This is a genomic window from Salmonella sp. NW722, assembly GCF_051702785.1.
Taxonomy (GTDB): Bacteria; Pseudomonadota; Gammaproteobacteria; order Enterobacterales; family Enterobacteriaceae; genus Salmonella; species Salmonella enterica.
The window spans coordinates 682,646-730,472 of sequence record NZ_JAMMIN010000002.1; the positions used below are offsets into that span (position 1 = coordinate 682,646).

The window sequence follows — 47,827 nt, forward strand, 5'->3', positions numbered from 1 at the left end:
TTGAGTCACAGAAGAATAGTACATTCCAACTCGCCAAACAATACGGTTTGATCGTTAGTCGTAAATTTAACGAATATGTCAAAATTATTGGGAATGGCCAAACTACTGAGATTTTCTTGAAAGATGTGGTTATCAGCATTGGTCGTGAACTTCTGATGCGCAAAAAAAATCTTCAGCTTCAAGCTGGTAGGAGAGCAAAAGGTACAATAACCAGCCAGATTACTAATGAGGATCTGATTAATGATTGGTTTACGTCGTTGTTTGATATGCGTATGTCTGAAGCCAGGATTGGTTTTGGTGACCAGAAAAGGATGGGGCGCTCAGCATCGGGTCAAAGTATCGGAGAAATAGATGGTGTTATTAAGCACAGTGATAATACTAGAATTGCTATTTTTGAGGCTTTTCGCCTTTTCTCACTTGAAAAAAGGACTATTAGTGGGCATTTGGATAAGATTTCATCTTATGATAATGAGGGGCTAAGTCCGGTATTTATTATAGTTTACTGTGATATCGACGATTTTACGCAACTGACAAAAGATTATAAAAAATATGTTTCAGATATTAGTTATGCTGGTTTTACTGATAAAAAGAAACGTGTTGAAACGGTAGAGATAACTGACCAATTATGGCTTGGCAAGGAAGTTCGATACCGTGTGAAAGATATAGTTTTCTATCATCTCCTTCTGAATATGAGATAAAATTTAGCACCAGTGGGGGTAAGGCTTGGACTTACCACGAAGTTTGGATTTTCAGGTTTATATGCATGGATATTACCCTTATTCCTTACGGGCTAATTCTTCTTAGGGTTGAGAGAAAATGGACGAGGCATTAGTAACCTGTACTCCTTTGGTAAACACATGCAGGTGTAAGTTAGCTCCTCCCTGACCTTAGAGCAGGCGTTTGAAGCCTGTCAGATGAACAAAACGGCGTGGCTGGACCGTAAAGCCGAACTGACCGCCGCAGAGCAGGAATATCAGGAATTATTGCTGGATGACACGCATCAGGTTCCCGCAGATTACAGACATTGCGTGACCTGATTGACGTAAAAAAATGGGAGGTGAATCAGGCCGCCGGTCGCTACATCTTCTCGCATGAGGAGGTGCAACTTAACTGGCTCCATGACTTTATGCAGCAGCACGGTGCGGAGCTGGCCGCCACGCTGGCACCTGAGCTGATGGGGTATAACGAACAAATTCCCGCAGTAAAACAGAGCGCCATGCAGCACTCAGTTGATTATCTGCGTGAAGCCCTGCCGGTGTGGCTGGCCGCAGGTGAAAAAATTAATTATTCTGCGCAGGACAGCGATATTTTAACGGCCATCGGATTCAGGCCTGATGCCGCTTCGCGGGATGGTAATCGTGAAAAATTCACCCCTGCACAGAATATGATTTACACCCGTCGACGCACCGAACTGGCCGCGCAGTAGCCCGTCAAAAAATCCCCGTAAATCCCGCTATTTTTAACCAAATAAGCCATGCATCCATAAGGTGCATGGTTTTGCATGTGTTTTCCCGCCCCTGCCTGTGCCTGTGCCTGTGCCTGTGCCTGTGCTTGTGCCTGTCGCGGCGCAGCCTGAGGCCACTTTTGCACCTCATTAAAAGCGGTCTCTTAAGCGGGCGGGCGTGTCGGGGAGAGCATTGCGCGCTAAGTTAAAGATACTTTTAATTTTACAACTATGTTGTGATATTTTTTTAACTCGCCAATTCAATAGTGATAAAACAATCGTTTATAGATCATAAGAATCAATTTCAAACTAACAATCGTCAAAAGCTATGTTTTGTGATTGGCTATCTAAAAATACTGGCTTAATTATTTGACGTGATCTAAAGTACTGATGAAATTATTATACTGATTTAATTTTTTAACTGCTAAAAATATTAACAAAAAATAAGGGACTCACATGGCAGAGAAATCATTTAATGTAGAAGTACAGATAGATTATTTAGATAAGGTTTCTAAATCTTCTGCATTACAAGCAATCGCTGAGTTGGTATGGAATGCCTTAGATGCTGATGCTGAAAATGTATATGTTGATTTGACAGAGTCTGAGTTAGGACTCTCGCATATATTTATCAGGGATGATGGTAATGGTATTCCCTATGAGAATGCAGAAAAGTTATTTAGTTCACTGGGCGGGTCATGGAAAAAAGACAAGGTTTTATCAGAAAGAAAATCTCGTTTTTTACACGGAAAAGAAGGGCAAGGACGTTTTAAGGCATTCTCAATAGGTCGATATATTGAGTGGAATACTACTTATTTACTTGATGATGTATATTATGAATATAAAATAAAAGGAATAGCTGATAATAAGAAGAAAATTTCAGTTTCTGATAAGGTTGTATCAAGTGAAACTAAATCAGGAACAGTTGTTTCTATATTGGAATTGGTGAAAAACTTCACCTCATTGACACCTCAAAAACTATCTGAGTTTCTTTCCACTACACTTGCTTTATATCTTAGTAAATACCCATCCGTAAAAGTATTTGTAAATCGAGAACAAATCGATCCAACAGCACAGATTTTATTTGATACAAGCTATAAATTAGACGATGTGGTTTATTGTGATGAATTACATTCATATGAGTTACAAGTTATTGAATGGAAGTCAGCTAAAGAAAATGAGATTTTTTTATGCGACAAGGAAGGATTTCCCTTAATAAGTTATGAGAAGAAAATTAGAGGGACTAGTACATATTCTTATTCTGTTTATTTGAAGTCTACACATTTGACCAAACTTTCCCATGAGGGTACTTTGTCGCTCATGGATTTAGAGCCTTCTTTAAGTCCTGTATTAAATAAAGTCGAAGGTTTGATAAAGGAACACTTCAGGAAAAGAGATCATGAAAAGTCAAGGGAGCTAATTGATAAATGGAAAAATGAAGGTGTTTATCCATATGTGGGTAAGGCCGAAAATATTGTTGAGGATGCTGAAAGAAAAGTATTCGATATTATGGCCATCAATGTTATAAAATACATACCACAATTTGATAATGGCGACCTTAAACTTAAGAAATTTCAGTTTAAATTACTCAGGCATATTGTTGGGAGTTGCCCTGATGACTTGAGAACTATATTGGAGGAGGTTCTCTCGCTTCCTAAGGAAAAACAAACTGAATTGGCTGAGATATTAAGGGATGCCTCATTGTCAGCTGTTATTAGTGTTTCAAAAATAATTACTGATAGATTGAAATTCATATCTGGGCTTGAAAATGTATTATTTCATCAGAATACAAGAAAAGTATTCAAAGAGAGAAGTCAGCTTCATAAAATAATGGCGGATAATACATGGTTTTTTGGTGAGTCTTTTACATTGAGTGTCAATGATAAGTCACTAACTGAGGTATTAAGAGTACATTTAGAAAAGCAAGGGATTGATATTCCAGTTGATGAAAAAGTAACAAGGATAGATGGTAGTGTAGGTATTGTTGATTTAATGCTTACTAGAAGTATAGGCAAAAATTACCCAGATGAGCGTGAGCATATTATTATCGAGTTAAAGGCACCTAAAGTAAATATAGGTCAATCAGAAATAGAACAGGTTAAATCCTATGCGTATGCAGTTGCTGAAGACTCAAGATTTAATGGTTTAAAAACAAAGTGGAACTTCTGGGTTATATCAAATGAGCTCACAACTTATGCTCTCAGAGAATTAAAACAAAAAAATCTTCCTGAAGGTGCAATATATCAAGCTGAAGAAATGACTATTTGGATAAAAACGTGGTCTCAACTTATTCAAGAGAACAAACATAGATTGGGTTTTCTACAAAATCAGCTTAATATATCGTATGACCGTGAAGATGGTCTACAGTTCTTAAAGCAAAAGTATGCTGAGTACACTGAAGGCGTTGTATTTGAAAATGAATCACAGGATGAGTATATAGATTAACATAATTGAAAGTCTCGTCAGTTTATTCTGGCGAGTTTCTTAAAGACTGGACGTTTTATTACCCCACCAATTCATTAATTCTATTCTTTGCGGAAGATATATAGAGCGATTATAAGCTCTTCGTACTTCATCTTTATCACTATGAGCTAGTGCTGCCTCAATAACATCAGCATTGAATCCTGCTTCATTCATGGCAGTACTGGCTATAGAACGTAAACCATGTGCTACAAGCTTACCTCCGAATCCAATTCGTTTTAAAGCAGCATTAGCCGTCTGGCTATTCATATCTTGTTTTGGATCATTCCTGCTGGGAAAAACATGTTCTCGGTGAGCGCTAATTGGCTTCATTACATCCAGAATCTCTAATGCCTGTGGTGATAAAAGAACAATGTGTTCCCGCTTAGCTTTCATCCGTTCGGCTGGAATAGTCCAAAGCTTTGCATCGAGATCGATTTCTGCCCAACGAGCACCGGAGGCCTCAGAAGGGCGCACAAGCGTCAGGAGTTGCCATTCAATGAGACAGCGAGTCGGAACAGACAGATTTGACATCACTAAAGAACGCATCAGCTTCGGCAATTCTTCCGGACGCAGTGTCGGCATGTTTTGTTTTTTGGGCTTCTCAAAGGCCATCCCAACACCTGATGCTGGATTAGCATCAATCAGGCCAGTGTTTACGGCATAAATCATTATCTCGTTAATGCGCTGCACCAGTCGACGTACAGTCTCAAGCGCCCCACGAGCTTTGATTGGCTCAAGAGCTTCAATCAATGTTCGGGCTTTGATTTGCTGAACAGGGATCTCACCGATGGCAGGGAATACATCTTTTTCCAGTGAACGCCAAATGTCTTTTGCGTAATCAGGGGTAACGCTTTTGCTTTTGAGCTGGAACCAGTTAGCGGCGACCGTTGAAAAAATACTGTCCAGTGCGATTTGCTGCTGTTCCTCTGCAACTTCAGCTTGAATTTGCGGGTCGATTCCGTTGGCTAATAAGGCAAGGTAATCAGCTCTTAACCCTCGGGCATCAGCAAGCGAAAGTGAAGGGAAAGCACCGAGCCCCATCATTGTTCGCTGCTTTGTTGCCGGGCGTTGATAACGGAAACGCCAGAGCCTTTTCCCGCTGGTTTTCACTATCAGGAAAATTCCATCGCCATCATGTAGCGTTAGATCCTTCTCTAACGCTTTAGCGCGCAGAACTTCGGTGTTGGTCAGGGGGCGTGTTGTCCGTGCCACTGTGGCCGCTCCTTCATGAATTGGTATACGCTTTTAGGTATACATCCTACCGTATACCTAAACGTATACCAATAATCACCGGATTTAGCCGGATGTTCTCGGACAAGGACAGGCACAAAAAAGCCCGCAGGGCTTGTGCCGTGCGGGCTTTCTGTACTTCACCGGACGTATCCGGATCATCATTTGGTGGAGCTGGCGGGAGTTGAACCCGCGTCCGAAATTCCTACATCCTCGGTACTACATGCTTAGTCAGTCTTTACATTCGCCTGGCACCTGCGGACGGACACGCCACTACCAGACTAGCCTGATTCGTTTTAACGCTTCAACCCCAGGCAGGGCATCCACGCGATCTCTTTTGGGTTTGACCTCTCTTGATCCCCGTCCTAAGAGCGGAGGCTAGGGAGAGAGGGCTCTAAGCAGGTTATTAAGCTGCTAAAGCGTAGGTTTCGTCGTTTGCGACTATTTTTTTGCGGCTTTTTACGAGGCCAACCGCCCCTCGGCATGCACCTTGGGTTTCGCAAATCCCGTCGAATCCAGAATCAGCCCCAATGTGTAAGGTAAGTATAACAGACTTGTGACACGCGTGACCAGCCCCCGTATCTTCTTATCTTCAACGATTTACCGCTCGCGCAGCGCTTCTTTCGCGCGATTAAACGGTTTGATTAAATAGTCGACAATGGTTTTTTCACCAGTTTTGATATCCACCGTGGCGATCATGCCTGGAACAATCGAAAAACGGCGTCCTGATTTATTTTGTAGATAGTCCTGGTGGGTGCGGATAAACACGCGATAGTAGAAAATTTCCGGTTTCACTTTATCCTGAATGGTGTCCGGTGAAATGGTCTCCACCACGCCGTCAAGCCCGCCGTAAATGGCGTAATCGTAAGCAGTAATTTTAACCAATGCGCGTTGGCCGGGATGAATAAAGGCGATATCACGCGGCGAAAGGCGGGTTTCAATCAGCAGACGATCGTCTACCGGCACTATCTCCATCATCTCGCCGTTAGGCGGGATCACGCCGCCAATCGTCGTGACCTGGATATTTTTAACAATGCCGCGTACCGGCGAACGCACGGTGAGGCGGGTGACGGAATCCTCGCGTCCTTTTAAAATGGCGGAGAGCATATCGACCTCAGCGTTCGCTTTCGATAACGCTTCGCGTGCCTGCACATAATATTGTGAGCGCAGATCGGTAATTTTTAAGCCTAAATCGCTTTTTTGTCGTTGCAGGCGTAGCACTTCAACATGACTGGCCGCGCCGCTTTTCTCCAGCCGCTGGGTAATGGTCAGCTCTTTATTAACCGACGCCAGCGCATCCCGTAGCTCGGCTTCGGTATCGGCCAGCTGCGCGCGGCGACTTTTATAGAGACGCGTCTCTGCGGCAATCAGGTCCGGCCAGCCGTTCAGCTCAGCGGGGAAGGCGAGAGGTAAGTCGCTGACTTCCGCAGTTAACCGTGCGCTGGAGGCGAGTGAAGCGCGATATTTTGCCGCACTTTCACCCACATTGGACGCCAGACGCGTCGGATCAAGCCGGGCGACAATCTGGTTAGCCTGAACTCTGTCGCCTTCCCGCACCGTCAACTGCGCCAGAATGCCGCCATCCAGCGACTGCAGAACCTGTTCGCGTGAACTGGGGATCACTTTCCCGTTGCCGGTGGAAACCTCATCCAGTCGGCCAAACCACGCCCAGATGCCGAGAATGAGAAATAACAGTGAGCTGATCAGAACAATACGACCCGCGCCGGAAAACGCCCGTTCACGCTGAATATCGGGATCGTCCATCGCGGCATCATGCTGATTGGTTTTCATTTTTCCACTCCCGACGGTGACTTTGCATCCGATCCGCGTTAAGCGCCTGCGCCTTTGGCGCGTCCATCACCAGTTGTCCTTCTTTCAGGACAACGACACGCTCAACCAGCTCCAGTATTGGTACCCGGTGCGTCGCGACGACCAGGGTACGATTGCCAAGCCACTGATGTAACCGCTGAATAAACTCTCGTTCCGTATGTTCGTCCAGCGAGGCGCTGGGTTCGTCAAGTAGCACAATATTGGGGGAGCGCAGCAGCATTCTCGCCAGCAACAGGGACTGACGCTGCCCGCCGGACAGGCCGTTACCACCCTCCATAATGGGATGATCCAACCCTTTTGCCAGCCGCCTGACGAAGACGGCGCCGCCGCTGACTTCGAGCGCGTCAAAAATCTGTTCATCGTTGGCGTGCGGCGCGCCGAGCGTCAGGTTCTCTCGTAGGGTGCCGAAGAAAAGCCGCGCGTTCTGGCTAAGAAAGCCGATGTTGCGGCGTAAATCCGCCATATCGATGTGCGACAAGCTGAGATTATCAAGCCGGGCATCTCCCTGAATCATCTCCAGGCCGCCCGCCATCGCCTGTAAAAGTGTGGATTTACCCGCGCCGTTACGCCCCAGTATCGCAATCCGCTCGCCTGGCATGATCTCCAGACGTACGAGGCGCAGCGGTATGCGTTGATCGTCGTTATGGTAACGAAACTGAGCGTTTTCAAAGAGGTAATGCCCGTGGAGGATGTCGCGGTGTATCAGGCTATCGTCATGCTGTGTCTCGGTGGGCAGTTGCATAATGTTGTCGAGACCCATCTTCGCCGCTTTCACCTGCTGCCAGCGCGCCAGCACGCCGCACAGGTTGGCCATTGGCGCGATCATCCGCGAGCCGAGCATCGACGCGGCGACCACGGCGCCGGTAGTCATACTGCCTTCAATGACCATCGGCGCGCCGAACATAATCACTGCGGCATACACCAGACTTTGTACCGACATCCCCCAACTGATAAGCCCTTGCGTGAGTTTGCGGGTGCGTAGACCCGACTCGCCGGTAATACGGATATAGCTATTCCACTGCTGAAGAAAGCGGTTCTCCGCCTGCATCAGTTTAATATCTTCCAGCCCCTGAACGCTTTCGACCAAGACTGCATTGCGTAGCGTCGCTTCGTGGGCGGCCTGGTTGGCGAGGACAGCCAGTCTTTTTTGCAGTGCGACGCCCGGCAGGATCATCAGTAGAGCCGCCACGGGCGCTATCCATGCCAGCGGTGGGGCAATAATCGACAGGACTATCATAAACAGGAAAAAGAAAGGCAGATCGACAATGGTCGCCAGCGTTGAAGAGGTAATCATCTCGCGGATCTGCTCCAGTTCGCGTAACTGCGAGATAAAACTGCCGGTGGAACGGGGGATAGCGCTGTTGCGCAGCCTTAACGCATGACCGAATACCCGATCGGAAATGCGCATATCGGCGCGTTTACCGAGCACGTCCATAATGTGCGTACGCGCTTCACGCAGCAGAAAACCGAACAGCACCGCTACCAGCACGCCGAAGGAGAGCACGTACAGGGTAGGATATGACTGAGCGGGGATCACTCGATCGTAAACCTGCATAGAGAACACAATCCCGGCCAGCGACAGCACGTTAATCAGAAAGGCGGCGACCATTACCGGTAAATAAGGGCGAATATCCTGCAGAACCAGCTCGCGCATCCAGTCGGGTTTAAAGCGGGAGATATAGCGATCGACGCGGCTATCCTTGAGCGCCGATAGCGGGCGTAGCGCGGCAACATAGAGGATCTCCGGCAATAACTCGCTGAACGTCAGGCGGTTACGCTGACCCTCTTCTTCAATCACAAAAACGTCTACCGCATCTTCGCCATTAACATGCTCGATGACCAATAACTGCCCGTCCCGGAGCTCGACAACCAACGGCAATCGCCACTGACTAAATGCCGTTTTGTCTATGTCCGGCGCATGAAAGGATAAACCCGCCTGCCGCGCGAGCTGCGTTAAGGCGGTCGTTCTGCTTTTACCCCTAAACCACGGGGCGTTGGCCTGAATTGAACCGGGAGAACAGGCAACGCGATAATGACCGGCGACATGGCTGATGGCCTGCGCCCATTGGCTTAGCGCGCGCTCACTGAGTACCTCTTCTACATCGGGGGCGGCGCGGGTCATGGCTGGATCTCCACGGATTGAATGCTGCGATGATTTAACGCGAACGCCTGACGAAGCGCGCCGGTGTTATACAGACAGTTCAGTTGCAACTGATGCAACTGGCTTTCCGTTTGCAGTTCGGCAAAACGCGCCTGGTAAACCTCCTGCTCCGCATTAAGCACGTCGAGCAGCGGGCGGGAACCGAGGTCAAGGTATTGCTGCTGATACAGTTCGCGCGTGCGTTCGCTAAGCTGCTGTTGCCGACGAAGGATTTGTAACGCGCTGGCAAGACTCATTGCCTGGCTGCGCGCCTCCATCAGTTTCTGGCGGACATTAAGCCGGGTGCGCTGAATGGTCGACTGAGCCGCGTCTACCGCATGGCTGGCGGCGTTGCGTCGGGCAGTCAGCCCTCCGCCCTGATAAAGCGGCATCTCAACTTTTACCCAGGTGGAATACTGGGTTTTATCCAGCACTTCATGACTGGGATATTTATCATTAAGATAATGTTGTACAGAAGGTTCGAGCGAAATCGTCGGCGTCATTTGCGCGCTGGCATAGTCCAGATTCGCCCGCGCAACGTTGGCCTGCGCCCAGGCGGCCAGTACCGCGGGCACCAGTCGATCGTCGGGAGTCGCCGTCTCACAGCTGCGAGCAAGTTTCGCCGGGAAGTCATTATTGATGCCGTTAAGCGAATTCCAGCCCAGCCAGCTCATCAGTGAGGCTTTCGCACTGTCGAGATTGGCCTGATACTGCGCCAGTTGCGAGCGGGCGGATTCGATTCTGGCTTCGGTTTGCACTACGTCAGATAGCGACGTAGCGCCTTCATCGCTGCGCTGCCGGATAAGTTTACCGATGCTGTCCAGCGCGGTGAGCTGTTCTTCCGCCGCGTCTACCATTTGCTGCCAGCTCTGCGTTTGTACAATGGCGTTGGCGGTTTCGTGCGCGACGGTATCAATACTGAGCAACACATTAGCCTGTTGCTGTGCTGCGCCTGCGGTTTCGGCGCGAACCTGGCTTGCCACTTTGCCGAAGTCATAAAGCATTTGCGATACCGACAGCACCAGCGAGGGACTATACCCGTGATCGGTGTAGGTATTGCTGTACCCATTGTTCACGCCAGCGCTGACTTGCGGATAATATTTCGATTTGGCGACCTCTATTTGTTCATTCTGTGCGAGCAGTTTGCCGACGGCTTCGCGAATAGAAGGATGCCAGTTAACGGCGCGATTGACCGCGTCATTGAGCGTCAGGTTGCCCGGCGCGGCGGCGCTGAGCGGCAACTCAGCGGCGGAGCCATCCAGCGAAGGAAGCATCTGGTCCGTTGCTAATCCTTCGGATGTAATCATTGGCGGCGCTTCTGCGCCCCGGGGCTGGTGATGAAACAAAGCAAATGCCAGTACGATGGCGACAGGCGCGACTCTTCCCATAGTTTATCCCTTTTAAATATCACCGCTTGTTGCCCCGAACGTCGTGGCGTTCGGGGCTTTTTTATCAACCGCCGGTTATCAGGTGGTTGTTCTGCAACAGATCATTTAGCGTGAGCTGCACATTCTCCAGAGTGACAAGGTCGGTTGATTTAAACGCGCTGCCGGCGCCGTCGCGATCGACGGATATCACCGTATTGGCGCCGCTGGTATGAACCTGAACAAAGTTACCCAGCGTCGCCGCCTGGTGATCCCAGCCGGTCAGCAGTTCGTGGATATCGATCTTGTCGCCCTGCGCGGTAGAGAAGTTTTGCCAGCGATCGGCGCCGTTGCCGCCGGTCGCGTCCGCGCCGTTTAACAGGTGGTAAATCAGCGTATCGCCATAGGCGGAGCCGATGAGAACATCGTTTTGGTTGGTACTGACGATTTGCGGCGCCATATCAATGGTCAATGTGGCGCTATCCGTATGACCCATCTTGTCATCCAGTTGATAGGTAAAGACCTCTTTACTGGTGATGGACGACATCGCGACGCCATTATTCAGGGTGTAGGTGTAAGCGCCATCAAGGTTAATTTGCAATGTGCCGTAATGTCCCTGAATCGTGGCGCTGGTGGTATTCGCCGCGGCGTCCAGCGTGGCGGCGCTGCCGTTATACCCGCTAATGCTCAGGCGGGTATTCACCGTATTAAGCTGATCCATCGCCCCCGCCGCGTCGCTGCCGTCAAAAATATTGCCGAGAACGGTATGCGTTCCGGACGTTTCAAAATTATCCAGATCGACGGTGGTGCCGATGACGCGTGGCGTGATCGTCGCCGCCCCGGCCAGGGTATTGGTGCCGGTAAAGTTCAGCGTGTACGTTCCGGCATCCAGCTCCAGGCCGCTCAGGTTAACGGTCACCGTCGCGCTGCCCAGCGTGATATTCGCCACCGGAACGGTTCCGTTGCGTATGACGGTCCCGTTCTCCTGAATGGCCCAGCTAATATTCAGATTGCCCAGCGTAATGAGCGTGGAGACATCAAAAACCAGTGACGCGCCTTTAAGTACGGTGCCCGTTGCAACGTCAAAGGTGCCGCTCCCGCTGCCCGATTTGCCGAGTAGCCCCCAACTGGCGCTGCCGACGCTGGAGTCCAGCCAGGCAGCGGTATCCTGAAGCGTGGCGACGCTAAGGGTATCGCTGACATCATTAATCGCATCCAGCGCCCTGGCGGTTGGCGTGATATTGAGTGAGGCCGTATCGGTATCGCCGTTTGGCGCTTTGACCGTATAGATAAAGCTGTCCGGCGTTTTAATGCTGTCGGCGCCGACGCCGTTCTTCAGCGTGTAGGTATAGTTGCCTCTTGCGTCAATGATGAGCGAACCATACAGCCCGTTTACCTCCGTCGTGCCGGTCGTCGCAATCGCCACGCCGTTTACTTCAGTGAGGAGGGCGTCCGTAGGGGCGACATCATTGGTCAGTACGTTGCCGGTGGTGTTGGCGGTGATACTGTCAACGGCATAGGTGTGGTCCTGGGAAATCGCCAACGTATAGCCAGTGAGGACGCTAATGCCGCTGGCGGTATTCAGCACGAACAGGTATTCGCCGCCAGGCAACGTCAGGGTCAGCGGCTGGGACTGTCCGGCTAACAGCAGGGTGTTAATCCAGCCCTTTTGCACCCGGAACTGCTCATATTGCTGAATGGCATCGTTGAAGCGATAAACGTACAGATCGAACGTGGAAACCAGTGAGACGCCGCCGACGGTTCCCTGTAACGTCATGGTTCGCGTAGCGCCTTCTTCAACGTTAAAGATGATCGGATTAGTCATATCATCAAGCAGATTCGCGTTCAGTACATTACCAAGTCCGACGCTTAATACCGTGACGCCGCTTTGTGTCGAGGGACCGTTGTTGACGTAGCTAACGTGAGTATCAAAGACCAGAGAGGCGTTATTGTCTGTCGCTATCACGCTGCCCGGTACAGGCGCGGGACCCAAATTAATAACCAGTTGCGCGGCGCTGCTACCGACGCCATTCTGGGTGATGGTGTAGGTGAAGCTCTCTTTATGTCCGTATCCCGCCGTGGGCTTAGTCAGCGTGTAGGTGTAACTGCCATCCTGATTAATGTGCAGCGTGCCGTATTGTCCCTGGATATCCACGCCACCCGCGCCGACCGGCGTACTGACGCCGTTGGCGTTGGTGATGGCGGTGACCGTGGTGCCCGTCGGCGCGGTATCATCAGCCATGACGTTGCCGGTACTGATGGTTGGCCCGCTAATAATACCTGCGCTGGTCTGGTGTACATCGACATCCAGGCTGGTATATGACCCGGTGGCGAGCAGACTGGTGTTATAAGTGAGTACCCGGTACTGGCCTTCGCCCAGGCCGCTCAGGTTCAGGGTAACGCCGCTCCCGGTCAGGGTAAGCAAATTCGCGAAGTCGCCAACGGCGGTGTTGACGATCGTCGTCCAGGCGCCGAGGCTGGTGTCGTAGCGCTGTACCACAATCTCCTGAGTACTGAGCAGCGAAAGCACGATTCCCGTTGCGGCGGCATCGATGGTGACGTCGCCCGTACCACCTTCAGCAATGGTGAACTCAACCTGAGCGGTATCGTTGCCCAAAACCGAGGCGACATTGCCAAGCGCGCCAACCAGCAGCAGGCCGTAATCCGAATAGTTTTGCGTGCTGGTGACGGCGGTAGAGGTCAGATCAAGACTGGTGATGTTATCCCTTGCTGCCAGCGGCAGAACCGGCGCGGTAATGCCTAACGTGCCAGAGGCGTTACCCGCAGCGTCAGTCGCCGTCACGTTAATGAGTTGACCTTCAATTTGTTTTGTCGGCAAGGTGAGAGACCATGCGCCGTTGCTGCCAGCGGTGGTGGTGAGCGTCACGCCCCCCGTCAGCGTGACGGTTACGGTGCTGTTTGCCTCTGCCAGCCCGGAAAGTGAACCGCCATCGGCGCTGAGCGTACCTGACGGCGTACCGGGCGCCAGCGTATCGACAATCACCGTCGCGGCGGTGGAGACGCTGCCTGTACCGTTGGCGTTAGTCGCGGTGGCGGTGAAGGCGTGGCTGCCTTCGGTCAAATTGCCTGTCGGGGTAAAGCTCCAGTTTCCGCTGGCGTTCGCCGTGGTGGTGCCGAGCAGCGCCCCGTTGTTATAAATGCTCACCGTGGCGCCCGCCTGAGCGGTACCATTCAATGTGGGTTGGGCGTCATTAGTGACCTGACCGTTGGCGATAGCGCCGGTATAAATACCCACATCATCCACTACGTTGGTGATGATCGGCGCTTCCGGCACGCGCGTATCGGGCGCGGTAAATCCGGCGGCAATGCCAGTGTTGCCTGCTTTATCCTGGGCAAATGCCAGTAGCGGCTGACCATTGGTCTGCGCGGGCGTGAGTGTGGCGGTGAAGCTACCTGTACCGTCGGCGGTGGCGGTTCCCAGTACCACACCAGTCTCAGAGGTAATCGTCACTGTACTGCCTGCTTCCGCGGTGCCCGTCACGCGATTACCGGTAGCATTGATGACCAGGTTGCCGGGCGCGCCGGGCGCAATGGTATCCACGATAATCGTTATCGATGGCGAAGCGGCGCTAACGTTGCCAGCCGCATCGGCGGCGCTAACGCTATAGGCGTGACTTCCCTGGCCGAGCGCGGCGGTTGGCGTCCAGCTCCAGTTACCGCTGGCATTGGCGTTCACGGTCGCGACCAGCGCGCCATTATCGAAGATGCTTACCGCGCTGTTGGCTTCCGCGGTACCGTTGAGCGTCGGCTGTGTGTCGTTGGTCGATTGTCCATTGCCAATGGCGCCGGTATTGTTCGGGACATCATCAACGATGCTGGTTATAAGCGGAACCGTTGGCGCAAGGGTATCGACCACGATAGTAAACCCGCTGGTGGCCGGGCTAACGTTGCCTGCCGGGTCGGTGGCGGTCACTGTTAATGTGCGCGTGCCGTCGTTTAACCCTGTCGTCGGCGTGAAGCTCCACGCGCCGCTCGCGTTAGCCGAGGTGACGCCAAGCAGAGTGTCGCCATCATAGATACTGACCACGCTGCCCGCTTCGGCAGTGCCGTTCAGCGTGGGGCGGTTATCATTGGTTATCTGACCATTAGCGAGATTTCCTGTGACCCCGCCCGCGACGTCATCCACCACGGACGTCAGGATTGGCGTTTGCGGCGCGGTGGTATCGACCGTCAGGGTGAAAGCCGTACTGTTCGGGCTGCTGTTTCCTGCGGCATCGGTGGCGACGGCGGTGATGACGTGCGTTCCGCTTGCCAGCGTTGAGGTGGAGACGCTCCACGCGCCGTCAGGCTGAGCCGTTGTCGTGCCAATGACCGTACCATTTTCATAGAGCGTGATCGTGGCGCCGGCTTCTGCGGTGCCGCTGAAGGTTGGCGTAGGATCGTTGGTATTTTGGCCGTTCGCGATCGTGCCGAGGCCTGGCGCCTGATCGTCACTGACTGATGTGATTACCGGCGTCAGCGGCGGCGTAGTATCGACGACGAAATTAACGCTGTCCGAAACGGGGCTGGCGTTGCCTGCGGCATCAACGGCAATGACGGTAATTACATGGTTGCCCGTCGCCAGCGAGGCGTCGGGCGTGTAGCGCCAGCTACTGCTATTGTCGGCGGGAATTTCAGCCAGCAGCGTGCCGTTATCGTAGAGACGAATAGTTGTGTTGGCTTCACGGGTGCCGCTAATGACAGGGCGCGCCTCGTCTGTGATCTGTCCTGAACTCAGATTGCCGGTAATGGGGCCCGTACCGTCGTAGACCGTATCAATAACAGGCGCGGCGGGAGCCGTGGTATCAATAGTAAACGAGCGTATTTCGGACGCGGCGCTGGTATTGCCTGCCGCATCGGTTGCTGTCGCCGTCAGGTTCCAGACGCCCGCGCCCAGCGAGGTAGACGGTGTAAAGCTCCAGCTACCGTTGGCCTGAACTTGCGCCGTACCGACCAGCGCGCTGCCATTATAAATCGAGATGGTTGTACCCGCCTCACCGGTACCCGAGAGTGTTGGTCGGGTTTCGTTCGTCGAGCCGCCGTTGGGGACGATGCCCGTTACCGGCGCCGTATTATCTGCCACGCTGGCGATAACCGGCGCGGCGGGCGGTGTGGCGTCAATCGTCAGCACAAATCCGCTGGACACCGAGCTGCTATTACCCGCCGGATCGGTGGCGCTAAGGGTGAACGTGTGGCTACCGTTTGCAAGCGGCGTCTGCGGCGTGAAACTCCACGTGCCGTCGCTATTCACCGTCGTGGTACCGATGGACGCGGGATTACCGTCAAGATAGACATTAATCGTCGCGCCTGCCTCTCCGCGCCCGTTCAGGGTGGGCGTCGCATCGTTCGTTAGCTGCCCGCTAACCAGGTTGCCGGTAATTCCGGGCTGGTCATCCACGACGGAGGTGAGAACCGGGATCGCCGGAGGCGTAATATCGACCACGATCGTCCACGGCGCGGAGACCGCGCTGGTATTGCCCGCCGGATCGGTAGCGCTAACCGTCAGATTATGGCTTCCCTCTGACAAATTGCGGGGCACCGGGAAGGTCCAGCTACCGTTTTCGCCTACCTGAGCCGTGCCAAGCGGCGTACCGTTATCAAAAATGGTGATTGTCGCGCCAGGTTCGCCAGTTCCGTTCAGTATTGGCTGCCGATCGTCGGTGGATTGCCCCGGTAACACCGGAACGGTCGGTTGATTGTTATCGTCAATCACGGACGTGATAACCGGCACATCTGGCGCCTGCGCGTCAATGTTCAGCGTAAAGCCGTCCGAAGGCTGGCCGCTATTGCCGGCGGGATCGGTCGCCACGGCGGTAAAGATGTGTGCGATGCTCTCCAGCGGCGCGTTCGGGGTGAAGCGCCAGTTGCCGCTTTGATCTACCGTAGCGGAACCGATTTCTACGCCGTTATCCAGAATGCGGATCGTGGCGCCTGCTTCTCCCGTTCCGTTGAGCGTCGGGCGTGAATCATTGGTGAGTGCGCCGTTATCCAGCGTACCGGTCATGCCGGGGACATCATCCGTTGCGCTGGTAATAAGCGGTTGCGCCGGCGCGCTAAGATCGACAGTGATCCCGACCGGTGCGGACAGGCCGCCCGGGCCATTCGCATTGGTTGCCTGGACGGTGAAGTAATGTGTGCTTTCGCTTAATGGCGTCGCGATCTCAAAGATCCAGTTCCCGCTGGCGTCAACGGTGGCAAAGCCTGCCGAATCGCCATCAATGAAAACTTCAACGGTAGAGCCGATATCCGTGGTGCCGCGCAGCGTCGGCGTGGTGTCGTCCGTGGCGCCGCCCGCCGCAATATTCCCCTGTACGCTCCCGACATTATCTTCAATCGCCGTGATGGCCGGGACGGCGGGCAGACCGCTGTCGGAAGCGGGAAAATTCGTAGCCGGGCCGTTATTCCCCGCGCGATCGATAGCAATTGCCGTCAGCGTACCGCCATCGGTTTGCGCCGGACTGAGCGTAACGACGAATTCACCGGTGCCATTAGCGACAGCGCTGCCGACCAGGGTGCCATCGGCATGGTGAATTTCAACGGTAGCGTAAGGATCGGCAAGTCCGGCGACGCGCGTGCCATCGTCGTCCACCGTCTGGATCGTTGGCGCGGGCGGGGCAGTGATATCCACGGTAATAGTGATCGGCTGGGTTTGCGCCGTGGTATTTCCAGCATCGTCAGTCGCGCTGAAGGTTAGCGCATGGCTGGCTTCTGATAATTCGGGCGTATTGAATGTCCAGACCCCGTCGGTGACGAGCGCCGTCCCGATTGCCACGCCATTGTCGTAAATCGTGACGGTGCTGCCGTTTTCGCCGCTGCCGTTGATAGTCAGCGTCCGATCGTTAGTAAAGGCGCCATCGGTTAATGGCCCGGTCACTGGCGCAATATCGTCAAGGATCTCATTGACGACGGGCGGCTGCAACGGAACGGTGTCGACGGTGAAGGTAAAGCTGTTCGATACGCCGCTGCTGTTTCCGGCGGCATCGGCGGCAATGGCGGTCAGGGTGTAGACGCCATCCGGCAACGCGCTGGTCACCGACAGCATCCAGGTGCCGGTCTCATCGACGGTGACTACGCCTAAAACGCTGCTGCCGTTATAGAGCGTAATAATGCTGCCGATGTCGCCAGTGCCATGAATGATCGGTGTATTGTCGTCAGTGGTTGCGCCGCTGACAATAGTATCCTGGACTTCGCCGACGTTATCTTCGGCAAAAGTGATAACTGGATTGGCGGGCGCAGTGGTGTCTAGCGTAAAAGTGACTGAGGCGGAAGGTGGACTGATATTGCCCGCTATATCGGTTTCCGTGACGGTAATGGTATAGGTTTCTGGCGTCAGTGCCGCAGGCGTAAAGTTCCAGCTACCGTTATCGCCTACCGTTGTGCGACCAATTTCACTGCCATTATTGTAGAGAATAATCGTGCTGCCGATCTCTCCCGTGCCGCTGAAGGTCGGTGTGGTATCGTTCGTTGCGCCATTATTGCCGATGTTGCCGATAACCGGCGCGACGTTATCGCTGATTAGCGGCGCGTCAGGCTGCGCTGGAGGCTGAGTATCAAGGGTAACGGAGAAAACGCCGGAGGTCTGGCTACTATTGCCTGCGGCATCCGTGGCGGTGGCCGTCAGGATGTTTAACCCTTCGCTCAGATTACGGGTTAGCGGATAGGTCCAGCTACCCTGTGGATTGACCTGGACGGTAGCCAGTTCTACGCCGTTATTGTACAGGGTGATGATGGCGCCGGGTTCGCCGGTGCCGCTGAGGGTCGGCATACGCTGATTGGTAATACTGCCGTTTGCCAGTAGCACCTCGCCTTCTCCGCCTGTGATGGCGGCTGACACGATCTGCGGCGCATCCGGCGCCTGGGTATCGACGCGCAGGGTAAAGCTGAGGGATTCGGGACTTTCGTTCCCCGCCGGATCGTTGGCGCGAGCGGTCAGAAGGTGGTCGCCGTCGCCCAGCGCGGCAGGCGGCGTAAACTGCCAGCGCCCGTCCGTGCCGACCAGCGCCTGACCTATGGCATTGCCGTTATCGTAAAGGATGATTGTGTCGCCTGCGGTGCCGCTACCGCTCAACCGGGGCTGGGATTCCTGGGTAATCTGATTGGTATCAATCGTATTTCCGTCGCCGTCAGTTACGCCGATAACGCCGGGGGCGGCAGGGGCCTGGGTATCAATGGTAATCGTAAAATCGGTCGAAAAAGGCGTGGTGTTGCCGTTACTGTCGCTGGCCGTCACGGTAAAGGTGTAGGTGTCGTCCGCCAGTGGCGAGGCCGTGGTGTAAGCGTAGCTCCAGACGCCGGAATTACCGACGATAATATCTGCTATCCGGGCGCCATTCTGATACAGGTGTACTGTGGAACCCGGTTCACCTGTACCATTAATCGTTGGCGTGCTGTCGTTAGTGAGCCCCAGATGCGCGACGCTACCGAGAATACCCGGCGCATCATCTGTAATGAAGGTGATTACCGGTTGCTGCGGCGATTGCGTATCGACCACCAGGTCGAATGACGCGGCCTGACTGGCATTGCCTTTAGCGTCGGTTGCGATTACGGTCAGTCGATGCGCGCCTTCACCTAAATTTTGCGACGGCGTAAACGTCCAGCCGCCGTTGGGCTGTAGCGTGGCGAATCCCAGCGAAACGCCGTTATCAAAGACTTCGACACGCGCGCCAGCCTCCGCCGTACCGCTAAGGGTGGGGCGGTTGTCATTGGTGGTTTGTCCGTTAACCAGTGGCCCGGTGAAGCTTTCAACATCGTCCAGCACCTGAGTGATAATGGGCTTATCCGGGGCGGTGATATCGGGCGCTTGCGCTGTAGTTGGCGGGCTGACGTTGTTGGCGCTGTCGGTGGCGGTGACGGTAACCTGTTCGCCGTTGGTCTGTGCGGGGACGAGGGGAAGGGTAAAATGACCTTCGCCATCTGCTTTGCCGCTGCCAAGCGGCGTGCCGTCCGGCGTGGCGATCGTGATGGCGCTACCCGGTTCGGCGGTGCCGCTGATACTGGCGCCATCCTCACTAATTACCACGTTTTTCGGCATTTCCGGCGCGGTACTGTCCGGCGCGATAACCGTCGCGGCGGCGCTTTCGTTTTTCGCAACATCGGTGGCGGTAGCGATAAGCGCCTGGCCGTTAGTCTGCGCCGTATTCAGCGGAACGATAAATTGTCCGTTGCCGTTAGCGACGGCGCTGCCAAGTACGGTGTTGCTACTGTCACGGATAGTGACCGTTGCCCCGGCTTCCGCCTGACCGCTTACGGACAGACCGTCGGTCGCCACGATAAGACCGTTCGGTGCCGCAGGCGCAGTTTTATCCGGCGCGTTCAGCGTTTCTACCGGACCGCTATTCGCGGCTTTATCGGTAACGCTAATGCTTAATGTTTCGCCGTTAATTTTCGCCGGGCTAATACCTATTGAGAAGGTGCCGTCGTCGCCTGCCGTTCCACTCCCGAGCGTATTTCCCAGGCTATCTTTGATAACCACCGTACTGCCAGCTTCCGTAGTGCCGGTGAGTTTGTCGCCGACGTCGCTAACCGCCAGGCCTTCCAGCACCGGCGGCTGCGTGTCGATATCAATGGTAAAGGAGACGGACTGCCCGCTGGTGCCGCGATCGTTGGTCGCGGTAGCGGTAAAGACATGGTCGCCATCGGCAAGCGCCAGCGAGGGGGTAAAGCTCCATTTGCCGTCAGCGTCGGCGACAATGGGCGGAAAGGTCGCTACAGGAAAGCCATTATCGTTAATCGATATCGTACTGCCTGGTTCAGCAGTACCGCTGAGGGTTGGGCGGTTATCATCTGTGGCATCGCCATTTTTCAGCAGCCCGGTAACGGCGCCAGCGTCATCCGTCACGGTAAGGATAGTCGGCTGGGCAGGATACTGTGAGTCAGAAGCGGTAAACTCCGTGGCGGGGCCGATATTACCAACGGCGTCCTGAATACGCGCTTCCAGACGCTCGCCGTGGGTCTGAGCCGGATTCAGCGTGATGCTGAAGTGGTTATTTTCTCCGGTAATCGTGGAGCCCAGGTAATTTCCCGCCGGGTCATAGATCGACACGGTACTACCAGCTTCAGCGGTGCCGCTAACGGTTGTGCCGTCTTTCGCAACATTATCAATGGTAGCGGCGTCCGGCGGTGTGGTGTCCACAATGATAGTAGGCGTTGTCGTCACGCGGCTCGTGTTTCCGGCTTTGTCGCTTTGTTCGACGGTAAAGGTATGTTCGCCATCGCTTAACGGCGTAGTCGGCGTAAAGGTCCAGCGTCCATTTTCGTCTACGGTAGCGCTGCCGATAACGGTTGAGCCCTCTTTAATCGTGATGGTATTGCCTGCCTCTCCCTGCCCGGAAAATAGCGGTTTTGCCTCGTCAGTCCGGTCATTATTCTGTAGCGGCCCGGTGAGCAAACCGGTGTTATCGGCAATCAGTTCAACGCGTGGAGCATCGGGGCTGAGTGTGTCGATAGTCAGCGTAAAGCGGGCTGATTCGCTACTTTCGCCTTTAACGTTAGTCGCAATGGCGGTGAAATGATTTTCCCCATCCGCTAGCGCGCTGGTAATGGCAAAATGCCAGTTTCCGCTGGCATCAACCGTTGTGGAGCCTATTTCCTGACCATTGGCGTAAATATGGATGACTGTGCCTGCGCTGCCGGTGCCCTCCAGAGTGGGGGTACTGTCGTTCGTAAACTGATTATTGCTCAGCGTGCCGGTGAGGGGAGCGGCATCATCGATAGCGGCGGTGATAACCGGTGTATCGGGGAGAGGAATGTTGGGCGCATCAATGGTTGCGGATGGGCCGGTATTGCCGGCATCGTCAGTCGCGGTCACGGTAAGTTGTTCGCCGCTAATCTGTGGCGCTGTCAGATCAATACTAAATTTACCGTCGCTATCCGCTTTGCCCTCGCCAACGACGTTGCCTGAGGGATCTTTGATGGTAATGGTACTGCCCGCTTCGGCTTGCCCGCTTACCGTTTTTCCGTCCGCTGAAATCAATAATTCGCCGGGAGCGAGAGGCGGGGTAGTATCTACAGGATTACTGCTACCTGGAGTATTGCCGTTGGGGGTACTGCCGCCGGGATTGCTGTTATCAGGGGGATTACCGTCAGGATTGGTGTTATCGGGGGGCGGATTATCGCCATCCGAATGATGGTGGGAATCGCCGCCGCCGGAAGACGCGATAGCGGCAATGCCGCCAGCCGCCACCGCGCCAGCCAGTACCCACGGCCAAACGGCGCCGCCTGCTTCATGGGAAGCGCCGGAAGTGACCAGCAGTTCATTAATATCAGCGATTTGTTCAAAATGTAGCCCGGCTTGCGGATTTTCTACCCACCATAACGTGCCATCGTTTTCCGCCAGTACCAGCTGGCTTGCGCCCAGATCGTTGGTAACGTAAAAGTTTTTAATCGTGATCGTTTCGCCGGAATGGAGCGTCACCACCAGATCCTGATTAATGCGCGTAAGTTGACTAATTTCCTCCCGGGCCACTGATAATTTAACAATTGACGGGGCGTTAAGAGTGACCGCTGAGGATTCCACAGTGGTGGAGACGCCAGTCAATTTCGAAACCACGGCGAGTAGACGCATAAATCAGCTCCTGATGGATTTGCTCTGTGTATTAATTAACGGGCACAACGTTCAGGGCAAAATGCGTAGACGAGCCTTCCCGTTCATCGTGAGAGATGAATTTCCGTAGCCATATTCTTTTTTATGAGCGTAGGTGGAGGTCTGGTTTTCTCGCCGAATAACCCTTTGTTTTTTGTGCCTGACTAGTGCTTTCGTATTAGATGATATAGTCAGAAAAAAATCTTTCTGCAAATTAAGATCTATTGATAAAGGTGTTAGTGCGTCTGAAATATAACGGAGTTTGTGTTAAGGAGATGTAGGGTGGGCTAACAATATATGATAATTTTTTATTTATCTTTATGTTTTATAATGAATTTTAATTTTTCTTCTTTTTCTCTTTTAACATAAAAACAATACTTTTTGTGAAGGTATTCAGCAATATTAAATTTTATAAAAATCATTTGAAGTATTGTGTTATTAGACTATAAAAATTTTTAAACAAAGAATATATTCTTGTTGTGGTGTGGTATTTATTGCTATTGATAAGCGTCAGACACAGAGAATATATTTTCGAGGCATGCATGAGATATGAATATTGACCAGCTTCATACTGAGAAGCTGGTCACAAAAAATGTCTATTATCGGCCTGCATTTTTCATAATGCGTGCTTTATCCAGTTGCCACTCACGTTCTTTAAGATCGGAACGTTTATCATGTTGTTTTTTACCTTTCGCCACGCCGATCTTCACTTTGCACCAGGCATTTTTCCAGTACAGAGAAAGCGCGACGACAGTATAACCTTCACGATTAATACGGCCATACAGCGAATCAAGCTCACGCTGATTTAACAACAGTTTGCGGGTTCGAGTTGGGTCGCATACGACATGTGTCGAGGCGACCGCCATCGGCGTAAAGTTTGCGCCAAATAGCCAGGCCTCGCCATCTTTGAGGATAACGTAACTGTCGCCGATATTGGCTTTTCCTGCGCGCAGAGATTTTACTTCCCAGCCTTGCAGGGCGAGACCAGCCTCGAACTCTTCTTCGATAAAGTATTCGTGCCGGGCGCGCTTATTCAGCGCGATGGTGGCTGAGCCCGGTTTATGTGCTTTTTTCTTCGTCATAAGTGTCGTGAATTCATAGGTAATCTGATATCGAAAACACCCCATTACGTCCTGATGAGGTGCAAAAATCTATCTTAGCATGAGTTGGGCTATGCACGCACAATTAAGGCATGACGGTTGGGGACAGCATTTTTTTTACTCGCTGATAAGTGGTATTATTTACACGATTTATGTTGATGGGAATTGCTATGCCTCAGATTAGTCGGACTGCTTTAGTCCCCTACAGTGCGGAACAGATGTATCAGTTAGTGAATGACGTGCAATCGTATCCCCAGTTTTTGCCTGGGTGTGTTGGTAGTCGCGTCCTGGAGTCATCGCCAGCACAGATGACGGCGGCTGTTGACGTGTCGAAGGCGGGTATCAGCAAGACGTTTACGACGCGTAATCAGCTAACGCGTAACCAGAGCATTCTGATGCATCTGGTGGATGGCCCCTTTAAAAAGCTGATCGGTGGCTGGAAATTTACCCCGCTCAGCCCCGAGGCGTGCCGTATTGAGTTTCAGCTTGATTTTGAGTTTACCAATAAACTCATTGAGCTGGCGTTTGGTCGTGTATTCAAAGAGTTAGCGTCCAACATGGTGCAGGCGTTTACGGTTCGCGCCAAAGAGGTTTACCGTGCCGGATAAACTTGTGGTTGAAGTGGCTTATGCGCTGCCGGAAAAGCAGTATTTGCAGCGCGTAACGCTGGAGGAGGGCGCGACGGTCGAAGAGGCGATTCGCGCTTCCGGCTTGCTGGAATTGCGTACGGATATCGATCTGGCGAAAAATAAAGTAGGTATCTACAGTCGTCCGGTAAAACTCACCGATACGGTGCAGGATGGCGATCGGGTTGAAATTTACCGTCCCTTAATCGCCGATCCAAAAGCATTACGCCGCCAGCGCGCCGAAAAATCGGCTGGCAGATAATTAGCCTCTTTTGCCGGATAACGGTGTGGAAGCCGTACCACACCTGAAGCACAGGTGTGCCTGTAAGCCAGATAAACGTAGCGCCATCAGGCAAATTCGTACCAAATGGCGGGGGATAGGTTTGCAGGCCTGATGAACGTAACCTCATCAGGCGGTATCACAAAATTACTTCGTCAACGCCGGTTTGTTATCAATATTGGTTAACACGCCGCTGCTGTTAAAGGTGAGCGTCAGAGTCTGCTGCGTCACGTTCTCGTGTCCTGGCTGCTGGCGGAAGACATAAAACCAGGTATTCGTACCAAAAGGATCGGTCATCATCGGCGTGCCTAAAGCATACGCAACCTGTTGTTGCGTCATACCAACACGCACTTTGGCGACATCCGTAGGTGTAAGATAGTTCCCCTGATTGATGTCAGGTCGGTAAACCACTCGCTCCAGAGTGGAACAGCCTGCGGTCAACATCAGGAGTACTGCTGCGGCAGCAGTCAGCGTTTTACAGCGCATAGTGATTGGGTTCCTTTTCGGGCCTGAGCAGTACGTGGCTCATATTAATATGCCGATGATAATAGACCTTTCATCACTTTAAAACCTTTTGCTGTCGGGTCTTACGGCGTTTTTGTTGTGAACTCAGACCTTCGGGAGATAAAAAAGTTTACGCCGCCAGCAGTTCTTTTGCGTTTGCCAGCGTATTACGCGTAACTTCACTTCCTCCCAACAGGCGGGCCAGTTCCTGTAAACGCGCACGTTTATCCAAAGGTTGCATATGGGTTTCGGTCATTGCCCCGTCTGTTTCTTTACTGACAAAGAAGTGCTGGTGACCGCACCCGGCTACCTGTGGCAGGTGAGTGACGCACATCACCTGAGTGGATTCGCCAAGCTGGCGCAGGAGTTTACCGACCACGGCGGCGGTTGGGCCGCTGATGCCAACATCGACCTCGTCAAAAATTAGCGCCGGCGTTTCCATTTTGCGCGCGGTAATCACCTGAATAGCCAGCGCAATGCGCGACAGTTCACCGCCAGACGCGACTTTAGCGATAGGCTGCAGCGGCTGACCTGGGTTTGTCGTCACTTTAAACTCCACGCGATCGGCGCCGTCGTTACTCAGATGATGCTCATCAAATTTCACGTCGATAGTAAACAGACCGTGCGGCATCGAAAGTAAATGCATACTTTCAGTGATCAACTGCCCCAGCTCCTGGGCGTAAAACTGACGCTGTTGATGCAGCGCTTGCGCCGTTTCCAGCGCTTGTTGGTGATGCTTATTAACCGCCAGCGTTAGCGTTTCCAGCGAATCGGCCTGATCGTCGAGCTGCTGCTGTTCTTCGAGCAGTGACTGATAAAGCTGCGGCAGCGCTTCCGGGCTGACGTGATGTTTTCGCGCCAGCGAAATTTGTTTAGCGATGCGCTGTTCAAGCTCAAACAGGCGATTGGGGTCTAAATCCAGACGCTCGCAATAGTGGCGTAATTCATCGCTGGCTTCGGTGAGTTGGATAGTGGCTTCTTCCAGCATATCCAGGATGCCGGAAAGCTTGCTGTCCATACCTACCAGCTCGCTAACCAGTTGTTTTGCGCTATATAACTGGCTTTGCAGGTTAACGTCTTCGCCGTCCGCGAGTAGCGCCAGAGCGTTCTGGCTGGTCGTAAGCAACTGCCCGCTGTTGGCCAGCCGTTTGTACTCTTCGTCAATTTGCTCGAATTCGCCGGCCTGCGGATTAAAGTCGTTCAACTCTTTTAACTGATATTGCAGCAGTTCCGCGCGCGCGGCGCGTTCCTGGCTTTGTTGCTGGTGATGGGCGAGATCGCGGCAGCTTTGATGCCATAATTGGTAGCGAGCAGCCATCTGCTGCGCTAAAGCGGCTTCGTTGGCATAGCTATCCAGCAGCGATTTTTGCTGTTCGGGTTTGGTAAGCTGCTGGTGCGCATGTTGACCGTGAATTTGAATCAGCAACTGACCGAGCTCGCGCAATTGGGACAGGGGCACAGCGGTGCCGTTAATAAAGCCCCGTGAGCGACCATCGCTGCTGATAACGCGGCGAAGTAAGCATTCGCGCCCTTCTTCAAGCTGGTTTTCTTCCAGCCAGCGCAATGCCGCAGGCGTGTCTTTCAGCGCAAAGCGGGCACACAAATCGGCGCGGGTCGCTCCGGTACGGACCATATCGGCCTCAGCGCGACCGCCCAGACACAGACCCAGGGCATCAATCGCAATAGATTTACCCGCGCCGGTTTCACCAGTAATGACGGTCATTCCGCTCTGAAAATCGATCTCAAGCTCACGAACGATAGCAAAATTGCTGATGGTCAGTTGCGCCAACATAGCTGTTTTCCTGTATGAAAAACCATGACTGTAATTAAATACAGTATAAACTGGTTTTTTATACAGTAAAGAGGCTAACGTAAAATTAGAATAATTTTTTTGACCAACCGAGTTTTGTGCTTAATGTATTGAAATAGCTATAGTCTTTGGGATGTATCAGGTTGAGATGGTAATCGCAGCGGCGAATCAGCACATCTTCTCCTTCCTGAATAGGCAGGGCTATCTGGCTGTCGCAGCTAATTTCCAGATCGCTACGGCGATGCGAAAAACGCAGACGAATCGTGCTACTGCTGTTAATGACTAACGGGCGCGCCGACAAGGTATGCGGGAACATCGGCACCAGGGTGATGGCATCCAGTGAAGGGGTCAGAATAGGGCCGCCTGCGGAGAGCGAATAGGCGGTGGAGCCGGTCGGCGTAGAAATGATCAGACCATCAGATCGCTGTGAAAAAGCGAAGGTTTCATCAATATAAACCTCGAATTCGATCATATGCGCCACTTTTCCCGGATGCAGCACCACTTCATTAATGGCTGTGCTGATACGCTTCTGGCGGTCCTGTTGGCAGACCTGCGCTTCCAGCAGAAAACGTTTTTCGGAGATATAGCGCCCTTCCAGCACATCAGATAATTGTTGCAGGGCGTTGTCCGGATCGAGATCGGTCAGGAAGCCAAGATTACCGCGGTTAATGCCAATCACATTGATGTCATAACGCGCCAGCGTACGCGCTGCGCCAAGCATATTGCCGTCGCCGCCCACGACTACCGCCAGATCCGCCTGTTGACCAATTTCCGCCAGCGTGCCGGTTGGCACATTTTTTAGCTGTAATTCGTGGGCGATTTGTTGCTCCACAATGACCTCATAACCCTGATCGCATAGCCAACGGTAGAGCATTTCATGTGTCGTGAGTGCGGTGGGATGACGCGGATGCCCCACAATGCCGATACACTTGAAATGATTATTCATTTTTCTGAGGTCCTTGTAGCGAAGATTGATGACAATGTGAGTACTTCCCTTGAAACCCTGAATCTGATCCCCATAATAAGCGAAGTTAGCGAGATGAATGCGAAAAAAAACGCGGAGAAATTCATGAGTAGTAAAGAACAGAAAACGCCTGAGGGGCAAGCCCCGGAAGAAATTATCATGGATCAGCACGAAGAGGTTGAGGCAGTTGAACCAAACGATTCTGCTGAGCAGGTGGATCCGCGCGATGAAAAAATTGCGAATCTGGAAGTTCAGCTTGCAGAAGCCCAGACTCGCGAACGCGACACCGTGTTGCGCATCAAAGCGGAAATGGAAAACCTGCGCCGTCGTACTGAACAGGATATCGAAAAAGCGCATAAATTTGCTCTCGAGAAGTTCGTCAACGAATTGCTGCCGGTAATCGATAGCCTGGATCGCGCGCTGGAAGTCGCAGACAAAGCCAATCCGGATATGGCGGCAATGGTCGAAGGGATTGAGCTGACGCTGAAGTCTATGCTGGATGTGGTGCGTAAGTTCGGCGTGGAAGTGATTGCTGAGACCAACGTGCCGCTGGACCCGAACGTGCATCAGGCGATTGCGATGGTGGAGTCGGAAGAGGTTCCGGCAGGCAATGTGCTGGGTATTATGCAGAAAGGCTATACGCTGAACGGTCGTACCATTCGCGCGGCGATGGTGACGGTAGCGAAGGCGAAGTAAAAGTCTGATGGCCGATGTAAAGTCGGCCATTTTTTTAGCTTAAAAAATCCTGCACTTCCAGCCACGGCGTGTTGAAATCCTCTATTTTTTTATATTCGCTCATTGGCAGAACGACCACATTATAGGTGTCAGATCCTTCATTCAGATCAAAAATCTGGAAGCCCCTCTTATTGAGTTCGGTCTGGATGCGTTCAAAGATCTCGTCAAGGTAACGGTCCCCGGCTTCACAGACATCGGAGATTTCATCCTCTTGGGTTATTTCGACAAGAAGATTTCTTAATTCCTCAGAATCCGTCAGGTTTTTTGTGAGTTCATAAAAGCGATCTGCGGCAAAATTAGCCAGTTCGCCTTCTTCATCTTCACCTTTCCAGTCAACGAGGTGAATAAATCCTTCGCCGCGTAGAACTTGTAAAAATGCCTGTGCCAGATCGTTATTTCCGAGATCGCCACCGCTACAATCCAGGACGTCCTGCAACCCATATTCGTCTTCATCTTCGTCTTCAAAGATTTCAGGTTGCGTCGAAAGTTGAGAGAAAATAGTGGGCCATAAGGTTGGGTTGTGCGATAAAAAAACGCTGGCGACGACGTTGAGGTCGTCTGCAAAATTCTTATCCCATTCAATTACATAATCTTCTGACATAACATCAATATCCTTTCTGAATGCCTGAAAAGACATTATTGCATTGTTAAGTAAATGGCAGGAATTGATGGAATCTTAAAAGACGGCGATAAAAAAGGCGAACCGGAGTTCGCCATTGTGTTACTCCGCCACACTCTCGCGCAGCGGTTTTACCGGTACAACCTTTACCTGCTTAATCATATTTTCCTGTACATCGAGAATATCGATATCGTACTGCTCAATGCGCACGCGCGTGCCAGCAACCGGAATTTCCTCCAGCGCCTCCAGAATCACCCCGTTGACGGTGCGCGCGTCATCTTCCGGCAGGTGCCAGTTAAACGCTTTATTGATTTCCCGGACGTTGGCGGTACCGTCAATAATGACCGAACCGTCGTTTTGCGGTGTGACCTCTTCCGCCAGTGTCGGCGACATCGATGTGGTGAAGTCGCCGACGATCTCTTCGAGAATATCTTCCACGGTGACCAGCCCCTGGATATCGCCATATTCGTTGACGACCAGTCCGACTTTCTTTTTATTGCGCTGAAATTTAATCAGTTGCGTACTGAGCGGCGTACCTTCCGGGACGTAATAGATTTCATCGGCGGCGCGCAGCATCATCTCTTTGGTGAACTCTTTTTTCTCGGCCATTAACCGCCAGGCTTCACGCACGCGCAGCATACTGATGGCGTCATCCAGCGAATCGCGATAGAGCACAATGCGTCCGTGCGGCGAGTGGGTGAGCTGCCGCTCGATAGACTTCCAGTCGTCATTGATATCGATTCCGATAATTTCATTACGCGGCACCATGATGTCATCCACGCTGACCTTTTCCAGATCGAGAACCGACAGCAGCATATCCTGATTGCGGCGAGAGATTTGCGAACGGGATTCATGCACGATAGTGCGTAATTCCTCTTTGCTTAACGACCCGCTGACCACGATGTCCGTTTTAATTCCCATCAGACGCATCAGTAGGCGGGTGATGGTGTTAAGTAACCACACCAGCGGCATCATCAGTATCTGTAACGGCGCCAGCAGGAAGCTGCTGGGATAGGCCACTTTTTCCGGATAGAGCGCGGCGATAGTCTTGGGCAGGACTTCGGCAAAAACTAACACGACAAACGTCAGTACCCCGGTGGCGATAGCCACGCCAGCGTCGCCGTAAAGCCGCATACCCACAATCGTGCCGAGCGCCGAGGCAAGAATGTTGACCAGGTTATTGCCGATCAGCACCAGGCTTATCAGTCGGTCGGGTTTACGCAGTAATTTTTCTACCCGTTTTGCCGAGCGATTACCTTGCTTCGCCATATGGCGTAAACGGTAACGGTTTAGCGTCATCATTCCAGTTTCGGAACCGGAAAAATAGGCCGAGATGACCACCATGATGATTAATATGATAATCAGCGTGGTGGTGGAAATGTGTTCCAGGGGAAACTCCTTTAAAAGCTTAGCTTACAAATTGCTGTAATATGCGGCTACCAAAATAGGCCAGCGTCAGAATACCCGCGCCTGCGACGTTAAACCACACGACCCGCCGACCCCGCCAGCCTTCATGGTAATGCCCCCACAGCAGAACGATATAGACAAACCATGCCACGATAGAGAGCACGGCTTTATCAATATTTTCAGTACTGAACAGGTTATGCATGTAAAACAGGCCGGTACACAGAGTAAGGGTCAGCAGTACGACGCCAATCTGCGTGATATGAAACATTTTGCGCTCAATGCTCATCAATGGCGGCATTTCATTACTAAACGCCAGCTTTTTGTTCTTCAACTGATAGTCGATCCACGCCAGCTGTAGCGCATACAGCGCGGCGATTATCAGCGTCGCGTAAGAGAAAAGCGACAGACCGATGTGCACCATCATGCCTGGGGTCGCTTCCAGATGCGTAATATATTCATTAGGCATGAACGTGGCGAAGGCCAGGTTAATCAGCGCAAAAGCATAGACAATGGGCAGAAGTAACCAGCCGCGATTACGCGACGCGACAATGGTCATTACCGTGCAGATCATCAGGCTGACCAGCGAACCGACATTCAGCAGGCTCAGGTTTTGTCCACTGTCGCCGCCGGGCAGAATACGCGATTCCAGCGCGACAGCATGGCACACCAGCGCGATGACCGCAGAAAGAATAGCCATACGCCGCCAGCCGCTGTTTTTTTGCAACAGTCCGGGAACGATCAGCGCGAGGCTGAAGGAGTAGGCGACAAGGGCAAGTAAAGCAAAAACGGGCATAGTTGTGTCGACAGTTGACCAGTGAGAAAGAGAAGCAGTATAGCGTTACGTGACCGCAGCTCCAACCGTTGCATAACAACAAAGACGGCTTCATGGTATACTGTGGCGAAATTCTGTAACTGTGTCGCTGCGGCGACCAACCGTTTCCACCCCAGGCGAGAGACAATGTTTGATAATTTAACCGATCGTTTGTCGCGCACGCTGCGCAATATCAGTGGCCGTGGGCGCCTTACTGAAGACAACGTTAAAGAGACGCTGCGCGAAGTGCGCATGGCGCTGCTGGAGGCTGACGTTGCGCTGCCGGTAGTGCGTGAGTTCATCAATCGCGTAAAAGAGAAAGCGGTTGGTCATGAAGTTAACAAGAGCCTGACCCCAGGGCAGGAGTTCGTCAAGATTGTCCGTAGCGAACTGGTTGCGGCGATGGGCGAAGAGAACCAGACGCTGAATTTAGCTGCGCAGCCGCCAGCCGTAGTATTGATGGCGGGTCTGCAGGGGGCGGGTAAAACCACCAGCGTCGGTAAGCTGGGTAAATTCTTGCGCGAGAAGCACAAGAAGAAAGTGCTGGTCGTCTCTGCCGACGTCTATCGCCCGGCGGCGATCAAACAGCTCGAAACGCTGGCTGAGCAGGTTGGCGTGGATTTCTTCCCGTCTGATGTCGGCCAGAAACCGGTTGATATCGTCAACGCCGCGCTGAAAGAAGCGAAGCTCAAATTCTACGACGTGCTGCTGGTGGATACCGCCGGTCGTCTGCACGTTGACGAAGCGATGATGGACGAAATCAAACAGGTCCACGCTTCTATCAAGCCAGTAGAAACGCTGTTTGTCGTCGATGCGATGACCGGTCAGGATGCGGCGAATACCGCAAAAGCCTTTAACGAAGCGCTGCCGTTAACCGGCGTGGTGCTGACCAAAGTTGATGGTGATGCTCGTGGCGGTGCGGCGCTCTCTATTCGTCATATCACCGGTAAGCCGATTAAATTCCTCGGTGTCGGCGAGAAAACCGACGCGCTGGAGCCGTTCCACCCGGATCGTATCGCCTCGCGTATTCTCGGCATGGGCGACGTACTGTCTCTTATCGAAGATATCGAAAGCAAAGTTGACCGCGCACAGGCTGAGAAGCTGGCGACCAAACTGAAGAAAGGCGACGGTTTCGACCTGAACGACTTCCTGGAACAGCTCAAACAGATGAAAAACATGGGCGGTATGGCCAGTCTGATGGGCAAATTACCGGGCATGGGGCAGATTCCGGACAACGTTAAATCGCAGATGGATGACAAAGTGCTGGTGCGTATGGAGGCGATCATCAATTCGATGACGCTGAAAGAACGCGCGAAGCCGGAAATCATCAAAGGTTCCCGCAAGCGTCGTATCGCTCAGGGCTGTGGGATGCAGGTGCAGGACGTTAACCGCCTTCTGAAACAGTTCGACGACATGCAGCGCATGATGAAGAAGATGAAGAATGGCGGGATGGCGAAGATGATGCGGAGTATGAAGGGGATGATGCCGCCAGGCTTCCCTGGCCGCTAATTTCCCTGCCTGGCTCACTTGCTATTTCGGCACCGGGGTGTGCTCGCCATCCTCACGTACTGCGTGTACGCTGCGGTGGCTGCGCGCACGCCGGCACCGAACTCGCTGCGCCGCCGACGGCCTTCTACAGCAGAGTTATTAACTGTTGATTGCTTTTTTCCCAGAAATCAGTAAAATTTTCGGGCTTTTAATATGACGCCGGGCTCCGTTCCTCGATGGGGCCCGGTTGTTTTATTCACACAAGAGGATGTTATGGTAACTATTCGTTTAGCTCGTCACGGCGCTAAAAAGCGTCCGTTCTACCAGGTTGTTGTCACCGACAGCCGTAATGCACGCAACGGTCGCTTCATTGAGCGCGTTGGTTTCTTCAACCCAATCGCTAGCGAAAAAGAAGAAGGCACCCGCCTGGATCTGGATCGCATCGCTCACTGGGTTGGCCAGGGCGCAACCATTTCCGATCGCGTTGCGGCGCTGATCAAAGAAGTAAAAAAAGCAGCTTAATCTGTCACGGTGGTCATGATGAGCAAGCAACTCGCCGCACAAGTACCCGCTGAACCGGTTGTACTGGGGAAAATGGGTTCTTCATACGGTATCCGTGGTTGGCTCAGAGTGTTTTCCTCCACTGAAGACGCCGAAAGCATTTTTGACTATCAGCCCTGGTTTATCCAGAAGGCGGGTCAGTGGCAGCAGGTACAGCTGGAAAGCTGGAAGCACCACAATCAGGATCTGATCATCAAGCTGAAAGGCGTTGACGATCGAGATGCCGCGAATCTTCTGACGAATTGCGAAATTGTCGTGGATTCCTCGCAACTTCCTGCGCTTGAGGAGGGAGACTACTACTGGAAAGACCTGATGGGCTGCCAGGTAGTCACCGCTGAAGGCTACGATCTCGGTAAAGTTATCGACATGATGGAAACCGGGTCGAATGACGTTCTCGTCATTAAGGCGAACCTGAAAGATGCATTTGGTATCAAGGAACGACTAGTACCGTTCCTCGATGGGCAGGTTATCAAGAAAGTCGATCTCGCTACTCGTACTATCGAAGTAGACTGGGATCCTGGTTTTTAAACCACCGAATAAACGGTAATAAATGGCGTTATGGGGATTGGCTTGTGTTTATTGGCATAGTTAGCCTGTTTCCTGAAATGTTCCGCGCAATTACCGATTACGGGGTAACTGGCCGGGCAGTAAAAAAAGGCCTGCTGAACATCCAAAGCTGGAGTCCTCGCGACTTCACGCATGACCGGCACCGTACCGTGGACGATCGTCCTTACGGCGGCGGACCGGGGATGTTAATGATGGTGCAACCCTTGCGGGACGCCATTCACGCAGCAAAAGCCGCGGCAGGTGAAGGCGCTAAAGTGATTTATCTGTCGCCTCAGGGACGCAAGCTTGATCAAGCGGGCGTTAGCGAGCTGGCCACGAATCAGAAGCTTATTCTGGTGTGTGGTCGCTACGAAGGCGTAGATGAGCGCGTAATTCAGACCGAAATTGACGAAGAATGGTCAATTGGCGATTACGTTCTCAGCGGTGGCGAACTACCGGCAATGACGCTGATTGACTCCGTCGCCCGGTTTATACCGGGGGTTCTGGGGCATGAGGCATCAGCAATCGAAGATTCGTTTGCTGATGGGTTGCTGGATTGTCCGCACTATACGCGCCCTGAAGTGTTAGAGGGGATGGAAGTACCGCCAGTATTGCTGTCGGGAAACCATGCTGAGATACGTCGCTGGCGTTTGAAACAGTCGCTGGGCCGAACCTGGCTTAGAAGACCTGAACTTCTGGAAAACCTGGCTCTGACTGAAGAGCAAGCAAGGTTGCTGGCGGAGTTCAAAACAGAACACGCACAACAGCAGCATAAACATGATGGGATGGCATAGGCCCCCGAATATCAGTTTACCCAGGATAAGAGATTAAATTATGAGCAACATTATTAAGCAACTTGAACAAGAGCAGATGAAGCAGAACGTACCTTCCTTCCGTCCGGGCGATACCGTGGAAGTGAAAGTATGGGTTGTTGAAGGTACCAAGAAACGTCTGCAGGCATTCGAGGGCGTGGTTATCGCTATTCGTAACCGCGGTCTGCACTCTGCATTCACTGTTCGTAAAATTTCCAACGGCGAAGGCGTTGAGCGTGTCTTCCAGACTCACTCTCCGGTAGTTGACAGCATTGCTGTTAAACGTCGTGGTGCTGTTCGTAAAGCTAAACTGTACTACCTGCGTGAGCGTACTGGTAAAGCGGCTCGTATCAAAGAGCGTCTTAACTAAGAACGCGCTTTCGCAACATCCGAAAGCTTGTAGAAAAGAAGGGGCTGGCATTACGCTGGCCCCTTTTTTTATGGGTTTGCTCCACGCCATAGACGGTTGCATGTTTAGTCTGGGTCAGTGGTCTCAACGCTGAGTCAGAAACGGCCAGGCCCGTTCCTTAGTTTAGCGAGCGTTCCGCACGCCGGTGTTTAGCCTGATACATATTTCGATCGGCCAGTTCTTGTAGTTTTTCGGCAGTGGCATGTTCCCATGTCAGCGCAAAGCCAATACTCAGGGTCATCGTTATTCGCTGGCCGTTATGCAGTTCAAAAGGTCGATTAAACGCCTGGGATAGCGCTGCGCAAATACGTTGTACTTCATATTCCGAATGTACATCGTAAAGCACCATCGCAAATTCATCGCCGCCGAGTCGGTAAGTCTGATAACGGCTACCACCGAATTCCGCTAATCTTTTGGCAACCTCTATAAGTACGCGGTCGCCTGCCGCATGTCCCCAGGTATCATTAATATATTTAAAGTTATCGCCATCCAGAAATAACAATGCCGAACTGCTACGAGCGGAATTGTCCTTCATCAGCGCGTTAATACAGCTGCGAAATGCCGCGCGATTGGCAAGCCCCGTCAGCGGATCGTGCAGCGCGGTACGTAGTAACTGGGCATTTTTAGCCTGAAGCCGTAGCTGCCATTCTTCCATCTCATCCAGAAGGCTATTGAAATCCTGCGCAAACAGGTGAAATTCCGCAATACGCTCATCAGGTACCCGGCGTGAAAAATTTCGGTTAGTGCGAACGTCGTGTACAACTTCAGTAATATTTTGCAGCGCATCCACAACGCCATTGTGTAAATAACGCGTGAGCAGCAGGGCAATGCCGGATGCCAGCAGAATACATCCTGTCAGCACTGCCAGCGATAGCCAGATAAAATGACCAATAAGGCTGTCGCGGGCGACAAGCCGTACTTCGCCGATAGCCCTGCCGTTGTGCCAGACGGGTTGCGATACCGGCAATGGAAAAAGCCAGTGGCTAATTAAGCCGATGAGCTTATCGTCTGCGGCTCGCGCATCATAGCGCCATGAGGCGATAGTACGGCCATTTTTATCGCGGACCTCCGCCGCTGAAAATTGTCCCTGGCGTCCCAGTGTGGCGAGCGTTTCCGCTGCGGCCGCGTTATCGGAAAATACCAGTGCCGCTTCAAGGCTGTGGGCCATTGTGGCGGCGGTCAAATCGAGATTTTTTTGCGCATACTGTTTGAGCGTAAGGACAGACGCAACGCAAATTAATAGCCAGATCAATGTCATCGTAAGCAGCACGCTGATTATACTAATCCGCCGTAGTGTGCGTTTAAATGTTGGCCTGGACAGAGAAAATTCCTTATTCATGCTTTTGATTCCGTGCAAGCATTAATACTTCTGGATTCACTCTCACGCCGCTATGCGAGAGGGAGTCCAGGTTGACGGAAAATTTGACTTCATCATTGTTAATGATCAGACAAAATGCGCTGCCAATAATACATTCGGTATTTTGCTCGGCAATTAATAACAAGGCATTAACTGGATAATGACGCGTTAACTCCACCTGATAAGCTGGCGATTCATTGCCAAAGTAAAAACCATCACAGCGGGCGCTCAGGGCTTCTTGTGTGGTACGGATGACAAGCGGTTGATAAGGGAAAGCCCAGTCAGCCTCTTCGCTAAGTACCCTGACAAAACGCGCAGATGAAAATATGCATAGCCTTGGTGGCCCGGATAACGCCGGCCAGTGTGTATAACTGACAATACCGGAGACGATGGCGCGTACGGATTTCTCTTCTTCCGTGACGCGTTGAGCATACAGAGGCAAGCTTGCTAATAATAGCGATAACAGAAGGATAAATCGGTGAGAAAAACGCATTAACAAGTCCCCACCATCTTCAGTCGTAAAGCATTAAAATACATCCATGATTGTTTGTAGCAAAATAACATTATTTTGCCATATCGTCATTATTTCTTATTGATAATATGAATAATTTAAATGGCATCCCTGATATTAAATTCTTGTGATAATGGTATTAATCACCCTATATCAGAAAGTAAAAATATGTGTGCGAAGAAAAAATAATCAAAAAATAGCGAGCATCGCTCATTTTACCGCTTTTCTGAGGCTGGGAATAAAATAATTCACTTGTTGTGTAAAGTTTTTGATACAAAGTGGAGTGTTTTAATCGATGATTGCGCATGGTGTAAAGTTTATTTTACGTAATATGGATTGAAATCTTTACTTTTTGTGGTATGGTTTAAACATCCTCGTGGAGGATCAACTATCGCAAACAAGAAAAGACAGGATCGCCATCATGCAAAAAGACGCGCTGAATAACGTACGTATCACCGATGAACAGGTATTAATGACGCCGGAGCAGCTTAAAGCGGCCTTTCCGTTGAGCCTGGCGCAGGAAGCGCAGATAGCGCAGTCCCGGGGAATCATTTCTGACATTATTGCCGGGCGCGATCCGCGTCTGTTGGTGGTATGCGGTCCTTGTTCTATTCACGATCCTGAAACCGCTCTGGAATATGCCCGTCGATTTAAAGCCCTTGCCGCAGAGGTCAGCGATAGCCTCTATCTGGTAATGCGCGTCTATTTTGAAAAGCCGCGAACTACCGTCGGCTGGAAAGGGCTGATTAACGATCCTCACATGGATGGCTCATTTGATGTGGAAGCCGGGTTGAAAATAGCGCGTCAGCTACTGGTGGAACTGGTGAATATGGGGTTGCCATTGGCGACCGAAGCGTTGGATCCGAACAGCCCGCAATACCTGGGCGATCTGTTTAGCTGGTCGGCGATAGGCGCGCGCACAACCGAATCGCAAACCCACCGCGAAATGGCGTCTGGTCTTTCTATGCCGGTCGGCTTTAAAAACGGCACGGATGGCAGCCTGGCGACAGCGATTAACGCCATGCGCGCCGCTGCGCAACCTCATCGTTTTGTTGGCATTAACCAGGCCGGTCAGGTTGCGTTATTGCAAACCCAGGGAAATCCGCATGGCCATGTGATTCTGCGTGGCGGCAAAGCGCCAAACTATAGCCCGGCAGATGTCGCTCAGTGTGAAAAAGAGATGGAACAGGCGGGACTACGTCCTTCGCTGATGGTAGATTGCAGTCATGGTAACTCCAATAAAGATTATCGCCGCCAGCCAGCCGTTGCCGAATCTGTGGTTGCGCAGATTAAAGATGGCAATCGTTCAATCATTGGCTTAATGATTGAAAGTAATATTCATGAGGGTAATCAGTCTTCCGAACAGCCGCGCAGCGAAATGAAGTATGGCGTTTCCGTCACCGATGCTTGTATTAGCTGGGAGATGACCGATGCCCTGTTACGTGAAATTCATAAAGATTTGAGCGGCCAGCTGGCGGTGCGTGTCGCATAAGAGGTTGTTATGGTTGCTGAATTGACCGCGTTACGCGATCAAATAGATGATGTCGATAAAGCGTTGTTGAATTTACTGGCTAAGCGCCTGGAACTGGTTGCCAAAGTCGGCGAGGTGAAAAGCCGTTTTGGCCTGCCTATTTACGTGCCGGAGCGTGAGGCCTCTATGCTGGCTTCACGACGGGCGGAAGCAGAAGCGATCGGTGTCCCGCCCGATCTCATTGAAGATGTCCTGCGCCGGGTAATGCGTGAATCTTACTCCAGCGAAAATGATAAGGGGTTCAAAACGCTTTGTCCTTCTCTGCGTCCGGTCGTCATTGTGGGCGGCGGCGGACAGATGGGGCGTCTGTTTGAAAAAATGCTCACGCTGTCGGGCTATCAGGTCCGTATTCTGGAACAGCAGGACTGGCCGCGCGCCAGGGACATTGTCGCCGATGCCGGAATGGTGATCGTCAGCGTGCCGATTCATGTTACTGAACAGGTGATAGCGCAACTGCCGCCCCTGCCGTCCGACTGTATTCTGGTCGATCTGGCATCGGTAAAAAGCGGTCCGTTGCAGGCAATGTTGGCGGCCCATGATGGCCCCGTGTTGGGCTTGCATCCGATGTTTGGTCCGGACAGCGGGAGCCTGGCGAAGCAGGTGGTGGTCTGGTGTGACGGGCGTCAACCGGAAGCGTATCAGTGGTTCCTTGAGCAAATCCAGGTGTGGGGCGCGCGGTTGCATCGAATTAGCGCTGTCGAGCACGATCAGAACATGGCTTTTATCCAGGCGCTGCGCCACTTTGCTACCTTCGCTTATGGGCTGCATCTGGCGGAAGAGAACGTCCAGCTTGAGCAGCTTCTGGCGCTATCATCGCCGATTTATCGACTGGAGCTGGCGATGGTCGGGCGTCTGTTCGCCCAGGACCCGCAGCTGTATGCGGACATTATTATGTCGTCGGAGCGCAATCTGGCGCTTATCAAGCGTTACTATAAACGTTTTGGCGATGCGATCGGGTTACTGGAACAGGGTGATAAGCAGGCTTTTATCGACAGTTTTCGCAAAGTTGAACACTGGTTTGGCGATTATGCCAGACGCTTCCAGAATGAAAGCCGTGTGTTATTGCGTCAGGCGAATGACAGCCGACCATAATGATGACATCTATACTAAAAGCCAGCTTTGCTGGCTTTTTTCGTTTAAGGAACCGTTATGACTACGCCGCACGTTTTATTTGATTATGTCGGACATCTACCAGAATGCCCCACATGGAGCGAGGATGAAAGCGCGCTGTATTGGACCGATATCCTGGAACAGGAGATCCATCGTTACCATCCGGCGAGCGGGACGCATAGCGTGCTGGCGTTTCCGGAAGAGGTGGGCTGTTTTGCCTTGCGTGAGCAGGGCGGATTTATTGTGGCCATGCGTCATGCTATCTGGCTGGCCGATAAAAATGGATTATTGCAGCGTAAGATTTGCGACAATCCCTCTAATACGAAACTGGCGCGTTTCAACGATGGCGGCACTGATGGCGATGGACGTTTTTATGCCGGAACGTTCTGGGCGCCAGGTGACTATAATGGCGCGTTGCTGATGCGGATCGATCATGACCTGACGGCAAAAGTGATCCAGTGCGATATCCAGGGACACAACGGCCTGGCGTTCAGCCCGGATAACCAGTGGATGTATACCTCCGATACGCCGAATGGCGTGATATACCGCACGTTACTTGATAAGCATGGCGAACCGGGCAAGCGTGAACTTTTTCGCCATTTTGGCGAAGGAGAAGGACTTCCCGACGGCGCGGCGATGGATAGTGAAGGGTGCTACTGGAGCGCGATGTTTGACGGCTGGCGCGTGGCGCGTTTCTCACCGCAAGGAGAGCAGCTGGAAGAGTACCGGTTGCCGGTACGTTGTCCGACGATGGTTTGCTTTGGCGGCGCAGATATGAAAACGCTGTTTATTACAACTACCAGAGAAAATATGTCTGCTCAGGAAGTGGCGGATTATCCGCTCTCCGGCGCCATCTTCACCCTGCAGGTAGCCGTCGCAGGGATGAAGAAATGCCGTTTTATTGAACGTCAGGCAGGTTCTACCGGCACGACGTTTTCGCTGGGATAGCAGCCAAGCACTTTCATTGAGCGCGTGATCTCGCCCAGCTCTTTTAGCGCGCTTTGCATTACCTGCGACTCCAGGTTCGCCTGAATATCGAGATAAAACATCTCTTCCCACGGATTGCCGTGAATGGGGCGCGACTCCAGTTTCGTCATGATGAGATTGTGGTTACGCAGCACCAGCAGCGCTTCGACCAGCGCGCCAGCTTGCTGCCCGGTGGCGATTAACAGAGTGGTTTTTGCCGGAACCTGATCGGAAACGTTGATGGCTTTGCGCGCCAGTACCAGAAAGCGGGTGATATTCTGCGTCTGGTTTGCGGCGATGCGTTCCAGCACCTGTAATCCGTGCAACATGCCACCTGCCTCGCTGCCGAGCGCCGCGACGCGCGGAGAGTTCGCCTGCGCGACTTTTTCCATCGCTGCCGACGTACTCTCGGTATAGTTGATTTTCCAGTGCGGATAGCGGCTCAAAAACTTACTGCACTGCTGGAACGGCTGCGGATGGCTGTACACCGTTTCGATGGTATTCAGATCCGTAGCGCCGGAAACCAGTACGCAGTGATCGATAGTGACGGTCATCTCACCGACAATTGACAGACTGGTGTGTTGCAATAAGTCGTACACATCGTTGATAGCGCCGGAGCTGGTGTTCTCTATCGGAACCACGGCGTAATCGGCCTGGCCGGTTTCGACCTGATGAAAAATATCGGTGAATTTTGCGCAGCCGCTCTCAATAAATTGCTCAAAATGGCGTGCAGCATACTGGCGCGCCGCGAGATGAGAATAGGAGCCTTTCGGCCCAAGAAACGCAATACGTGCCGAATGAGGGTGAGTATTATTCAGATGTTGTTGCAACAGCGCCTGCTGAGTAAGCACGGAGTCTTCAATGATAAGCTGGAACAGACGGGTAATGTAGTGTGCGTCGAGATGGTGGGCTTTACCGAGATGGATGAGCCTGTCCAGCAGCGCGCGTTCACGATCGATATCCCGAACCGGACGATGCGACAGTAGTTTTGCTTGTCCCACTTCAATCGCCAGCGCGCGTCGTTTTGCCAGTAAGGCCAGTAACTCTTCGTCTAAAGCGCTGATTTTATCTCGCAGCGCCAGTAATGGGTTTTCCGATGTCATAGTGTTGCCTTTTTTGTTATCAATAAAAAAGGCCTCCCGGTGGGGGAGGCCTTCTTGTTCGTCTTCGCATTCTTTATCACATGACGAAACGCCTCCCGGTCAGGGGAAGATAAAAAAGAATGCGAAGAAAAACCGGGTGAGCTTCATAACTGTTTCCTTTGTGTACGTAAGTACAGTACCCGTACTGTTTTAATCCTGTCAACAAAAAACGCGCCCGAAGGCGCGTTGGCGATACACTCAATGTAAGGGACTACTCTTCTTCTGCTTCGACGAAGCTGGCATCTTTCACCGATGCGGTGGCACGACGGGCTTCGCCTTTGTGCTGCACTTTATTGAGCTGCCGTTCCAGCTTGTTGATCAATTCATTAATAGCGGTGTACATATCTTCGTGTTTTGCGCTGGCGACCAGATGTCCGTTCGGTGTATTAATGGTGGCGTCAGCAATAAAGCCCTGTGGCTCTTTAGACAGAATGATATGAGGATTAATCAGGTGAGTTTGCCATTTTTCCAGTTTGGCGAGACGGTCTGCGACATGTTGGCGGATTGCCGGAGTAATTTCCATTTGTTTACTGGTAATGTTCATTGTCATAAATTTTACCTCTTGTCTTTCCCGTCTTGGTGATTCCAGCATACCGTTCTTAATGTCAAAATGTGTGATGTAAATCACATTATTTTGTCACTTTTTGTCAAGGCGAACTTTTTGTGAGGCATCGCAGGAAGAAGCGATCTTTTGCTTGAGGAATGGCTGAAAGCAGGCCATATTTGACTGGATGCGTTGCAGTGAAATCATTTCTGTTGCATCAGATATCGAATAAAAAAACGGCAGCCGGAAGGCTGCCGTTTTGCGTGTTGGTATTGCTTCAGGTGTTTTTGCTGTTAGCAGCAATAATTTTCGCGACTTTGTCAGCCTGCGCATTCAGCTGCATCTGACGATAGGCGTTTTCCATCAGCGGCAACGCATCGCGCGTGGCCTGCGTATCAGGATAATTGCGTAGCATACCTTCTACCCGGTTTACGACCGCAACCCATGCGCCGCGCGCGGTATAGTACTCTGCGACGGAATATTCATATTTCGCCAGACGGTCTTTCAGGAATACCAGACGCTTAGTGGCGTCGGTGGTGTACTGGCTATTAGGATAGCTGCGTACCAGTTTCGAAAAGTCATTGAACGCCGCCCGCGCATGTTGCGGATCGCGATCGCTGCGATCGACGCCAAAGAAACCCTGCAGCGCGCTATCATCCAGCGCCATGTTCGTCAGGCCGCGCATGTACATGACATAGTCAATATTAGGGTGCGTTGGATTAAGACGCATAAAACGATCGATGGCGGCCTGCGCTAGCGGCAAATCGGCGTTTTTGTAATAGGCGTAGATAAGATCCAACTGCACCTGCTGAGAATACGGTCCGAATGGATAACGATTATCTAACGCTTCCAATTGCGTTATTGCCTGTTTCCAGTTACCGTCCTGCAGCTTTTGCTGAGCAGTCGCGTAGATTTCATTCGGCGGATTATCGGGCACCTCTTCCTTTGAACCCGAGCAACCCGCCAGAAACAGGCTCAACGTGGCTGCTGCCACCAGATATTTCATGCGCGTCATGACGTTTTGACTTTCCTCAAAATGTTTTACGGGAGATTCTCTGTTCCTGCTCCCGGTTAAGACCAGCTACAATAGCACACTATATTAAACGGCAAAGCCGTAAAACCCAACGTTAAACGAAGAAGCTGTATATGGCACAACGAGTACAACTCACCGCAACGGTCTCCGAAAACCAACTCGGTCAACGCTTAGATCAGGCTTTGGCCGAAATGTTCCCGGATTATTCACGTTCGCGTATAAAAGAATGGATTTTGAATCAACGCGTGTTGGTCAATGGTCAACTTTGCGATAAGCCAAAAGAAAAAGTGTTAGGCGGCGAGCGGGTGGCTATTGATGCGGAGATCGACGAAGAGATTCGTTTTGAAGCGCAGGATATCCCGTTAGATATTGTTTATGAAGATGACGATATTCTGGTTATCAACAAACCACGCGATCTGGTGGTACATCCTGGCGCGGGTAACCCGGACGGTACGGTACTGAACGCGTTGCTACATTATTATCCGCCGATTGCGGATGTTCCGCGCGCGGGCATTGTGCATCGTCTGGATAAGGACACGACGGGGCTGATGGTGGTGGCCAAAACCGTTCCGGCGCAAACACGCCTGGTGGAGTCTTTGCAGCTGCGCGAGATCACCCGCGAATATGAAGCGGTCGCGATCGGACATATGACGGCGGGGGGAACGGTGAATGAACCCATCAGTCGTCACCCGACCAAACGTACCCATATGTCGGTGCATCCCATGGGCAAACCGGCGGTGACCCACTACCGCATTATGGAACATTTCCGTGTGCACACGCGTCTTAGGCTGCGTCTGGAGACCGGGCGTACGCACCAGATCCGCGTGCATATGGCGCATATTACGCACCCGTTAGTGGGCGATCAGGTCTACGGTGGTCGTCCACGTCCACCGAAAGGCGCATCGGAAGAGTTTATTTCCACGTTGCGTAAGTTTGACCGCCAGGCGCTTCATGCAACGATGCTGCGTCTCTACCATCCTGTATCGGGTATCGAAATGGAGTGGCACGCGCCGATTCCACAAGATATGGTGGACCTTATCGATGCGATGCGCGCCGATTTCGAAGATCATAAAGATGATGTGGACTGGTTATGAATGCACTGATTGTCCCGCAGTGGCCGCTGCCGAAAGGCGTCGCAGCCTGTAGTTCTACCCGTATTGGCGGGGTGAGTTTACCGCCTTACGATTCGTTGAATCTGGGCGCGCATTGCGGCGATAACCCGGAGCATGTTGAAGAGAACCGCAAGCGTCTGTTTGCGGCGGGCAATCTGCCTTCGAAACCTGTCTGGCTTGAACAGGTTCACGGTAAAAATGTGTTGAGGCTTACCGGAGAACCTTATGCCTCCAAACGTGCGGATGCGTCTTACAGCAATACGCCTGGAACCGTCTGCGCGGTAATGACGGCAGACTGCCTGCCTGTGCTATTCTGTAACCGTGAGGGAACAGAAGTGGCGGCGGCTCATGCGGGCTGGCGCGGATTATGTGAAGGCGTACTGGAGGAAACTGTCACCTGCTTTGCTGACAAACCAGAAAATATCATCGCCTGGTTAGGTCCGGCGATCGGCCCGACCGCGTTTGAAGTGGGGCCGGAAGTGCGTGACGCATTTTTAGCAAAAGATGCGCAAGCCGATAGCGCATTTTTGCCGCACGGGGAAAAATTTCTGGCGGATATTTATCAGCTTGCACGCCAACGTCTGGCGAATACCGGCGTTGAACATGTCTATGGCGGGGATCGCTGCACCTTTAGCGAAAGTGAGACTTTCTTCTCTTATCGTCGCGACAAGACGACAGGTCGTATGGCAAGTTTTATTTGGCTGATATAACCTAAAGAATCAAGACGATCCGGTACGGGTAACTTTCTTTTCACATAATTCAGGTCATTCACCTTGAATAATTGAGGGATGACCTCATTTAATCTCCAGTAGCAATTTTGACCTGTTATGGGAGGAGTTATGCGTCTGGATCGTCTTACTAACAAATTCCAGCTTGCTCTTGCCGATGCCCAGTCGCTCGCGCTGGGGCACGACAACCAATTCATCGAACCTCTTCATTTAATGAGCGCCTTGCTGAACCAGGAAGGGGGATCGATACGTCCTTTATTAACCTCCGCCGGCATTAATGCTGGCCAGTTGCGCACCGCTATCGATCAGGCGCTGAGCCGTTTACCGCAGGTGGAAGGCACCGGCGGCGACGTACAGCCTTCTTCGGAACTGGTACGCGTACTGAACCTTTGCGACAAGCTGGCGCAAAAACGGGGGGACAATTTTATTTCGTCAGAGCTGTTTGTTCTGGCGGCGCTTGAGTCTCGCGGCACGTTAACCGATCTGCTGAAATCAGCCGGTGCGACCACGGCCAATATCACTCAGGCAATTGAACAGATGCGCGGAGGTGAAAGCGTGAACGATCAAGGGGCTGAAGACCAACGTCAGGCCTTGAAAAAATATACCGTCGATCTGACCGAGCGGGCTGAACAAGGCAAGCTTGACCCGGTAATTGGTCGTGATGAAGAAATTCGCCGTACCATTCAGGTACTGCAACGTCGTACCAAAAACAACCCCGTCTTGATCGGTGAGCCGGGCGTAGGTAAAACGGCAATTGTTGAAGGGCTGGCGCAGCGCATTATTAACGGTGAAGTCCCTGAAGGCTTAAAAGGTCGTCGCGTGCTGGCGCTGGATATGGGCGCGCTGGTGGCGGGGGCGAAATATCGCGGCGAATTTGAAGAGCGTCTGAAAGGCGTGCTGAACGATCTGGCGAAACAGGAAGGCAACGTCATTCTGTTTATTGACGAGCTGCACACCATGGTTGGCGCAGGTAAGGCCGATGGCGCCATGGACGCCGGGAATATGCTGAAACCGGCGCTGGCGCGTGGTGAACTGCACTGTGTGGGCGCCACCACGCTGGATGAATACCGTCAGTACATTGAAAAAGACGCGGCGCTGGAACGTCGTTTTCAAAAAGTGTTTGTCGCAGAACCTTCAGTGGAAGACACCATTGCTATTCTGCGTGGCCTGAAAGAACGTTACGAGCTGCACCACCATGTGCAGATCACTGACCCGGCGATTGTGGCGGCGGCAACATTGTCTCATCGCTATATCGCCGACCGTCAGTTGCCGGATAAAGCTATCGACCTCATCGATGAAGCGGCATCCAGCATTCGTATGCAGATTGACTCTAAGCCGGAGGAGCTGGACAGACTCGACCGCCGCATTATTCAGCTCAAACTGGAACAGCAGGCGTTGATGAAAGAGTCTGACGAGGCGAGTAAAAAACGTCTCGATATGCTGAATGAAGAACTGGACGACAAAGAGCGCCAGTATTCTGAGTTAGAAGAAGAGTGGAAAGCGGAAAAAGCGTCGCTCTCTGGGACGCAAACTATTAAAGCGGAGCTGGAGCAGGCGAAGATCGCCATCGAGCAGGCGCGTCGCGTTGGCGACCTGGCGCGAATGTCTGAACTGCAGTACGGCAAAATTCCGGAGCTGGAAAAACAGTTGGAAGCCGCGACCCAGTCGGAAGGTAAAACCATGCGTCTGTTACGTAACAAAGTAACGGATGCGGAAATTGCCGAAGTGCTGGCGCGCTGGACCGGTATTCCGGTTGCCAGAATGCTGGAAGGCGAACGTGAAAAACTGTTGCGTATGGAACAAGAGTTACACAGCCGTGTGATCGGGCAGAATGAAGCCGTTGAAGCAGTATCGAACGCCATACGTCGTAGCCGCGCGGGGCTGTCCGATCCGAACCGTCCGATTGGTTCCTTCCTGTTCCTTGGGCCGACCGGGGTCGGTAAAACCGAACTGTGTAAAGCGCTGGCTAACTTTATGTTCGACAGCGACGACGCGATGGTGCGTATCGACATGTCTGAGTTTATGGAGAAACACTCCGTGTCTCGTTTGGTCGGGGCGCCTCCGGGATATGTCGGCTATGAAGAAGGCGGTTATTTGACGGAAGCGGTACGCCGTCGTCCTTATTCCGTCATCTTGTTGGATGAAGTAGAAAAAGCGCATCCGGATGTATTCAACATTCTGTTGCAGGTGCTGGACGACGGTCGGCTGACTGACGGGCAGGGGAGAACGGTCGACTTCCGTAATACGGTGGTCATTATGACTTCTAACCTCGGTTCCGATCTCATTCAGGAGCGCTTTGGCGAACTGGATTACGGTCGAATGAAAGAGATGGTGCTGGGTGTGGTTAGCCAAAACTTCCGTCCGGAATTTATCAACCGTATTGATGAAGTTGTGGTATTCCATCCGTTAGGTGAACAACACATCGCTTCTATTGCTCAGATCCAGCTGCAGCGTCTGTACAAACGTCTGGAAGAACGTGGTTATGAAATCCATATCTCCGACGAGGCGCTGAAACTGTTGAGCGCCAACGGTTACGATCCGGTCTACGGGGCGCGTCCGTTAAAACGTGCTATTCAACAGCAGATCGAAAACCCACTGGCGCAGCAAATCCTGTCTGGTGAACTGGTTCCTGGCAAAGTGATTCGCCTTGAAGCCAATGATGATCGTATTGTGGCAGTGCAGTAAGTCACAAATTTGAATAAAACGGGCCCTGACGGGCTCGTTTTTGTTTAAAAACCAGGCGAAAATAGGCTTTTGGTTCAAATGTTGTTTGAAAAGTGAACGGTTGAGCTTTTTTTTGCATTTAGGTCTTGTCAGGCTCTAATAACTCCCTATAATGCGCCACCACTGACACGGAACAACGGCATACAGGCCGCCGGGTCAGAAAGGCTTCGTTAAGAAGTCTGTGAGGAAAGCGAAAATAAAGGCTTGACTCAAAAAGAGGAAAGCGTAATATACGCCACCTCGCGACGGTGAGCTGAAAGCCGCGTCGCACCTGCTCTTTAACAATTTATCAGACAATCTGTGTGGGCACTCGAAGATACGGATTCTTAACGTCCTCGGACGAAAAAT

At 52.1% G+C, this 47,827-nt stretch carries 34 protein-coding genes, 1 other RNA gene, 1 pseudogene and 1 other annotated feature (1 of these 37 only partly in view); of the genes and pseudogenes, 17 read left to right on the forward strand and 19 right to left on the reverse strand.

The window, feature by feature from the left end; genetic code table 11:
• From NA330_RS07600 to NA330_RS07610, 3 genes and pseudogenes are all read left to right on the forward strand, one after another.
• Positions 1-698, forward strand: partial view of a hypothetical protein gene (locus NA330_RS07600; RefSeq protein WP_023242173.1) — the 3' end only. 3,079 nt of this gene lie to the left of the window's left edge; 698 of the gene's 3,777 nt are visible here — the last part of the coding sequence; the start codon falls outside the window, past its left edge; it ends in the stop codon at positions 696-698.
• A 216-nt stretch (positions 699-914) separates the two neighbouring features.
• A pseudogene (locus NA330_RS07605) lies at positions 915-1,426 on the forward strand (phage polarity suppression protein).
• Between the two features lie 474 nt (positions 1,427-1,900).
• Positions 1,901-3,886 (forward strand): ATP-binding protein, encoded by a 1,986-nt coding sequence (locus NA330_RS07610; RefSeq protein ID WP_023242170.1) that lies wholly within the window; start codon positions 1,901-1,903, stop codon positions 3,884-3,886.
• Positions 3,887-3,925: 39 nt separating this feature from the next.
• Here NA330_RS07610 and NA330_RS07615 read toward each other — a convergent pair whose 3' ends face one another.
• The 7 genes from NA330_RS07615 to smpB all read right to left on the reverse strand — a co-directional run bounded on the left by NA330_RS07615 (position 3,926) and on the right by smpB (position 23,131).
• Positions 3,926-5,116: an integrase domain-containing protein gene (locus tag NA330_RS07615; protein ID WP_023242169.1), complete on the reverse strand. Its 1,191-nt coding sequence runs from the start codon at positions 5,114-5,116 to the stop codon at positions 3,926-3,928.
• Between the two features lie 184 nt (positions 5,117-5,300).
• Positions 5,301-5,663, reverse strand: a transfer-messenger RNA (tmRNA) gene (gene ssrA, locus NA330_RS07620).
• A 71-nt stretch (positions 5,664-5,734) separates the two neighbouring features.
• A complete protein-coding gene (locus NA330_RS07625; protein WP_072103235.1) occupies positions 5,735-6,898 on the reverse strand; it encodes an HlyD family type I secretion periplasmic adaptor subunit in 1,164 nt (387 codons plus the stop codon).
• Between the two features lie 7 nt (positions 6,899-6,905).
• Complete coding sequence (locus NA330_RS07630; RefSeq protein WP_023242167.1) at positions 6,906-9,086, reverse strand: type I secretion system permease/ATPase; 2,181 nt, start codon at positions 9,084-9,086, stop codon at positions 6,906-6,908.
• Positions 9,083-10,492: a TolC family outer membrane protein gene (locus tag NA330_RS07635; protein ID WP_023242166.1), complete on the reverse strand. Its 1,410-nt coding sequence runs from the start codon at positions 10,490-10,492 to the stop codon at positions 9,083-9,085. Before NA330_RS07635 ends, NA330_RS07630 begins: the two co-directional genes overlap by 4 nt.
• Before the next feature lie 64 nt (positions 10,493-10,556).
• Positions 10,557-22,031: a biofilm-associated protein BapA gene (gene bapA / locus NA330_RS07640; RefSeq protein WP_023242165.1), complete on the reverse strand. Its 11,475-nt coding sequence runs from the start codon at positions 22,029-22,031 to the stop codon at positions 10,557-10,559.
• 617 nt (positions 22,032-22,648) lie between these two features.
• Positions 22,649-23,131 carry an SsrA-binding protein SmpB gene (gene smpB, locus NA330_RS07645; protein WP_001518569.1) on the reverse strand — a complete coding sequence of 161 codons (483 nt, stop codon included), beginning with the start codon at positions 23,129-23,131 and terminating at the stop codon, positions 22,649-22,651.
• A gap of 188 nt (positions 23,132-23,319) precedes the next feature.
• Between smpB and NA330_RS07650 the strand changes: the two genes are divergently transcribed.
• Complete coding sequence (locus tag NA330_RS07650) at positions 23,320-23,757, forward strand: type II toxin-antitoxin system RatA family toxin (RefSeq protein WP_001543334.1); 438 nt, start codon at positions 23,320-23,322, stop codon at positions 23,755-23,757.
• Positions 23,747-24,037 (forward strand): RnfH family protein, encoded by a 291-nt coding sequence (locus tag NA330_RS07655; protein ID WP_001112990.1) that lies wholly within the window; start codon positions 23,747-23,749, stop codon positions 24,035-24,037. The genes NA330_RS07650 and NA330_RS07655 overlap by 11 nt, the downstream gene beginning before the upstream one ends.
• A gap of 165 nt (positions 24,038-24,202) precedes the next feature.
• On the opposite strand, the gene bamE is transcribed toward NA330_RS07655, so the two are convergent.
• The 3 genes from bamE to nadK all read right to left on the reverse strand — a co-directional run bounded on the left by bamE (position 24,203) and on the right by nadK (position 27,315).
• Positions 24,203-24,541, reverse strand: coding sequence for an outer membrane protein assembly factor BamE (gene bamE, locus NA330_RS07660; protein WP_001203445.1), 339 nt, complete (start codon positions 24,539-24,541; stop codon positions 24,203-24,205).
• A gap of 148 nt (positions 24,542-24,689) precedes the next feature.
• A complete protein-coding gene (gene recN, locus NA330_RS07665; RefSeq protein ID WP_000880965.1) occupies positions 24,690-26,351 on the reverse strand; it encodes a DNA repair protein RecN in 1,662 nt (553 codons plus the stop codon).
• Between the two features lie 85 nt (positions 26,352-26,436).
• Positions 26,437-27,315, reverse strand: a complete 879-nt coding sequence (gene nadK / locus NA330_RS07670) for an NAD(+) kinase (RefSeq protein WP_001059155.1) — start codon at positions 27,313-27,315, stop codon at positions 26,437-26,439.
• Positions 27,316-27,438: 123 nt separating this feature from the next.
• On the opposite strand from nadK, the gene grpE reads away from it, so the two are divergent.
• On the forward strand, positions 27,439-28,029 hold the full coding sequence (gene grpE / locus NA330_RS07675; protein ID WP_001518875.1) for a nucleotide exchange factor GrpE: 591 nt from the start codon (positions 27,439-27,441) through the stop codon (positions 28,027-28,029).
• Between the two features lie 34 nt (positions 28,030-28,063).
• On the opposite strand, the gene NA330_RS07680 is transcribed toward grpE, so the two are convergent.
• The 3 genes from NA330_RS07680 to NA330_RS07690 all read right to left on the reverse strand — a co-directional run bounded on the left by NA330_RS07680 (position 28,064) and on the right by NA330_RS07690 (position 30,887).
• Positions 28,064-28,669, reverse strand: a complete 606-nt coding sequence (locus NA330_RS07680; protein ID WP_001287928.1) for a DUF6630 family protein — start codon at positions 28,667-28,669, stop codon at positions 28,064-28,066.
• A 120-nt stretch (positions 28,670-28,789) separates the two neighbouring features.
• Entirely contained in the window at positions 28,790-30,076 is a 1,287-nt protein-coding gene (locus NA330_RS07685; RefSeq protein ID WP_127172650.1) for an HlyC/CorC family transporter, read from the reverse strand.
• A gap of 19 nt (positions 30,077-30,095) precedes the next feature.
• Positions 30,096-30,887: a cytochrome C assembly family protein gene (locus NA330_RS07690; RefSeq protein WP_001537507.1), complete on the reverse strand. Its 792-nt coding sequence runs from the start codon at positions 30,885-30,887 to the stop codon at positions 30,096-30,098.
• A 165-nt stretch (positions 30,888-31,052) separates the two neighbouring features.
• Here NA330_RS07690 and ffh point away from each other — a divergent pair, with 165 nt between their 5' ends.
• From ffh to rplS, 5 genes are all read left to right on the forward strand, one after another.
• Entirely contained in the window at positions 31,053-32,414 is a 1,362-nt protein-coding gene (gene ffh / locus NA330_RS07695) for a signal recognition particle protein (RefSeq protein ID WP_023242164.1), read from the forward strand.
• A gap of 252 nt (positions 32,415-32,666) precedes the next feature.
• A complete protein-coding gene (gene rpsP, locus NA330_RS07700) occupies positions 32,667-32,915 on the forward strand; it encodes a 30S ribosomal protein S16 (protein ID WP_000256453.1) in 249 nt (82 codons plus the stop codon).
• Positions 32,916-32,933: 18 nt separating this feature from the next.
• Positions 32,934-33,482 carry a ribosome maturation factor RimM gene (gene rimM, locus NA330_RS07705; RefSeq protein ID WP_000043266.1) on the forward strand — a complete coding sequence of 183 codons (549 nt, stop codon included), beginning with the start codon at positions 32,934-32,936 and terminating at the stop codon, positions 33,480-33,482.
• Between the two features lie 44 nt (positions 33,483-33,526).
• Entirely contained in the window at positions 33,527-34,294 is a 768-nt protein-coding gene (trmD, locus tag NA330_RS07710; protein ID WP_000469807.1) for a tRNA (guanosine(37)-N1)-methyltransferase TrmD, read from the forward strand.
• Between the two features lie 40 nt (positions 34,295-34,334).
• Positions 34,335-34,682, forward strand: coding sequence for a 50S ribosomal protein L19 (gene rplS / locus NA330_RS07715; RefSeq protein ID WP_000065257.1), 348 nt, complete (start codon positions 34,335-34,337; stop codon positions 34,680-34,682).
• A 157-nt stretch (positions 34,683-34,839) separates the two neighbouring features.
• Here the strand turns inward: rplS and dgcN are convergent, their stop codons facing one another.
• A complete protein-coding gene (dgcN, locus tag NA330_RS07720; RefSeq protein ID WP_001030985.1) occupies positions 34,840-36,060 on the reverse strand; it encodes a diguanylate cyclase DgcN in 1,221 nt (406 codons plus the stop codon).
• Complete coding sequence (locus tag NA330_RS07725; protein WP_001212379.1) at positions 36,053-36,571, reverse strand: YfiR family protein; 519 nt, start codon at positions 36,569-36,571, stop codon at positions 36,053-36,055. Before NA330_RS07725 ends, dgcN begins: the two co-directional genes overlap by 8 nt.
• Before the next feature lie 439 nt (positions 36,572-37,010).
• Between NA330_RS07725 and aroF the strand changes: the two genes are divergently transcribed.
• The 3 genes from aroF to NA330_RS07740 are packed head-to-tail and all read left to right on the forward strand — an operon-like array spanning position 37,011 to position 40,178.
• Positions 37,011-38,081, forward strand: coding sequence for a 3-deoxy-7-phosphoheptulonate synthase AroF (aroF, locus tag NA330_RS07730; protein WP_001168062.1), 1,071 nt, complete (start codon positions 37,011-37,013; stop codon positions 38,079-38,081).
• 9 nt (positions 38,082-38,090) lie between these two features.
• On the forward strand, positions 38,091-39,212 hold the full coding sequence (gene tyrA, locus NA330_RS07735) for a bifunctional chorismate mutase/prephenate dehydrogenase (RefSeq protein ID WP_000225191.1): 1,122 nt from the start codon (positions 38,091-38,093) through the stop codon (positions 39,210-39,212).
• A 57-nt stretch (positions 39,213-39,269) separates the two neighbouring features.
• Positions 39,270-40,178: an SMP-30/gluconolactonase/LRE family protein gene (locus NA330_RS07740; RefSeq protein ID WP_023194793.1), complete on the forward strand. Its 909-nt coding sequence runs from the start codon at positions 39,270-39,272 to the stop codon at positions 40,176-40,178.
• Here NA330_RS07740 and pheA read toward each other — a convergent pair.
• The 4 genes from pheA to bamD all read right to left on the reverse strand — a co-directional run bounded on the left by pheA (position 40,139) and on the right by bamD (position 42,897).
• Positions 40,139-41,299 (reverse strand): bifunctional chorismate mutase/prephenate dehydratase, encoded by a 1,161-nt coding sequence (gene pheA / locus NA330_RS07745; protein ID WP_000200083.1) that lies wholly within the window; start codon positions 41,297-41,299, stop codon positions 40,139-40,141. The two genes, NA330_RS07740 and pheA, sit on opposite strands and share 40 nt — an antisense overlap.
• Positions 41,300-41,321: 22 nt before the next feature.
• Positions 41,322-41,447: a sequence feature (Phe leader region), on the reverse strand.
• The gene (pheL, locus tag NA330_RS07750; RefSeq protein WP_010989056.1) at positions 41,399-41,446 is read right to left on the reverse strand and encodes a pheA operon leader peptide PheL; all 48 of its coding nucleotides are present in this window, start codon (positions 41,444-41,446) and stop codon (positions 41,399-41,401) included. It overlaps the preceding feature by 48 nt.
• 102 nt (positions 41,448-41,549) lie before the next feature.
• Entirely contained in the window at positions 41,550-41,888 is a 339-nt protein-coding gene (gene raiA / locus NA330_RS07755) for a ribosome-associated translation inhibitor RaiA (protein WP_000178449.1), read from the reverse strand.
• Between the two features lie 271 nt (positions 41,889-42,159).
• Positions 42,160-42,897 (reverse strand): outer membrane protein assembly factor BamD, encoded by a 738-nt coding sequence (gene bamD / locus NA330_RS07760; RefSeq protein WP_000197660.1) that lies wholly within the window; start codon positions 42,895-42,897, stop codon positions 42,160-42,162.
• A 131-nt stretch (positions 42,898-43,028) separates the two neighbouring features.
• On the opposite strand from bamD, the gene rluD reads away from it, so the two are divergent.
• The 3 genes from rluD (at position 43,029) to clpB (ending at position 47,440) form a co-directional block, all read left to right on the forward strand.
• The gene (gene rluD / locus NA330_RS07765) at positions 43,029-44,009 is read left to right on the forward strand and encodes a 23S rRNA pseudouridine(1911/1915/1917) synthase RluD (protein ID WP_000079130.1); all 981 of its coding nucleotides are present in this window, start codon (positions 43,029-43,031) and stop codon (positions 44,007-44,009) included.
• Positions 44,006-44,737 carry a purine nucleoside phosphorylase YfiH gene (yfiH, locus tag NA330_RS07770; RefSeq protein WP_000992639.1) on the forward strand — a complete coding sequence of 244 codons (732 nt, stop codon included), beginning with the start codon at positions 44,006-44,008 and terminating at the stop codon, positions 44,735-44,737. Before rluD ends, yfiH begins: the two co-directional genes overlap by 4 nt.
• A gap of 129 nt (positions 44,738-44,866) precedes the next feature.
• The gene (gene clpB, locus NA330_RS07775; RefSeq protein WP_001235092.1) at positions 44,867-47,440 is read left to right on the forward strand and encodes an ATP-dependent chaperone ClpB; all 2,574 of its coding nucleotides are present in this window, start codon (positions 44,867-44,869) and stop codon (positions 47,438-47,440) included.
• Positions 47,441-47,827: the final 387 nt, after the last annotated feature.

Excerpts from the sequence above, each read along its gene's own strand:
- NA330_RS07610 (WP_023242170.1), top strand. The coding sequence starts at position 1,901 with ATGGCAGAGAAATCATTTAATGTAGAAGTACAGATAGATTATTTAGAT.
- NA330_RS07625 (WP_072103235.1), bottom strand. The coding sequence starts at position 6,898 with ATGGACGATCCCGATATTCAGCGTGAACGGGCGTTTTCCGGCGCGGGT.
- NA330_RS07630 (WP_023242167.1), bottom strand. The coding sequence starts at position 9,086 with ATGACCCGCGCCGCCCCCGATGTAGAAGAGGTACTCAGTGAGCGCGCG.
- NA330_RS07635 (WP_023242166.1), bottom strand. The coding sequence starts at position 10,492 with ATGGGAAGAGTCGCGCCTGTCGCCATCGTACTGGCATTTGCTTTGTTT.
- bapA (WP_023242165.1), bottom strand. The coding sequence starts at position 22,031 with ATGCGTCTACTCGCCGTGGTTTCGAAATTGACTGGCGTCTCCACCACT.
- smpB (WP_001518569.1), bottom strand. The coding sequence starts at position 23,131 with ATGACGAAGAAAAAAGCACATAAACCGGGCTCAGCCACCATCGCGCTG.
- NA330_RS07650 (WP_001543334.1), top strand. The coding sequence starts at position 23,320 with ATGCCTCAGATTAGTCGGACTGCTTTAGTCCCCTACAGTGCGGAACAG.
- bamE (WP_001203445.1), bottom strand. The coding sequence starts at position 24,541 with ATGCGCTGTAAAACGCTGACTGCTGCCGCAGCAGTACTCCTGATGTTG.
- recN (WP_000880965.1), bottom strand. The coding sequence starts at position 26,351 with ATGTTGGCGCAACTGACCATCAGCAATTTTGCTATCGTTCGTGAGCTT.
- nadK (WP_001059155.1), bottom strand. The coding sequence starts at position 27,315 with ATGAATAATCATTTCAAGTGTATCGGCATTGTGGGGCATCCGCGTCAT.
- grpE (WP_001518875.1), top strand. The coding sequence starts at position 27,439 with ATGAGTAGTAAAGAACAGAAAACGCCTGAGGGGCAAGCCCCGGAAGAA.
- NA330_RS07680 (WP_001287928.1), bottom strand. The coding sequence starts at position 28,669 with ATGTCAGAAGATTATGTAATTGAATGGGATAAGAATTTTGCAGACGAC.
- NA330_RS07690 (WP_001537507.1), bottom strand. The coding sequence starts at position 30,887 with ATGCCCGTTTTTGCTTTACTTGCCCTTGTCGCCTACTCCTTCAGCCTC.
- ffh (WP_023242164.1), top strand. The coding sequence starts at position 31,053 with ATGTTTGATAATTTAACCGATCGTTTGTCGCGCACGCTGCGCAATATC.
- rpsP (WP_000256453.1), top strand. The coding sequence starts at position 32,667 with ATGGTAACTATTCGTTTAGCTCGTCACGGCGCTAAAAAGCGTCCGTTC.
- rimM (WP_000043266.1), top strand. The coding sequence starts at position 32,934 with ATGAGCAAGCAACTCGCCGCACAAGTACCCGCTGAACCGGTTGTACTG.
- rplS (WP_000065257.1), top strand. The coding sequence starts at position 34,335 with ATGAGCAACATTATTAAGCAACTTGAACAAGAGCAGATGAAGCAGAAC.
- dgcN (WP_001030985.1), bottom strand. The coding sequence starts at position 36,060 with ATGAATAAGGAATTTTCTCTGTCCAGGCCAACATTTAAACGCACACTA.
- NA330_RS07725 (WP_001212379.1), bottom strand. The coding sequence starts at position 36,571 with ATGCGTTTTTCTCACCGATTTATCCTTCTGTTATCGCTATTATTAGCA.
- aroF (WP_001168062.1), top strand. The coding sequence starts at position 37,011 with ATGCAAAAAGACGCGCTGAATAACGTACGTATCACCGATGAACAGGTA.
- tyrA (WP_000225191.1), top strand. The coding sequence starts at position 38,091 with ATGGTTGCTGAATTGACCGCGTTACGCGATCAAATAGATGATGTCGAT.
- NA330_RS07740 (WP_023194793.1), top strand. The coding sequence starts at position 39,270 with ATGACTACGCCGCACGTTTTATTTGATTATGTCGGACATCTACCAGAA.
- pheA (WP_000200083.1), bottom strand. The coding sequence starts at position 41,299 with ATGACATCGGAAAACCCATTACTGGCGCTGCGAGATAAAATCAGCGCT.
- raiA (WP_000178449.1), bottom strand. The coding sequence starts at position 41,888 with ATGACAATGAACATTACCAGTAAACAAATGGAAATTACTCCGGCAATC.
- bamD (WP_000197660.1), bottom strand. The coding sequence starts at position 42,897 with ATGACGCGCATGAAATATCTGGTGGCAGCAGCCACGTTGAGCCTGTTT.
- rluD (WP_000079130.1), top strand. The coding sequence starts at position 43,029 with ATGGCACAACGAGTACAACTCACCGCAACGGTCTCCGAAAACCAACTC.
- yfiH (WP_000992639.1), top strand. The coding sequence starts at position 44,006 with ATGAATGCACTGATTGTCCCGCAGTGGCCGCTGCCGAAAGGCGTCGCA.
- clpB (WP_001235092.1), top strand. The coding sequence starts at position 44,867 with ATGCGTCTGGATCGTCTTACTAACAAATTCCAGCTTGCTCTTGCCGAT.